Origin of the sequence: Streptomyces olivaceoviridis (assembly GCF_014650115.1) — a bacterium.
Lineage (GTDB): Bacteria > Actinomycetota > Actinomycetes > Streptomycetales > Streptomycetaceae > Streptomyces > Streptomyces olivaceoviridis.
The window spans coordinates 1-56,333 of sequence record NZ_BMUI01000041.1 but is presented as its reverse complement, the minus strand read 5'-3'; the positions used below and the strand labels follow the sequence as shown (position 1 = coordinate 56,333).

Here is a 56,333-nt window from a genome sequence, read left to right as displayed (position 1 = left end):
GTCGCGGCCACCGGTGTCGCCCCTGCGGTCAACCAGATCGAGGTCCATCCGTACTTCGCCAACAACACCGCCCGGCAGGCGACGCGGCGGCACGGCGCGCTGGTCGAGGGCTGGTCGCCGATCGCTCGCGGTGCCGTCCTCGACGACCCGGTGATCACCGAGATCGCGCGTGCGCGCGGTCGTACCCCGGCTCAGGTGGTACTGCGCTGGCACGTGGAGCGCGGCGACATCGTCTTCCCCAAGTCCGCGAACCGCGCGCGCATGGTGGAGAACCTCGGCGCCACGGAGTTCGTCCTCAGCCCGGAGGAGAGAGCCGCGATCGACGCACTGGACCGCGGCGAGTCCGGACGCACCGGCCCGCATCCCGACACCCTGGACATCGTTCCCGACTGAGACGCGCCGTGCCCCGCCGTGCGGCGGGGCACCCGGGAACGACAGGACGCCGGCCCTCCGTGAGCCGGTCTCTTCGCGGAGAGGTGTCCGTCCCGCGCACCCGGGCGGGGCCCGTGGCACCGCTGGCGCAGCGGGCGGACGGACCTCACCCCCGGCCGTGCCGGGTGGTGCGGCCGGTTCGGTTCACGTTCGGGCGCGTCCCGCCAGGGGGCACCGGTCCGGGTCCGCCACCGTATGCCGTCTGTCAACTGCCGCCGCGTGCACACCTGCGGACGACCCGGCTTGATGCCCCGCGGCAGCAACGGCTCCAGCCTGGCCAGGGCCAGGGCCAGGCGGTCGACGGACGAGTCCCGGCCCCGGCGCCTGACCGCGGCCTGTTGGATCCGTCTCAGAGGTTGGCCACTCCGTCAGCACAGACCGCAGACAGCGGCGGCGCGGGGCCGGATTCACTTCGCGGCGTGCCCGCGGACCGTGTCGCGGAAGGCGATGGGGCTCTGCCCGGTGCGCTGGTGGAAGTACTTGCTGAAGTGGGTCGCGCTGGAGAAGCCGAGGCGGGTGGCGATGCGGGCGGCTGTCTGGTCACTGTGGGCCAGGAGGCGCTTGGCCTCCAGGATGACGCGGCGGTCGATGAACTCCTTGGCTCCGAGGCCGGCGGAGGCGAGGGTGGCCCGGGAGAGGGTACGGGCCGAGTAGCCGAGGGCCTCGGCGTAGTCCTCGACCCGGCGGGTGCGGGCGAACTCCCTTTCCACGGCGTCGCGGAAGTTCAGGTAGGTGGCGTCGGGTTCGGGTGCGGGGCTGCCGACGGGGGCGGTGAGGTGGGCCAGGCGCAGGACGAGCACGGCGAGCAGATGGCGCAGGGCCGCGGTGTGGATCTCCAGGGGCAGGTGCCCGAGCGCGTGGAACTCGGCGGTGAGGTGGTCGGCGGCCAGCCGCAGGGCTGCGGCGTCATCGGGCAGGGGGCGGCGCAGGACCGGTGCGTGCGGGTCTTCTATGCGGGCGCCGGCGGTGGTCACGGGGTCGAGGAAGTCCTGGCGGAACAGGATCAGGGTCCCCTCGGCGTGGGTGAGGTCGCCCCACTGCTGGACCTGGCCGGGGCGGACCCAGAGCCATGAGCCGGGTTCGAGGGCGTAGGCGGTGAAGTCGACCGTGTGCCAAAGGGGCCCGCCGGTGAGGGTGATCAGGTGGTGGAAGTCCGGTCGCTGAGGGGCCGTGAGCCGCTCGGCGGGGACCCGGAGGCGCAGCTCGGCGAGGGACAGCACTTCGACGCCGGCCGGGGTGCCGGCGGGCGCGGCGAAGGAGACCTCCGGGATGTCACGCTCGGCAGCATGTCGGTTTTTGACCATAGTGAGTCGCCAGCGTATCTGATTCCGGCTGTTCATCGGCTCTAGCTTGGAGGTGTCAGCTCGTCCGAGCTGATTCGATGTCGGAAAGTAGTAAGAGGGGAGGAGGGTGGTGCCTTCGGTGGAGCGCGTCTCGCTGACGTACGCCTTCGACGCGTACTGCGCCTGGTGCTACGGCTTCGGCCCGGCACTGAGGGCCTTCGCCGAGGACAACGCGCACCGCGTCCGGCTCGGCGTCGTCTCCGCCGGCCTCTACACCGGTACCAGGGCGCTGCCGGTGGCGGCCTATCCGCACCTGCCGGCCGACCGGCGCCGGATAGAGCGGCTGACCGGGGTCGTCTTCGGCGCGGGCTACGCCCGTGCGCTCGCGCGGGGCACGGCCGTGCTCGACTCCGTCGCCGCCGCGGCGGGGCTGGCCGCGCTGCGCGAGTCGCCCGGCATCAGCGGACTGGACGCGGCCGAGGCCGTGCAGCGGGCGTGGTTCGTCGACGGCCGCAGCCTGTCCGACGCCACCGTCTACCGGGACGTGGCCGACGAGCTCGGCGGGGACGCCGACGCCGTGACCACGGCATACGCGTCACCGGCCTGCCGGGCGAAGGCACACGCCGACTTCCACGAGCTGCGTCGGCTGGGCGTCACCTCCTATCCGACGCTGCTGCTGCACACCGCACACGGCGCCGACCAGATGGGCGGCGCGGCCTCCACGGCCGCCTCGCTGACCGCCGCACTCGACCAGCGCCTCACCACCGCCTTCCCAGCCCCTCCGCACGATCCGCCCCCGCAGGGAGAACCGTCATGAGCAACGCCAAGAACACCGTCCTGACCGCCGCCGGTGAGCTGTTCGGGAAGAAGGACCCCAGCGCGGTGGACCGCTGGGTCGCCGCCGAGTACCGCCAGCACAGCGCCCTGGCCGCCGACGGACCCGAGGCCCTGCGACAGCTGGTCGCCGGCCTGCCGGAGGGCTTCCGTTACGAGGGCGCCCGGCTGATCGCCGACGACGACCTGGTCGCCCTGCACGGCACCTACCACGGCTTCGGCCCCGACCCGCTGGTCGCCTTCGACATCTTCCGCGTCGACGCCGACGGCAAGCTCGCCGAGCACTGGGACGCCCTGACCCCGCTGGTCGAGAACACCGCCTCCGGCCGCTCGCAGACCGACGGCCCCACCGAGCCGGCCGACCTGGACAAGACCGAGGCCAACCGCGCCCTGGTCCTTGAGTTCGCGGAGAAGGTCCTCAAGGGCGCCGACTACTCGGTACTGACCGACTACATCTCGACCGAGACCTACCACCAGCACAACCCGGAAGCGGCCGACGGCCTCGCCGGCTTCGGCGCCGCCGCCGCGAAGTGGGCCGAGCACGGCAAGAACCTCGTCTACAAGACCGTCCACAAGGCCATCGCCGAGGGCGACTTCGTCCTGCTCCAGTCCGAGGGCGAGTTCGGGGTCCCCGTCGCCTACTACGACCTCTTCCGCGTCCAGGACGGCAGGATCGTCGAGCACTGGGACGTCATCGCGCCCGTGCCCGCCGAACTCCCGCACTCCAACGGCCTGTTCTGACACCGGCCCGGCGCCGGGAAGGCAGCGCGCGGCAAGTGAACTCGCCTGGCAGGCGACCGCCGCGCCGCCGGACTCCGCACCGGAACCCTCGAACCCGGCTGAAGGCGCCGACCACACCGCCGTGCCCCACCGGCCCGCGGGCGAGGGCCGGCGGTGCGCTGTTCGGCAGGCCCGTCCCCCCACCCGCAACGCGCCCACTGCCCGGAGGAACCGTGTACGCGACCGTACTGCCGCTGGCCGCCTACCGCGCCGCCATCGACCTGGAAGAGCCGTTCCGCTCCACCACCGGCCGGGACCCGGCAGCCCGGCCCGCCGCCCTGGTCCGCGAGGCGCTCGACCTGCTGGCCGACGATCCGGCGGCGCGACGGGCCGGGCTGCGGCCCGGCTGCGCGGACCGGCTCGACGATCCCGCCGCCCGGCGCCTGCTGCGCGCCGTGCTGACCGTCCGGGAGCCCGACCCCCTGCCCACCGGGACCGCTCGCGTGCTGGACGTGCTCCTGTCCGGTGAACGCCTGGCGCGCCCGACGGTCGACGCCGCCTCGCTGCCCACCCTGCGCGACACGCATCCCCACACCCCGTACCGGGCCGCCGACCGTACGGCGCTGTGGCAGGGCGACATCACCACCCTTCAGGCGGACGCCGTCGTGAACGCGGCCAACAGCGCCCTGCTCGGCTGCTTCGCCCCGATGCACCCGTGTGTCGACAACGCCATCCACACCGCGGCCGGCCCCCGCCTGCGCGCCGACTGCCACACGATCATGACCCGGCAGAGCCACCCGGAGCCGACCGGCACGGCCAAGATCACCCGCGGCTACCACCTGCCCGCCCGCTACGTCCTCCACACCGTCGGCCCCATCGTCGACGGCCCCCCGCACACGGGCCACGAGCAAGCGCTGGCGGCCTCGTACCGCGCCTGCCTCGACCTCGCCGCCGACATCGACGGCCTACGCACCGTCGCGTTCTGCGGCATCAGCACCGGCGTCTTCGGCTACCCCAGGACGCCCGCCGCCCGCACGGCCCTGGCCACCGTGGCCGACTGGCTCGACCACCACCCCGGACGGCTGGACCGCGTGGTCTTCGTCGTGTACGCGGACGACGACCACGCCGCCTACACCCGCGCACTGACCGGAGGAACCCCACCCCGATGAACCGTCCCGCCTTCGACCTGCGAGCCACCGCCGGCACGATACGCGCCTGGCTCACCGAGGCCGACCGCGTCCTGGTCACCGCCGGCGCCGGCCTGAGCGCCGCCGCCGGATACGACTACGGCGACGAGGACCGCTTCCGCGTGCTCTTCCCGGCCCTGCACCGCGCCGGCCTGCGCTCCCGCTACATGGTGGGCGTCCCCCTGCCACCGGCCCTGCTGTGGGGCTACTGGGCCGTCCACATCGACGACATCCGCTTCACCGCCGCCCCCAACCCGCTCTACCGGCGACTGCGCGCCCTCGTCGGCGACAAGGACCACTGGGTGATGACGTCCAACGTGGACGGCCTCTTCGCCCGGAGCGGGTTCGCCCCCGACCGGATCTTCACCCCGCAGGGCGACTACGGCCGCTACCAGTGCGCCACCCCCTGCACCCCCACCACCTGGGACAGCCGGCCCCTCGTCGCGCGGCTCCTCGCCGCCTACGACCCGGCCACCGGAGCCGTCACCGACCCCGACGCCCTGCCCCGATGCCCGAACTGCGGCGGCGAGGCCGAGATCAACGTCCGGATCGGCCCCCGGTTCGTCGACACCCCCTACCTCCCCGCGGCCCGCCGACTCCAGGACTGGCTGGGCACGGCCCCCGCCGGAACCCGCCTGCTGATCCTGGAGTTCGGCGCCGGATTCAACACCCCCGGTGTCATCCGGTGGCCCGGTGAAGACCTCACGCGCCGATTCCCCCGGGCGCGCCTCGTACGCGTCAACCCCGCCCACCCCGGCACCCCCGCCGAACTCGCCGACCGGGCCCTGCCCGTACCCGCCGACGCCCACCGCCTGCTCGACGCACTCGCCGCGCCACACCCGGCGCCCAACCCCACGACGTTCCAGGATCAGGCGCCTTCCGGTTCGGGTGCGGCTGCGAACCGCTGAGGGTGGACTGGCGGGCGGTATCGCGGAGTTGGCGGGCCGGGGTGGCGGCGCCCCCGCAGTATGGTTCTCTTCGCCCCGCGGGTTGTCAGTGCCACGCAATCCGGTTGTCAGTGCCACGCAATAAGGTGTCAGGGCATGGCCCGTTCCCCCACCGCCTCCACCCCGGCCCGCCGCCCGCCCCACCCAGCTGAAAAGAGCAGACCCCGCCGTGTTCCACGAGACCCCCATCTACAACCGCCTCGTCGCCGAACGCGGCGACGTCCCCGCCCAGGTGCGCGGTGAAGCCGACCGCATACACCACCACCTGGCACAGGTGATACGCCCGCACGCACCCCAGAACGCTCCCGGCCCGGGGCTCGCGCACGCCGCCCCCCAAGCTCCGGGACACGGCAGGCCGGCCATCGCGCCGTACACCGCGCCGTGACGCCGGGGAGGCCGGCCCGGCCGGCCGCCTGAACGGCTCGGCGAGGCGGCCTACCGACGCCCCCCGCCTCATCAGGAACGGCCGATCCCGACCCCGTCGATCACCCAGTACCAGTTGTTGCCGCCGGTGTAGCGGAACCGGACCCGGGCGCTGGTGGCGCCCGCGGGCACCTGGAGGGCGATGGTCTCGGTGCGCGAGGACACGTCGGTGGTGTACGTCCGCACGCTCGACGGGGTGCCGCCGTCGTAGGAGACGAGGACCTCGCCCTTCTGCGGGGCCTCGTGCCGGTAGTAGGTGGTGTACGTCAGGACGGCCGTGCCGCCGCCGGTGACCGGGTAGGCCGGGCTGACCAGGGTGGAGTCGAAGGTGCCGGTGAACGCCTTGTCGGCCCACTCGTCGCCGTCGGCGACCGCGAAGACGTCGCGGGCGCGGATGTTGCACTCGCGGTTCTGGTCGCGCTGGGCCTGGGTCCAGAACTCGTCGGTGGTGAAGGACCAGCCGCGCCACTCGGTGACCCCGCCGCCGCCCATCGCCGAGTTGTCGACGGACCAGCCGGGCGGCGGGGTGTGGGTGAACCCGACGGTGGCGGCCGGGACGCCCGTCTCGTCCACGCGGGTCGCCAGTGTGCCGCGCAGGGCGTCGAAGTCGTCCGGGCCGGGTTGCTGGACGGGGCGGCCGTCCAGCCCCCAGGCGGGGTCGAGGGAGACGCCGAGGTGGACGAGGGCGGAGGCGGCGACGTCCGGCATCTTCACGTCGTACCGGACCGATCCGGGCGCGAGCGTCGGGCCGGTGGCGATCAGGAACGTCTGCCGCTCCTGGAGGGTCGAGCCGCCGTGGCCGCCGGCGTCGGTGTGGCCGTGGTCGGCGGTGACCATGATCAGCCAGTCTTCGGCGGCGTACGTCGGCCGGGCCTCGACCGCGGCCACGATCTGCCCGACCTGGGCGTCGGCGCCGTGGATGGCGTCCAGGTACTGCTGGGAGGCGGCGCCGTAGGTGTGACCCGCGTGGTCGATGTTGTCGAGGTGCGCGAAGACCGCGTCCGGGTTTCCGTCACGGAGCCGGGCGACGGCGCGGGAGGCGGTGCCGGTGTCGTACTCGGCGCTCGGCGTGGAGACGCGGGTGTCTACCTTCGCCGAGAACACCGTGTCGGTGATCGGCGCCCAGGAGGCGACGGCGTACGTCGACAGGGCGGGCTTGGCGGTCTCGGCGCGGGTGAGGAAGTCCGGGTACTGGGTGAAGCGGGCGCCGGTGAAGGCGTTGTCCTTGACGTTGTGTTTGTCGGGCCAGACACCGGTGATGATCGTCGACCAGCCGGGGCCGGACAGGGTCGGGGCGAGCGGGTTGGCGTAGATGCTGCTGGGCGCGGTCAGACCGGCGCTCATCAGGGCGTCCAGGTGCGGCGCGTCGGCGTCCTTGATGCGGCTGAGGAGGGCGCCGTCCAGGCCGATGACCAGCACCTTCGGGGTACGGGTCGCGGCCTGGGCGACGGTGGCGAGCGGCCCGGCGGACGCGGCCACGGCGGCGGAGACGAGGAAGGAGCGACGGGAGAGACGGGGCACGGAGACCTCCGAAAGGAGTGGGGTGGGCGTGCGGGGAGGGAGAGCGGTCATGCCACCGCCCCTGGTGGTGCCAGGGGCGGTGCGGTGCGGGCGACTCCGCGAGGGGCGCGGGGCCGTGACCGGCACACGGTTCCGCCACGCGGGCGCGACCCGCCACGACGGCGGGAGGTGTGCGGCTGCGCCCCCGGGGGGTTCAGCTGCCGGTCGCCGACTTCCAGTCCTCGACGTACGCGCTGAGGTTCTCGTCGATGTCGTTCCAGTCGGGCTCGAAGACCTCGATGCCGTCCATCAGCCGGGCCAGGGCGGTGGCGTTGGCGTCGGTGGCCTTGACGTCCCGGCGGGCGGGGAAGCCGCCGCCGATCGCGCTGACCTCCTCCTGCTGCTCGCGGGCGAGCATGAAGTCCAGCAGCTTCCGGCCGTTGGCGCTGTGCGGGGCCTTGGTGACCAGCCCGGCCGCGTACGGCAGGGCGAAGGTGGTGGGCTTGCCGTCGGGGCCGGCGGGGAACCAGATGCCGAGATTGGGCATGGTCTTGGTCTGCGCGTGGTTCATCTGCACATCGCCGTTGGCGACGAGGAGTTCGCCCTTGTCCACCTTGGGGGCGAGCTTGCCGGTGGAGGCGGACGGGCCGACGTTGTTGGCCTGGAGCTTCTTCAGATAGGCGAGGGCCTGCTCCTTGCCGCCGAAATCGTGCATGGCCTTGACCAGTACGGCCGTTCCGTCGCCGGCGACGCCCGGGGTGGAGTACTGGATCTTGTTCTTGTAGCGGGAGCCGAGCAGTTCGTCCCAGGTCTTCGGGGGCTGCTTCAGCTCCTTCTTGTTGTAGACGAAGCCGAAGTAGTTGTTGACGACCGACGTCCAGGTGCCGTCGGGGGCCTTGTCGGCGCCGGCGACCTGATCGGCGCCGGCCGGTGCGTACGTCTGGAGCAGGCCCTTGCCGGCGGCCTGCTGGATGAACGGCGGAAGGGTGACCAGCACGTCGGCCTGCGGGTTGCCGCGCTCGCGGACGGCGCGCTGCACCATCTCGCCGGAGCCGCCCTCGACGTACCTGACCTTGATGCCGGTCTGCTTCTCGAAGTCCTCGAAGACCTGGTCGTACCAGCCGTCGCCGTTCTCGCCCTTGAGGCCGTCGGCGCTGTAGACGGTGACGGCCTCGGCGTCGGAGGCGGCGGAGGAGCCGCCGCAGGCGGACAGCGCGGGCCCGGCGAGGAGGGCGAGGACCACGGCGAGCGGGACGCGGTTTCTGGGCATGGTGAGGTGGACTCCTGGCGTGCTGGCGGGGGAGTGTTCGGGGTTCAGCGGTACGACGCCCGGGTGCGGACCCGGGAGACGGCGAACAGGACGAGCAGGGTCGCGGCCATCAGGACCACGGCGGCGGCGGACCCGGTGAACAGGGCGCCCCGGTCGGTGGCCGCGTAGACCAGGACGGGCAGCGGCGTCCAGTCCGGCGGGTAGAGCATCATCGTGGCGCTCAGCTCGCCCATGGACAGCGCGAAGCAGAGGCCGGCGGCGGCGGTCAGCGAGGGCAGCAGCAGCGGCAGCCGCACCCGGAACAGGACGCGGGCGGGCCGGGCGCCCAGGGAGGCGGCGGCCTGTTCGTAGGCCGGGTCCAGGCGGGTGAGGGCGGCCGACACCGACTGGTGCGCGAACGCGGTCACCAGCACCGTGTGGGCGGTGATCACGATCCACCGGGTGCCGTTGAGCAGCAGTGGCGGCTGGGAGAACGCCACCAGGACCGCGAGGCCCACCACCACCGACGGCACGGCGACCGGCAGCACGAACAGGGCGTCCAGCACGCGGCGGTGGCGCTTCGTCAGGGCCGCCCCGGCCAGCGCGGCCCAGGTGCCGGCGGTCAGCGCCAGCAGGCTGGCGGCGACGGCCGTGACCAGGCTGGTGGTCAGCGCCTGGAGGGCCTCGCCCCGGGTGGCGGCGCGGTAGTGGTCCAGGGTCGGACCGGAGGGCAGGGCGCCGGACCAGTGGGTGGCGGCGGAGGCGCCCAGGACGACCAGCAGCGGCAGCGCGAACAGCGGCAGGAACAGCACCAGGAACACCGCCCACACGGCCCACCTGGCCTTGCGGCTATGCACCAGCACGACGGCTCACCACCCGGTACAGGCCGTACAGGCCCACGGAGATCAGGACGTTGACGACGGCGACCGCGCAGGCGCCCGGGTAGTCGGACTCCAGGATCGCCTTGCCGTAGACGAGCGTCGGCAGGGTGGTGACCCCCTTCGCGCCGGTGAACAGCACGATCCCGAACTCGTTGAGGCACAGCACCAGGACGAGGCTGCCGCCGGCCGCGAGCGCCGGCAGCGCCTCGGGCAGGATCACCTGCCGGACGATCCGGGGCGCGCGGGCACCCAGCGAACCGGCCGCCTCCAGCTGGGCGGTGTCGAGCTGCGCGAACGCGGCGAGCAGCGGGCGCATCACGAACGGCGTGAAGTAGGTGACCTCGGCCAGCAGCACGCCCCAGGGCGTGGTGAGGAACTGGAAGGAGCCGACGATGCCCGTGCCGCCGTAGACGAACAGCAGCGCCAGCGTGATGAGGAAGGACGGGAAGGACAGGTACACGTCGATGAACCGTGCCACCGCCTTCGCCCCGGGGAACGGTACGAACGCGATGACCAGCGCCAGCAGGAACCCCAGCACCAGACAGCCCGCGGTCGAGGCCGGCGCCAGCCACACAGTGGTCCACAGCGCGTGCCGGAACCCCTCGGAGGCGAAGACGTCGGCGTACGGCCGGAGGGAGGTGCCGCCGGTGTCGGGCCGGAAGGACTGGCGGACGACCAGGGCGAGGGGGTAGAGGAAGAAGAGGGCGAGGGCGACTACCGGAGGCAGGGCCCAGGCAAGTGCCCCGAAGGGGCGCGGGGAACCGCGCGACCAGCCACGAGCCACCCGCGGACTCTCGACAGCCTCAGCCATGGCTGACCCCCGCGGGCAGCAGCACCGCGTCCTCGGGCTCGAAGCTCAGGGTGACCTGGTCCCCGTACCCGGGTGGGTCCTTGAGCTCGCGTACGTCGGCCATCACCGTGTGCCCGTCGACCTCGACGTACAGCCGGTGCGTGGCGCCGCGCCACTGGATCTCCCGTACGGTGCCCACGAGCCGGTTGGGTCCCTCGCCCAGCCCGACCAGGTGCGGCCGTACGCAGAGCGTGGCCCGGGCGCCCGCGACGACCCCGGCCGTGTCGAGCTCCAGCTCCGTTCCCGCGAAGGACGCACCCTGGGCCGTCACGGTCACCGGGACCAGGTTCGCGCCGCCCACGAAGGAGGCCGTGAACGCGTCGGCGGGCGCCCGGTACAGCTCCTTCGGCGTCCCGCACGCCCGCAGCCGTGCCGTGTCCATCACCGCGATCCGGTCGGCCAGGGTCAGCGCCTCGACCTGGTCGTGGGTGACGTACAGCATCGACACCTCGGGCAACTCGCGGTGCAGCCGGGCGAGTTCCGCGAGCATCCCGGAGCGCAGCCGGGTGTCCAGCGCGGACAGCGGCTCGTCCAGGAGCAGGACCCGTGGCCGGATGGCGAGGGCGCGGGCGATCGCGACGCGCTGCTGCTGCCCGCCGGACAGCTCGCGCGGGTGCCGGCGGGCGTAGCCGGACATGCCGGTCAGTTCCAGCGCCTCGGTGACCCGTCGCCGTACCTCGTCCTTGGGGGTTCTGCGGGCCCTGAGCCCGAAGGCCACGTTCTCGTCGACGCGAAGGTGGGGGAAGAGGGCGTAGCTCTGGACGACCATGCCGATGCCCCGCCGGTACGGCGGCAGGTCCGTCACGTCCTCGCCGCCGAGGTACACCCGCCCGGACGCGGGCCGCGCGAACCCGGCGACGGCCCGCAGCGCGGTGGTCTTGCCGGATCCGGACGGCCCGAGGAGCGCCATGACCTCTCCGGGCTCGACGGTCAGGTCGAGGGAATCGAGGACGACGTTGCCGTCGTAGGCGACCGTGACGGAGTCGAAGCGGATGCCCATGTCAGCGGTCTCCGGCGAGCAGGCCGGGCAGGGCGGCGACGGAGTCGAGGACATGGGTGGCGCCGGCGGCGGTGAACTCGGCGTCGCCGTGGGCGCCGGTGCGCACGCCGGCGACCAGCCCGGCCCCGGCGCGTACGCCGCTGAGCACGTCGTACGACGTGTCGCCGGCCACCGCGATCTGCCGTACGTCCTCGGCGGCCTTGGTGCGGACGAACGCCTCCAGCACCATGTCCGGGTACGGCCGCCCGCGCCCGCCGGCGTCGGCCGGGCACAGGGTGAGCGGCACCAGGCCGCGCCAGCCGAGGGCGTCCAGGACGGCGTCCTGGGTGACCCGGGCGAAGCCGGTGGTGAGGACGACGGTACGGCCGCCGGCGGTCAGTTCCTCGATGGCCTCGCGGGCTCCGGGGACCGGGGTGACCAGGCCCTCGTCGACCAGGGCGCCGTACGCCTTCTCGAAGGCGGTGTTGGCGCGCCGGGCGCGGTCCTCGTCGCCGAAGAGGTGGCGGAAGACGGAGATCTTGGACTCGCCCATGGTGGCGCGGACGTAGGCCAGGTGCTCGGCGTGCTCGGCGGAGCCGGGCTCGACGCCCAGCTCCGCGGCGGCGGCGGCGAAGGCCCGCTCGACCAGACCGCCGTCGGCGACGGTGGTGCCGGCCATGTCGAGGACGACGAGACGGATGTCGGCGGTGACGGGGGTCACGGGTTTCATGGAGGTGTTCACCAGCCCAGTTCGTTCGCGGTGGTCTCGGCTATCGCGGGGGCGCAGGTCATGCCGCGCCCGCCGGGCCCGGTGACCAGCCACACCCCCTCGTGCACCTGCTGCCGGTGGACGACCTTGCCGGGGTCGGCGCACTGCGCGTACACACCGGCCCAGCGATGCCGGATGCGCGGCAGCGGCCGGCCGAGGAGGGACTCCACGACACCGGTGAGGTGCTCGTAGGGCTCCTCGACGGTGTCGAAGGCGAAGGGGTGCTCGTACGCGTGGGTGTCGCCGATGGTCAGGCCGCCGTCGGCGCGCTGCACCATGAGCAGTTGCATCCTGTGCGCGGCGGCGGTCTCCGGCTGCGGCTGCCGGGCGTTCAGCTCGTCCAGCGCCGGGGAGGCGTACGCCGGGTAGTAGCGGAAGCTGTCGGCGTCGGCGACGGAGGTGGGCAGCGGCTCGCCGAGCGGATCGGTCTGCATCATCTGGAGGCGGACGCGGCGCACGGGGAGGTCCGGGCCGGCCAGTTCGCGGACGAGTCCGCCGAGCCAGGCGCCGGTGCACAGTACGACGGTGTCGGCGTGGTGCACGTCCCCGTGGTCGTCGCGGACGGTGCCGGCGCCGGTCACCTCGCGTACCTCCCGGCCGGGCAGGAAGGTGTAGTCCGGGGACTTCAGCAGCTCCTGGCGCAGGGCGAGCTGGGCGGTACGGGGTTCCACGGCCGCGTCCCGCTCGCAGTACAGGGCGGCGGTGAAATCGCCGCGCAGGGCGGGGTTCAGGGCCCGCGCCTCGCCCGGCGTGAGCAGCTTGTAGCCGCGGGCGGCGGCGTCGGCACGGGCCACGGCCGCCTCCGCGACGGCGAGTTCGAGCGGGCCGCGGACCGGGGTGAGGGAGCCGTTGGGGCGGAAGCCCAGCGCCGGCACCCGGCCGCCGATCCCCTCCCACAGCTCCCGCGCCCGCAGGGCGGTTTCCAGCTCTTCCCCACCGGCGCGCCCGCTGACCCAGATCTGCCCGAAGTTGCGCAGCGAGGCGCCGCGCGCCTCGGCCTCGCGCTCGATCTGGACGACCTTGTGGCCGCGCTCCACTGCTTGCCAGGCGTGCATGGTGCCCACCACGCCGGCTCCTACGACTGTGACTCTCACGACGGCAACGCTCCTCGCGATCCGGGAACCGGAGACATCCGGCTGACAACGAGAGCGTGAACGAGCCATCACGTTTGGGCTAGACCCGTTATCGTTTCGTGATGATCGGGTGGTGGGTGAGTCGGCATGACCGGGCGGTGTGCGCGGCGGCCGGTTCCCCTCAGCCCTGGAGGTGGGCGGTGAAGGAGAACCGGTCGCCCCGGTACAGCGACCGCACCCGCTCCAGCGGGCGGCCCCCGGTGTCCCGGGAGATCCGGTGGATCAGCAGCATGGGCAGGGCGGGCGGGGTGCCGATGAGCAGGGCCTCGCGGGGGGTGGCCAGGACGGTCTCGATCCGCTCGTCGGCGTCGCCGAACGAGATGCCCTGGGCGGAGAGATAGCCGTAGAAGGAGGAGTCCGGGTCGAAGTCGGCGTCCAGCCGGGGCACGCGCGCGACGGCGACGTACGTGCTCTCCAGGCCGACCCGCTCGTCGTCGGCGAGCAGCACCCGCTCCAGGTGCCAGACGGGTTCGCCGCGCGTGAGCCCCGTCTCGGCGGCGAGCGGGTCCGGGCACGGGAACCGGTCGAGGGTGACGAGGGCGCGGCCGGGAGTGCGCCCCTGCCGGCGGACGCCCTCGGTGTAACTGGCGAGGGACAGGGGCTGGGTCAGCTTGGGCCCGGCCACCACCGTGCCCCGGCCCCGGCGCCGCAGCCGTCCCTCCAGCACCAGCTCCCGCACGGCCTGCCGCACGGTCTCGCGGGCCACGTCGTACCGCTCGGCGAGATCCCGCTCGGTGGGGATGACACCACCCTCCCCCAGCTCCTCCAGCAGCGCGGCGATCCGTGCCTTCACCGCGTAGTACTTGGGAATGCGCCCGTGCTCGGGGATACCGGAGCGGACGGGGGCGCCGGGGGCCTGCTCGTTGGGGTAGTCCACGGGAGGATCGTCGCAGACGGGGGTGCGGGGGCGGGAACGGGGCGGACCGACGGCGGTGGTGCGTGGGCTGGGCGGGGGAGCGGGGGCGGTGAGCGGTCGGTGGCCGGGCTCGGCACCGGCGCGGTTCGACTGCCCGACACCCGTCAGGCCGACCGGAACCGGTGCATCGGCAGACGCGACGGACAGATGCCGCCTATTCTCGACAAGAGCCCGCCAATCCTGCCCGAACAGGACACCAGCCCCGCCCCCGACAGCTCACCGAAGGCGGCCATGCCACCCCACCACGGGGCCCGACCCCGTCCCCTGCCATCCGAACAGACCGCGGCCACCGAAGACATCAGCGTCGTCACGCTGCACGGCGCCATCGACCACCACACCGTCGACGACCTCAGCAACACCCTCCTCTTCCCCCGCGGCGCGGCCACAGCCCGCACCGTGATCAACCTCAGCGCGGTCACCTTCATCGACTCCAGCGGCATCAACGCCTTCATCACCGCCCACCACGCCGCCCAGCGCGCCGGCGGCTGGCTGCGCCTGGCCGGTCCCATCGAACCGGTCCTGCGCGTCATCCGGATCGTCGGCCTCGACGAAATCATGGGCTGCTACCCCAGCACCCGCCGCGCGCTCGCCGCCTGACGGCAAGCGGGCGGGCGCGGCGGGCGCCGACGTCCCCGGACAGCGGTCGCGCCTCGCGGCATGACCGCGGGCAGCGCCTCCGTCAGGAGCGGGATTCGCCGGTGGCGTCGGGGGCGTCCTCGTCGGACCCGAGTGTCATCCGCGCCTGCTCGAAGGGTGCTGCCGCGGTCGTACCGCCGACGGGACCGGGCGCCAGAGCGTATCCGGGTACCAGAGCGAAACCGGGCGCCACAGCCAAACGAGGCGCCAGACCGACCGGCTCGTAGACGATCTGGCGCGCCTTGGCCCCGCTCACCCCTTCGGGCGGCGGCAGGCCAGCCACGCCACGACGGCCACGCCTGCCGCGGTCAGCAGTACCTTCCGGTTGTCCCGCGCCAACCGCGCTCCCCGGGCCGTCTTCCGTCGCACGGGCTCGGGTGCCTTCTCGTCCCACAACTGCCCGGCCTGGGCCGCCTTCGCGCGGGCCTGTCCGGCGGCTTGCGCGGCCGTGTCCCTGACCGGTTCGGGCAGCCGGTCCTGCGCCTGGTGGGCCAGGTCGGCGGCCTTCGCCTTCAGCTGCCCGGCCTTGACGGCGGCTTGCTCCCTCAGCTCGCCGGCCTTCACCACGGCCTGCTCCTTGACCTCGGCGGCCTTCTCCTGGGCGCGGGCCTTGACGTCGGTCTTCGCCGCGAGCGCCTCGACCGTGTCCCCGAGTTCGGTCCGAGTCCGTTCGACCTGCTCGCGCAGTTCCTCAGGGCTGGTGGCGGTGGGCTCGTCGTGCGGGGGCTGGGTCATCGGTGCGCACTCTCCTTGATCTCGGCCACGTCGGCCTTGACGTTCTCGATCGTCTGCTCGGGTGCGGGCGGCGCGGCCTGGTCGACCTGCTTCTTCCCGCTTATGGCCAGCACCGCGGCGATCACACCCAGTACCGCGGTGACGATCAGCGCCGCCGCCCACACCGGCAGCGGCACGGCCAGCGCGGCGATCACGGTGGTGACCAGCGCCTGCGCCATCAGGAAGCCGACGACGCCGGCCCCGCCGAACAGGCCACCGCCCTTGCCGTAACGCCTGCCCTTCTGTTTCATCTCCGCCTGTGCCAGGCGCAGTTCCCCTTGCACCAGCTCGGTCAGCTGCTGCGAGGCCCGCTGGACCAGCTCGCCCACCGGCTCCTGACCGGAGCGGTCCGTGCTCCGGCCGGACCCGGCGTGGTGCGGCTGCGTGCTCGACACGACAGTCACCTCCCGTTCCTGAGTCTGCGTCGGCCGGGCCGCACCCCGCGGCCCGGCCACCCGGTGAGCGCGAGTACCCGGAACAGGCGATTCAGATCCCGCGGCGTGACCTGCGGGCGACTCTGTGACCTCGCGGTCGTCCTCATTTCCGATGCCTGGCGCGGCGCGGCCGGGAGCGGGTGCCACGGGTGAAGGCGAAGGCCAGGCCGACGCATTGCAGGGCGGCGCAGACAGTGATCGTCGTGTGCAGGGCGGTGGGGGCGATGAGGGCCATGAGGATGCCGGCGACGGGGTAGGGCGCGAGCAGGATCAGCACCGTGACGGACAACGTGCTGCCGAACACCTCGGCGGGGATGAGGCGGGATCGCAGGGTGCGCAGTACGACGGCCAGCACGCTGTCGCCCGCCATGAAGACGGCGATGAGGACCAGGTACACCAGGTAGGAACGCGTGTGCGCGATCAGGAAGCACGGCACGACGGTCACGAGAGCGGCGCAGCGGCCCACCCCCCGCAGCCCCCACCGGTCGATCGCGACGCGGCTGGTGGCGACGGCGAGCAGCGAGGCCCCGGCCGCGCAGGACCACACCAGCCCGACCATGGCGCTGGACCGGCCGAGTTGCTGCACCACGATCACCGGGGTCGCCGCCTCCAGCAGACCGAGCGCCAGGTTGGACAACGCCAGTCCCACCACGAGCCAGGCGAGCGCCGGCAGCGCACGCAGGGTCGCCCAGCCGGTGCGCCATCCTCCGGCGGCCGGCCCGGTCGCTTCCCCTGGCTGCGCGGGCGGCCGGTGCATGCGCGGGGTGATGGCGGCCGACACCACCGACAAACCACCGAGCGCCGTGAGCATGCCGCTGAAGCCGGCCCACTGCAAGAGGAGTCCGCCCGCCGCGGGGCCGGCCAGGGCCGCTGCCTGATCGATGCCCAGCAGGACGGACTGGACGCGGTGCGCGGCATCGCCGGCGTCCCGGCTGGCGACGGCGCCGACACTCTCGGCCGCGATGAAGCTGAACTGGGTCAGACATCCCGCGCACGCCGCGAGGAGCATCACCAGCCCCGGGGCGGTCCTGTCGTCCGCCGTCGCCAAGGCGGGCACGGCAAGTGCGGCGACGAGCGCCCGCGCCGTGGCGGCCAGCCGGAAGACCCGTATGGGTCCGAAACGGTCGACGGCCAGGCCGGCCAGAGCGAACGTGCACAGCCGCGGGGCCCACGCCATGATGAAGGCGATCCCGGTCAGCGACGACGACTTGGTCGTGGCCAGTACCAGCAAGGGGATGCCGTAGGTGGCCATGGACGAGGCGAGGGCGTCCGCGAGGCGCGGCAGATAGACACCGCGGACCCGGCCGTAGGTCACGGCGCGGGCATGCCGGGGTCCGGCGGACCGGACTTTCGTGGGTATCAAAGGGACGTGTTGTTTCTGTGAACCGTGGCGGCGGTCATAAGAGCGACCCGGGCGAGAAGAGGCGCAAGTGCCCACAGGGCGGGTAGGTCTCAGTGCACTCCGTTCCTGCGAGAGCGGGGTAGGCCGAATGCCGGACGCGGGGCGCGAGGGCGGGGTCCGCACTCGGACGAGCGGAAGCGGGCGCCCGACGCCGGACAGTCCGCAACGGGCGAACGGACCTGTCACTTACCAACAGCGTGATCACCGCACCGGATGTTACGCGGGGTAAGCCCAGGTCGCGCTCGGAGTCGGGGCGGTCGCGAGGGATATGCCCCGCATGACCGGCCTCGGCCGCTACCCCCTGCTCGTCTCCGGGGTCCGGGCGGCGCGGCACGGGCGGTGGGACCGTGCGGAGGATGCCCCGGCTGCCCGACGGCGGGTACTTCCTGCGCGTGCGGTGCGGAGCGCGCCGAGGTGGGTGACCCGCGGCCGGGGGCGGTACTGGCGGCGGTCAAGGGCACGGTGAGAGGCGGCAATCGGCGGCACCGCACTCTGCGGAAGACGGTCGAGACGGCGGGCCTGCACCCGCTCGCGGTCCTGTCGGAGGGTTCGCCCGGGAGCCGCCTGTTCTGTGCGCCGCGCGGATCTCGCGCCCGGCTGCCGGCCTGCGCGTTTAGTGATCGTCGACGTATTCATCATACTGTCCCCGGCATGTGGCGGAGAATGGGAGATGACCCTCATGCACAACCAGGACGCGGCCTCTTCGGACGCCGGTGGCGAACGGCTGGTCGCCGGCCGGTACAGGCTGCTGTCCGTGCTCGGCGAGGGCGGCATGGGCACCGTGTGGCGCGCCCATGACGAGGTCCTGCACCGCGAGGTGGCGGTCAAGGAGGTCCGTTTCTCCCTGGACCTGCCCGCGGAGCGCAGCAAGCGCATGCACGTCCGACTGGAGCGGGAGGCGTGGGCCGCGGCGAGGGTCAACGCCCGTGCCGTCGTCACCGTTCACGACGTCGTCACCTTCGACGACCGTCCGTGGATCGTCATGGAACTCGTCCGCGGCCGGTCCCTCGCCGACGTGATCGGCGCGGAGGGCGCCCTGCCGCCGAAGGAAGTCGCGCGCATCGGGACCGAGGTGCTCGCGGCACTGCGCGCGGCGCACGCCGCCGGGGTGCTGCACCGCGACGTGAAGCCCGCCAACGTCCTGCTCGCCGACGAGGGCCGCGTCGTACTGACCGACTTCGGGATAGCCACCGTTGAGGGCGACACGGCGCTGACGATGACCGGCGAGGTCGTCGGATCCCCCGAATACCTGGCGCCCGAGCGCGCGTTGGGCCGGACGCCGGGCACCGCGTCCGACCTCTGGTCGCTGGGCGCGCTCCTCTACACGGCCGTGCAGGGCCGTTCGCCGTTCCGCAGGACGACGGCCCTGGCGACACTGCGCGCCATCGTGGACGACGACCTGCCGCCGGCGCACCGGGCCGGGCCGCTCGCGCCGGTCATCGAGGGACTGTTGCTCAAGGACCCCGAGGAGCGGATGACGGCCGACGAGGCCGGGCGTCGACTGCGCCTGGCGGCCGGTGACGCGGCGGTCTCCCCGGAGACCGAGACCTCCACCGATGCCACCGCCGCCACGACCGCTGCCGCCGCTGCCGTGGTCACCACCTCCGCCACGGGTGGCATCAGCGCGGCCGTGACCGCGGCGGCCACCGCCGCGGAGGAGGTGCCCACGGCCGCGGTCGTGTCCACGGAGACCGCACCGACCGCGGTCGACGCGGATGCGACCGCGCCGGTGCCTCAGGCCGCGCCCGCGCCGTTGGGAACGTTCGGGCCTCCTGCGAGCGGAGCGGGGTTCGGGCCCGTGATCACCGAGCCCGGCCCCGCCTTCGGGCACGGCACGGGTCCCGCGCCCGCTCCGGCGCGCCGCAGCCGCCGTACCGCATACCTGATCGGGGCGGCGGCGGCCGTGCTGGTCCTGCTCGGCGGAGGTCTGGCCTACGCGCTCGTGACGCGGGCGGACGACAAGGACAAGGACGGCGGAGCGGGGACCGGCGCAAGCGCCTCGCGACCCGTGTCGGTGACCGTGACCGGCGGTGCCACGACGTACGACGGGAGCTGCCCGCCGGGCGAGGGACAAGCGCCGTGGTTCACGGCGACGTTCACGACCGACCGGGCTCCGGTGCAGTTCTCCTACCGCTGGGTCTCGCAGAACGGCTCCGTGGTGGACCGGCAGTGGCGCACCCTGTCGTTCCGGGAAGGCGATCCCGCCAGCAAGAAGGAAACCGTACGCCTGTCGACGTACGCGCAGGAGGGGACGCTCAGAAGCGCGCTGGCGGTGGAGATCAAGTCGCCGTTCGAGGCCAAGTCCAACGCGGTCGCCTTTTCGATCACCTGCCGTCCCGGCGGCCAGTGAGGCGGCAACACATCGTTCATACTTGAACCAATCTGGCTTTCCTCAAGGGAGTTTCTGTGCTGTCGGTCATCGTGGGACGCACCGGTCCGTTCACCGGTCAGAGCGTGGTCCTCGGCGAGGCTCCGCTGACGTTCGGACGCAAGAGTGACAACGACGTCGTCATCGTCAGCGTCAGCGCCTCCCGGCTCCACGCCGAGATCGTCACGGAGAACGGCGCGTACGTCCTCCACGACCGCGGCAGCCGCAACGGCACGTACGTCAACGAACAGCGCGTCACCCGGCACGAGCTGACGCCCGGCGACACCATACGCATCGGCGACGAGTCATTCCTGTTCGAGACGCAGGAGGCCGTGGAGACGGTCATGGACCTCTCCCAGCTCGCCCTGCCCCGCGCCGACGCGACCGTGGACCCGGGGGTGCTCCGGGTCACCGTGACCGGTGGCGGCCCGGTGGGCCTCGCCTTCGCGCTGCTGCTGGAGGAGGCGCTGCCGGGCCGGGTCGCGGTGACCGTCTACGACGGCCGCTGGGTGCGCAGCGGCACCTCCGTGGTCTGGAAGGACGAGACCCAGGGCAACGTCCGCCGCCAGCAGGTCGTCACCGTCCAGAGCCGGCAGTACCTGGCGCTGACGCAGGAGATGCGGTCGGCGCTGTTCGCGGACGGTCAGTTCTCCGAGATGTGGCCGCTCGGACCCGACTCGGTGGACGGACAGCCGCCCCGCAACATCCGCATCGCCTACATCGAGGACCGGCTGCTGGAGCTGGCCAACCGCAAGTCCGCGATCCGGCTGGTGCCCAAGCGGTTCGACCCGGCCGAGCAGGAGCAACTGATCGCCCGCGACCACGTGCTGGTCATCTGCGAAGGCGGTCGCTCCCGCACCCGCGAGCACTACGCGGACCGCTTCGGCACGGCCGACGCCTCCATCTACTCCCTCGACGGGGAGCACATCCAGGACGTGGTGCTCGGGCTGCGGGTCAAGTCCCGGCTCTCGGACCCCATGAGCGTGCTGCTGACGGTGGCGCAGAACCGGTTCCTGCTCAACTCGCTGCGCGGCGAGGGCTTCCTGAACATGCGGCTCACCCGCGAGGAGGCGCGCAACGTCATCGGCATCGACCCGGTGCGGCAGGTCTTCGAGGAGTGCATCGCGGCCCGGCCCTGCGTCATGAGCCGCCACGAGGACAACGAGTTCGTCTGCCCGACGCACGGAACCCTGTTCCTGCCCGCGCTGCTGCGCGGTTCGCCGCTGTGGAAGCGGATCCTCGAAGGACTGCGGCTGTTCGGCGTCGCCGAGGAGGACCTCAGCGCGATCACGTCGTTCCGGCTGGACATGGTGCAGCGCCCGCGGTTCACCGCGCAGCTCGCCCGTCCGACCGCCGACCGCCCGGGGACGTACGGGTTCCTCCTGGGCGACGCGGCCAACGCGATCCACTTCTGGCCCGGCCGCGGCCTCAACAGCGGTCTGGCCTCGGCCATTTCGCTCGCCCGCTCCCTCAGCCGCGTCTGGCGGGGCCGGCCGCTGCGCGACGCGGACTTCATCCGGCACGAGGCGGCGATGTCGATGTTGCAGTACCGCCACAAGAGCCGCGCGTGGAACGCGATGGTCACGACGGACGAGCGGGGCGTGACCCGCGCGATCAAGGACATCATCGACAGCAGCATGGAGCGTACGGCGGGACCGGCGGCAGCCGCACCCGCCGCCCCCGCGCCGGGAGTTGCCGCCGGCCCGGTGCCCTCGGGTTCCGTGGAGCCGGACATCGAGATCCTCCTGGACCGCATGCGGGCGATCCGCGACCGCCTCGCCACTCGCCTTCCGGGCCTGCCCGACGACGAGGAACTGCGCGCCCACCTCTCCGCGCTCGCCCCGGCGACGCTGCGGACCCTTCAGGAGAGCGGCGCGTGGGACACGCTGATCGTCGGCGGCGAGGAAGCGGACATCGACATCTTCTACCAGAATGACGCCCCCGTCTTCGTCCCCGCCGCGCCCGCTGTCCCCGCCGCGCCCGCGGCGGCCGACCCGCTCCCTGACCCCCGCACCTCGGGACTGTTCGACCCGGCCTGACGACACGTCACCCCGGCCGGCCTTCTGGTCGACTCCGGTGCCCGGCGCCGTGACGGCCGCGCTGTCAGGAGGTGAGGGTCTTGTGGAGGGCGTCGAGGCCGTCGCGGTAGATGCCGGCGAACAGGTCGACGACCTCGTTCTCGGTGGCGCCGTGCGGGTTGAAGCGGCCGGACCACTGGACCTCGGCGGCGTTCTCCTCGCCGGGGATGGCATGGACCCGAAGGGTGGACACGTAGCCGTCGACGGGGAACGGGGCCTGGAGGATGGCGTAGCTGTAGTGGCGCTCGGCCTCGTTGAAGTCGACGAGGCGCTCGATGATGACCTCGCCCTCGGGGTTCTTCAGCCGGCGCACCCGGCCGCCTTCGAGTGCGGTGCTCTCGGGGATGTAGGGGAGCCAGTCGGGCAGGGCGTCGAAGCCGCCGATGAGGCTCCAGACCTTGTCGGGCGAGGCGGGCACGATACGGCTGACGGAAGTGGAGGCCATGGTCGTTCTCCTGGATCCAGGTGTGGGGGGAAAGGCGTGGGGGGTGTGTGGGGTGTGGGGTCAGGCGCCGGCGGGCAGCGGGGCGGCCGGGCTGACCAGACCGCTCGCGCGCAGGTCGTGCCAGAACGCGGCCGGGATGTCCTCGTTCAGGGCGGCGAGGTCCTCGGCGATGCGGCTGGGCCGGGTGGCGCCGGGGATGACGGCGGCGGCCACGGGGTGGGCGAGGGAGAACTGGAGGGCGGCGGCCTTGATGCTGATGCCGTGCTCGCCGGCGAGGGCCTTGAGCCTGCCGACGCGCTCGATGATCTCCGGCGGGGCCTGCTGGTACTCGAAGTGGCTGCCGCCGGCGAGGATGCCGGAGCTGTAGGGGCCGCCGACGACCATGTCGACGTCCTGTTCCAGGGCCATGGGCAGCAGCCGCTGCAAGGCGTGTTCGTGGTCGAGGAGGGTGTAGCGGCCGGCGAGGAGGAAGCCGTCGGGACGGGGCTCGTCCAGGGCCAGGGTCAGCTCGATGGGCTCGGTCTTGTTGACACCCAGGCCCCAGGCCTTGATGACGCCCTCGTCGCGCAGTCGGGACAGGACACGGAAGGCTCCGGTGCGGGCCTCCTCGAACTTCTGCAACCAGGCGTCACCGTGGAAGTCCTGGGCGATGTCGTGGACCCAGACGATGTCGAGCCGGTCGACACCCAGGCGCTTGAGGCTGCCCTCGATGGAGCGCTCGGTGGCCTCGGCGGTCCACTCGTGAACGATCTTGTTGGGGTTGCCGTGCTCGAACAGACCGCCCTTCTCGCCGAAGTCGGGGACATCGGTCTCCGGCTCGTCCAGGATGACCCGGCCCACCTTGGTCGACAGCACGTAGGCGTCGCGCGGCTTGGCGGAGATGACCTGGCCCAGGCGCTCCTCGGCCAGGCCCGCCCCGTAGAAGGGAGCGGTGTCGTAGTAGCGGATGCCCTGCTCCCAGGCGGCCTCGACGGTGGCGCGGGCCTCCTCGTCGGGGATCGCGCGGAACATGTTGCCCAGCGGGGCGGTGCCGAAGCCGAGTCGGCCGGGAAGGATGTTCTTGAGGGACATGGTGGTGCCTTTTCGATCGGTATGTTCGCGCCGGGGCATCCCTGGCGCGGTCGGGGTGAGGCGTCGCCGGGCGGATGCCCCGGCGGGCTGTCCGCGCGGTCGTGACACTCGCTGTACGGCCGCACCCGCGGAGGGCGGGGCCGGACGCGCGACACGAACATTTGCAGGCGCGCTTTGTTGTTTACGAAGATAATTGCAGGCGCGGGGTAATGCAAGTGGGGTCGCCGTCGCGCCGAGAAGGCAGGCGGGGCAGAGACGACGGCCACCGTGAGCCACCGCCGCCTCAAGGGACGATCGTGGGAACGAGGCCGCCGTCGGCGCCGAGCGCCCTGCCCGTGGTCGCCGAGGCGTGCTCCGACGCCACGTAAGTGATCATGCTGGCCACCTCATGGGGACGGATCAGGCGTCTGAGCAGGGACGCGGCGGCACGGTTCTCGGCCAGGTAGCGCCGCTCCTGCTCAACCGGGTCGAGGCCGGGATACAGCTCGTCGAACATGGCCAGCACGCCGTCGCTCATCGTGGGCCCGGGCAGCACACAGTTCACCGTCACCCCGGTGCCGGCGACCTCCTGGGCCATGCCACGGGACACGGCCAGCTGCGCCGTCTTGGTCGTCCCGTAGTGGACCATGTCCGTCGGCGTCTGCACGCCCGCCTCACTGCTGACGAAGATCACACGGCCCCACCCGCGCCCGACCATCCGCGGTACGTAGTGGCGCGCCAGGCGCACCCCGGAGAGCACGTTGACCTCGTAGAGCCGCAGCCAGTCCGCGTCGGGGATCTCGAACACGGGCCTGGTCTCGAAGACGCCGGTGTTGTTGACCAGGATGTCGACCTCGGGCAGGTGCCGGATCAGGACGGCCGTCCCCTCGGCCGTCCCGACGTCGGCCGTGACGCCACGTCCCCCGATCCGCTCCGCCGTCTCGGCGACACGGTCGGCATGACGGCCGTTGACCACGACATCGGCCCCGGCGGCGGCCAGCGCCCGCGCGGTCGCCTCCCCGATTCCCGCCGTCGACCCGGTGACCAGCGCCGTACGTCCGCTCAGATCGATCTGCATCGGGCGGTACACCTCTCCAGAAGTGCGGCCCGCTCAGCAGCGGGCCGCGTCCGATCGAGCCTGTGACACCCCGGCATCCGCCCGGACCCCAGGCGCCTGGCCGGTCCCCAGCGCATGGAACCCGCCCGCGGTGAGGGAAACGGGAATGACGCCATCGCCTCAGCAGCGGGCCGCGTCCTGCCACACCCGCGCAGCGCCCGCGGACGCAGGGCTCTCCAGGAGGAACCCAGACGTAGACGATTCTTCGGCAAGGCGACGGAACCCGCACCTCAGCGAGGCCCACCCCGGTCATGGCCTGAGTGCGGCCTCGCTTCCACGACACCTCCGGGCAGGTGGTCCGCCGTACCGACGCGGCCGGAGCGGGGGGTCTCGCGCACCACGCCCACCGGGGCGCGCACCGGATGGGGCCGGGACGAGGCCGGCGACCCGCCGGTGCGCGGACGCACACCCATGACGCGTCCCGCATGCCCAGCCGGCCTGTGTCCGTGTCCCCGTAAGGTGGACCCGTTCACATCCTGTCCCGCACGCCGGAAGGCTCCGTGACCGCTGTCCGTCTCGTCTCCACCATCGACGCGCCCCTTGACCCGGGGTCCGCGGACGCGCCCGCGCTCCCGCACCGGACCGGCCGCAGGCTGCTCGTGCAGCGCGGCGACGCCGAACTCGTCGCGCTCGACCCGGACTCGGGTGCCACGGTGCGCTTTCCCGTCCCCTGGCCGCGCGGTTTCGGCACCGTGACGGTCTCCCCGGACGACGGCACGGCCGTGTTCGCGGGAGTGCACGCGGTGCGCTGCGTGGCCGCGACCGGGGCCGTCGTGTGGGAGGTGCGCCACGGCTGCTGGGCCGGTGAGTGCCCGGTGACGCACGGCGCGTTCGTCGAGTACGCCGACGACGAGGAGCACGGCTGCGCCGACAGCGGCTCGGCGGCGTTCTCCGCCGACGGCAAGCTGGTCTGGGCGCACGTGCGCGGCCCGCTCGCCGGGGACGGCGATGTGGCGGCGGACGAGGAGCCGGACGAGCTGTGGCTCGTCCTGGACGCCGCCGACGGCCGGGTCATGGGACGGGTGAGCACCGGGACGGTGGCCTCGGGCTCGTTCCACACTTCGCACCCCGACCCCGCGCAGATGGGCCTGAGCATCGGCGAGGGCGAGGAGGGCTCCCCGGCGCTGTGGGGGCGGTGGGACGGCCGGGGCCTGTCCGTCCGCACGATCGGCGACGAGACGGTGCTGCTGGACGTGAGCCCGTCGGGTCGGCGTCTGCTGACCACCGACGTGCAGCAGGACGCCCTGTACCTGCACGCGGTGGAGGACGGCGCGAGGTCGCGCGACCTGGACGCGGAGGGCGCCGTGGCGAGGCTCCCGGGCGGCGGGCGGGTGTACTGGGACTTCGAGGCGGCCTTCGCGGACGAGGACACCATCGTCGCCGGGACCTCCGGCAGCGACGGGGGCCACGGTCCGGCCCGCCACTGGCTGGTGGACACGGCCGGTATGACCCTGCGTGGAGGGATCACCTATCCCCACCCGGTCGCGGGTCCCGTCGGGGCGGCCGGCGACGGCGCCTGGTACACGGTCTCCGAGGACCGGCGGTCCGTCCACGTCTGGGCGCTGACGGACGGCGCCTGACACACGATCGCGGACGCGGCGCGGCCCGCTAGGCGTCAGAGGAATGTCAGGTCAGCGTCAGAGGCGTCTGGCAGTATTTTCAACGACAGAGCGACGGCGGCTCAACCGCCGGAGCACTTGAAGGAGAGGTCCCCGTAGCGGCCTATCGGGGTCCGGGTATCCACCCGGTCGGGTCTTTGGCCCACGCAGGTTCGAATCCTGCCCTCTCCGCTCACTTCCCCGTCGCCTCCCGGCGGCAGGCGCCGTCGAGCCCGGGTGCCCGATCCCGCGAAGGGACCGGGGCCCGGCCGGCCGTCAGGTCGACCGGACGGCACGTGATCCGAATGGACGGAATCCCGGCGGGACATGTGCGGGGCCGGCAGGGATGGGCCGGCTCTATCGGTCTTCGCCGTCACGGCGCTCAGACGCGCCGACCGTGCTCGTGGTCGAAGGCCCGTGGGCGCCGTTGGCCGTCCGCGGCTGCTTCTGCGTATCGGCCCAGGTCGCCGGCAGGGTGAGGGCGTCAGCGCTGGGCGTACCGGGATCTGCGGTGTAGGTGGTGATGGAGACGTCCGGGTCGCCTGGCAGCGCGAAGTCGTCGTACGCGAGGTCCATCGTTCCGACGACCGGGTGGTGGACGACCTTGCGTCCGCGAGCATGGCGGCGCACGTCGTGCTTGACCCAGCGGGCGCTGAAATCGGTGCTGCGCGCGGAGAGTTCGCCGATGAGCCCGGTCACCTTCCGGTCCAGCGGGTCGCGTCCGGCGGGTCGCGTCCGGCGGTCGTGCGGAGCGCCGCGACCAGCAGGTTCTTCGCCTCGTCGAGGTCGGCGTGGAAATCCTCGGCACGCGGGTCGAGGAACACGTACCGGGCGAAGTTCGGCGGCTGCTGGGTCATGGTGAACAGGTCGCTTCACCGCCCGCTGGTGCCCGTACACGGGACGCGTCCGGCTGCCCACGGCCTGTCTCGCGGCTGGTGCCTGCGCCAGGACACCGGAGCCGGCAAGGACGCGCCGACCAGGTACGGACACCCATCGAAGAGGCGGTCCGGGCGAACGTCCGCTCCTGACCACCCGGTTGGCACGCCCAGCGCGTGTCTGCCCTGGGCGGGGACGTGACGGCCGGCGGATTCAGACGATCTTGAGGGTGATGCCGTTGTTCTCCAGTGCGGTGGTCTCGTCGGCGGGCGCGGTGGTGTCGGTGACGAGGACGTCGACCAAGGTGGAGGGCCCGACGTAGGCGTGTGCGGTGCGCCCGAGTTTGCTGCCGTCGGCGGCGGCGATGACGCGCCGCGCCGATGTGATGACCGCCTTCTTCACCGCTGCTTCGTCGAGGTCGTAGGCGGTCATGCCGTCGCCGGCGGTCAGGCCGCAGCAGCCCAGGACGGCGGTGTCGAACCGCAACGCCGACAGGGAGGCGAGGGTGAGGGGCCCGATGAGGGCTCCTTCGCCGGCGCGGGGCCGGCCCCCGGGCACGAGGAGCGCAGTCGGTTCGGGGGCGTCCCCGAGGATGTCGATCGCTTGCAGTGACAGGGGCATCACGGTGATCTGCCGTCCGCGCAGCAGGCGCGCGACTTCCAGACAGGTCGTGCCGCTGTCCAGCAGGACGGTCTCCCCGTCGGTGATGAGCGAGGCCACCTCTGCCGCGATCCGGCGTTTGGCGTCGACGGCTTCATGGGTGCGCAGCGCGAAGGGGGGTTCGTCCCCTCGCAGGAGGAGGGTGCGAGCCCCGCCGCGGAACCGTTCGAGGACGCCTTGCGCGGCCAAGTGGTCCAGATCGCGGCGGACGGTCATTTCCGAGGCACCCGTCAGGTCGGCCAGTTCGGCGACTGTGGCCGTTCCTGCCTCCTGGACGGCCTGGGCGATCAGTCGATGACGTTCCACGGTGCTCATACCGTGATTCAACACCACTCCTTTCGAACATGTGAGACGTTCGAATGGTCGGGTTACAAACGGCCATCGCGTTCGTTAGGGTGGAGATATGAAAAGAGCGCTGCGCGTCTCTCGCGTTGTGACGTTTGTCTACTTCGTCCTCAACGGCACGTTGCTGGGCATGTGGGTGGTGCAGATCCCGGCCGTCGAGGAACGCGTGGGCATCAGTCACGCGGCCCTGGGCGGGTTCCTCGTGTTGCTGGGGGCAGGGGCCTTCGCCGGCATGCAGGTCGGCGGGCGTCTGTCCGACCGGCTCGGCACGCGCACCGTCGTTCCGGCGGCCGGAGTGCTGTGCAGCGTGACCCTGGTGCTGCCCGGTCTCGCCCAGGAGCCGTGGGCCCTCGCAGCGGCCCTGCTGGTCTTCGGTTTCGGCAACGGCACCCTCGACGTGAGCATGAACGCGCACGCCGTGCAGGTGGAGAAGGCGTACGAACGGCCCGTCATGTCGGCCTTCCATGCCACGTTCTCCGTCGGCGGCGTCCTGGCCGCGCTCGCCGGCGCCGTGGCCATCGACATCGGATGGGGCACGACCACGACGCTGGGCGCCGCAGCAGGCGTCGGCGTCGTCACCGCCCTGGTATCGGCTCGTGGTCTCCTGCCCGCCGAGCCGTCCGCCCCCGTGACCGCTACGGAGGGGGAGCCCGGGGCGGGGAGCCGCTCCGTTCCCACCCGGATCTGGCTCCTGGCCGTTCTGGCCCTGCTGATCATGCTGTGCGAGGGGGCCGCCAACGACTGGAGCGTCCTGCATCTCAAGACCGTTCTGGGCGCGCCGGAGAGCACCGCCGCCTTCGCCTACGGGACGTTCGCGGCGACGATGACCATCGGCAGGCTCCTGGCGGACCGGACATCCGCGCGGTTCGGACCGGTCGCCGTCCTGCGGTACGGCTCGGCCCTGGCCGCCGTCGGCATCACGGTCGTGGCCCTCTCACCCTGGGTCTGGGCGGCACTGACCGGCTGGGCGCTGTTCGGCCTGGGCCTGTCCGGCTGTATCCCACAACTCTTCAGCGCCGCGGGACACGCCGACCCCACGGCGGCGGGCACCAACGTGTCCCGGGTCGCCGGACTCGGCTACCTCGGCATGCTCGCGGGCCCCGCGATCATCGGCTGGATGACCCATCTCATGGCCCTCAACCACACCTTCCTGCTCCTCGCCCTGTTCTGCGCGACGGCTGCCGCGGCGGCCGGCGTCCTGCGTCCCTCGCCGGAGCGGTCGCGCGTGGTCGAGCTGACGCCCTGACCGCCTGCGCGGCGCGGCCTGACAACGCGCCGCGCAGGCTTCCCCCGCTGCCGCACGGTCGCCTTCCCCACCAGAAGAGCGTGGGTGAGCGCGAGCACCGGCCGGGTCATGCAACGCTCGCGGCCACCGCGGGACTTCCAGGGGAGCGACCCCTGGCCGCCGAGCGGTGGCCACTCCGCGCGCTACCGGGCGGGCGAGCCGGCCGTGGCCGCGGGGCCGGTGCCCGAGAAGTCCAGGCTCCAGCGCTGGAGATGACCCGGGTCCAGGTTGTAGAAGCCCGGGGTGCCGTCGGTCACGCGCAGCTTCCAGGTGCCGACGGTGGGGAGCGCCGAGGCGTCGACCGTGTAGGTCTCGTGCAGCTCGGGCGTGAGCACCCAGGGTCCCCAGGTCTTCACGTGGATGACGGTGCCGTCGGGGCCGATCAGGTCGATCACCATGGCGTTGCTGAACCCGTGGTCGAGATCGACCGTGACCTTGAGGTCACTCGGTGCGCTGCCCGGCTTCCCCCGGACGACCAACGGGGACTCGACGGTGCCCCACTTGGGGATCACGTAGGTGGTGGGGTTGACGAAGAAGTGTCCGCCGGATTCGAGAGCGGTCCAGGTGAACGAGAGGTCCCGGGTGTCCCCGGTCGCGTCCGTGATGACGATGGCCGAGCTGTAGTCGCCGGCCTTGTCGGGCGTACCGGTGATGAGACCGGTGGCGTGGTCGATCGACAGGCCCCGGGGCAGCGACTTGGCGGAGTAGCTCAGCGCGCCGGGACGGCTGCTGGATGCCGTGATCTGGCGGCGGACAGGCTGACCGACCGCCACCGGCTCGGTCGGCGGCGGCTCCACGGCGATGTGGTGGACGAAGCCCGTCCCCACGTTGACGGCCGCCCAGGCGTTGGCGACGGCCTCGTAGGCGGCGCTGCCCGAACCGTAGAGGTCGGCGGCGGCCTGGAGCGTCGCGGTCCGGGCGCCGGCGTAGTCGGTGGTGCTGGTCATGTAGACGGTGAGCGCGCGGTACACCACGTCGGCGGCGTCGGTCAGCCCGATGCCCGCCACCGGCAGCCCGTCATAGGTGGGGCTGTCGTAGGCCACGCCGTTGATGGTCTTCTGCCCGCTGCCCTCGGCGAGCAGGTAGAAGAAGTGGTCACCCACCCCGGCCGCCATATGTGGTTCGTCCGACTTCGCCTGAGGCGTCCAGTAGTCCAGGGGCGCGTACCCGACGGAGCTGATGCCGGCCTTGGAGGGCAGGTCCATGTACCGGATGGGCTTGCCGTCACCGTGCAGATCGTCCAGCTCGGCCATCGTGTAGTCGGGCACGTCGTTCGGGTTGTCGGCGTAGAACTCCACGGCGGCGGCCATCATGTCGCTGATCGCCTCGTTGAGGGCCGGTGATTCGCCGTAGTCGCCCAGTGCGGCCGTGGAGGAGGTGACTCCGTGCGTCATCTCGTGCGCGGCTATGTCCAGGGACGTCACCGGGTGGTGCCCGTCCGCGCCGTCGCCGTAGCTCATGCAGAAGCAGCCGTCCTGCCAGTTGGCGTTGGCGAGGGGGACCCCGGGCTGCTGTTCGTAGTGGACCCGGGAGGTGCTGCCGCGGCCGTCGTCGGCTATGCCGTTGCGGCCGAAGCGGTCGAGGTAGAAGTCCCACGTCGTCCGTGCGCCGTACGCGGCGTCCACCGCCGCGGTCTGGGGGTTCGCCGCCGTACCGTCGCCCCACACGTCGACATCGTTGGTGAACAGGACACCGTTGGATGTGACACTTGAGTCGAGCGTCCGGTGGCCACCGCGCTGGGGGTCGATCAGGGCGTACGTGCCGTCGTCCTGGCGGGTGGAGCCGATCGTGACCTGCCCGCTGTAGAGGCTGTTGCCCTGGGCGGACTCCACGTGTTCGGCGTTCTCCAGGACGGCCTCGCTCGCGGCGTCCGTCACGACGTGGCGTTCGCTGGGGGAGCCGTCCTGCTGCACGCCGGTGACGACCGTCTCCCAAGCCAGTCTCGGCTGGTCACCCAGCATCCAGACGACCTTGCGGGGAGCCGAGTGCGTGGCCGTCTTGCGGGTGCCCTTCGCCATGGCCTTGCCCAGGGCCGCCTTCTTCGCCGTGGCGGCCGGCACCTTGGCCGCGGTCGTCGGCAGGGTCAGCTTCTTCTCGGAGGCGTAGGTGACGGTGCGGGCTCCTCCGTGCCGCTCATGGACGATCAGGTCGCCGCCGATGACGGGCAGCCCGGAATAGGTGCGCTCGTAGCGGGTGTGGACCGTGCCGTCGGCGTCCTGGACCACGTCCTTCGGGATCAGTTTCTCCTCAGGGCCGAGACGCAGCGCACGGGCGGTGCCCGCCGCCGCGTCGGCCGCCTGGTCGAGGAGCCGCCGGCGCTGACCGGGCGACAGGTGGACGGTCCCGGACCCCGGCCTGGGTGCCGCCTTGATCTGCCGGAGCGCTCCCGTGGTGCGGGCGCCGTCGGGGGCGTGGGACAGGGGGGCGGCGCCGGCCGAGCCGGGCAGCGCGGAGAACGCGAGTGCCGCGGCCGTGATCGCCACGGTCGCGGCCAGGCGCCGTCGGGGCCCGCGCGCACCCTGTGGGGACGCGGCCCGGTTACGGGAGTGATTCAACCCAAGAGTCCTTCCGTTCGGCCGTCTGTCGGTGCGGACGGCCGCTGTTACGAGGAGGCCGGAGACCACGGCCTCGGTGGCGGGACGTCAGACACGTGACGCACCGGCGCGCCACACTCGCGACTGCACGTTCCAGGGGACGCGCATCGAGCCACCTGACGGTCAACTCCGCCTCACCGGAGTGAAGATGCCAACGCATGCGGAACCGGCGCTAGGGTGTCGAGGTGGCCGGTTAGCGCCAGGTGGCAGCCATCGGCCAGCAATTGGCGGAGCGGAAACAGAAGATGACGTCGCCGGAAACCGAGATGGTGTACACCGCTCTGATCGAGCCGCCGCGCCACAGGGGCGCCGGGATCGCGGAAGTCCTCCTCCCGCTCTTGTCGGCAGGCCGAAACCAGCGCCGCGTACCAGCCGAGCCCTCGGCCGCGCGGCACCGGCCTCCGTTCACAACGGCGGTCGGGCCGTAGGGCCGACGCCGGTGCGCACACATGTGACCAGGACGCCGGCCCATGTCACGGCGGCACAACGCCCCTTTTCGTGCGGCGAGGACGGGAATGCACACACGAGGGCGCAGGGTTGCCGATGTGGCCGCATCCCGCCCATCGGCGGTCGACGGCCGGACGACCGGAGGAGAAATGGAACTTGACGTCGTCGGACTCGGCGATGAAGCACAACGTGTCTATACGGCGCTGATCGGTCTGCCCCACAGCACCGCCTCCGAGGTGGCGAGCGCCTGCGGGACGAGTACGAGCGCGGCGGGGCGGCTGCTGTCCGTCCTGGTCAAATCGGGTCTCGCGACCAGATCGACAGGCCGCCCCCCACGCTTCACCGCCACCGCCCCCGATGTCGCGGTCACGGAACTGATCAAGGAACGCGAACGGCAGCTGGACACGGCTCGCGCGTTGGTGCGCCAACTGACCGACAGACACCGCGAGGCCCTGCGGATCGCCGACCCGGACATCGCGGTGGAAGTGCTCCGTGGCCGTGACGACATCAGCGCCGCCGTCCGCAGGATCACCGCCGGCGCCCGCCGCCAGATCCGCACCTTCGACCGGCCGCCCTACGTGGACCGCCCCGGCAGCAATCTGGACGACCAGCGCCGCAGACAGCGTTCCGGCGTCACCCACCGCGTGCTCTACGACCAGGGCGCGGTCGCCTGGCCGGGCCGCCTCCGGGACGACATCCTGCCGAGCATACGCACCGGCGAACAGGCCCGCGTGCGACCACAACTGCCGATCAAACTCCTGATCGTCGACGACGCGCAGGCGGTCCTCCCCTTCAGCCTCGCCCCGGGCGGACACCTCGCCGCGTACCTGGTCCACCGCTCACCGATGCTGACCGCGTTGGAAGCACTCTTCGAAGCGGAGTGGGACCGTGGATCCCCCCTCCAGGCCCCCGCACCGCCCACGGCCCCGCCCGCCGCCTCCGGCCATCCCGACCACCTCGCCCTCGTCAAGCTGCTCGCCGCAGGCTGCACGGACGCGGCGATCGCCCGCGCCCAGGGCTGGAGCCAGCGCACCACCCAGCGCCGCATCCGCCATCTGATGACCGAACTGGGCGCCAGCACCCGCTTCCAGGCCGCGGTCCAGGCCGCTCGCCGGGGGTGGTTGCAGGAGCCTCCGGCATTCACGCGGCCCACGAACGCGGGCGAGGGATAGGTGCGGCTGCGGCCGGCCGGCCCTGAAGCCGAGCCGTGCTCCGCCCGGCAACTCGGTTGCGATGGGCCTGGCCCCCTCGGCGAAGATGCCCGCATGAGCCGAGAGACAGATGAGGTACGCGAAGCGATCGCGGGTGAGCTGCGCCTCATGGACCCCGAGGTGCGCGCGTCACGTTCGCTTGCCCGGCAACTCCTGGACCCGGACTTCGTGGAGGTCGGCGCTTCGGGGCGGCGGTGGACGTATGACGAGACGCTTGCCGCGCTGCCCGAGACGGACGGTGCGGCAGAAGGCGGTCCACGCTACGAGCCCTCGGAGTTCACCGGTGTCCTGCTGGCCCCCGGACTGGTGCACCTCACCTACGAGACCACGCTGGAGGGAAACCGGGCACGGCGCAGTTCGCTCTGGCGCAAGCAAGGTGCGGACGCGACCTGGCAGATGTACTACCACCAGGCCACACCCATCCCGCCCGGCACCGTGTGACCGCGAGTCCCGGAGGTTGCTCCACACCTCCCGTGCGTCCACAGGGCGGGGCCGGCGACCGGGACCAGTGCCGTCAGCCGCTCTCGGCCGGTGTCGCCGTCGAGCGCAGGCGGAAGCCGACGCCTCGTTCCGTCGTCAGGAGAGCCGCGGCCCGCGGGCCGAGGTCGCGGCGGATGCGGTGGATGTGCAGGCCGACGGAGCGGCTGCGGCTGCCCGCCCACATCACGACGCCTTCGTGGGCGTCGCCCGCCGCGTTCTCGGCCTGTACGGGCGCGTGCTGGACGTCCCCCGCGCGGACCTTCCCGCTCGGTGACGACGTCTACACGACGCTGGTCGTCAACAACTGTCCCAAGTGGCCGTACCCGGGCGTCCAGGACGAGGAGAAGCTGCTGCTCCTGGAGCACGCCGACAGCTCCGCGCTCACGGTGCTCCGCCAGGAGGGCGACTACGCGGGGCTCCAGGGCCGGCGCCCCGACGGCACCGCGTGGTGGCCGGCGGCTCGGTGACCCGGCGCTCCTCCGCGGTCTTCGTCCACCCGAGCCTGGACACGGTCGTGGAACCGCTGCCGGCGTTCGCCGACCCGGACGGCTCCGACTCCGCACCCGTCTCGGTGTGGGAACGGGCCGGCGGTAACGTCGAGGAGTACCTGCGCGTGTTCGGCCGCCCCGGGCAACCGGCGGCTTGGCGCGAGAACCGTCCCTACGTCGCCGACGTCACCGCGTGAGACGGCGGCCGGAGGAGAACCGCTCATGACCACCTTCCCCACCGCACAAGCCGTGCGGAGCACCCCGGAAGGCCTCCTGTGGGAACCCAGCGAGCGCTGGGTACGCGGCCGCAAGGGCGAGGTGACGGTCGTCGACAGCCGGCACCCCGTCCTGGTCTGGGAGCCGGGTGTCCCCGTCCCGCTGTACGCCTTCCCGCGCGCCGAGGTCCGCGAGGACCTGCTCCGCCCCGCGAAGAACCCCCCGACGGGCACGCACACCGGCTCGCGGATCTTCTACGACCTCGACATCGACGGCGAGCTGCTGGAGAACGCCGCCTGGACCCTCCCGGCCGCCGACCTCGCCGACCACATCGCCTTCGCATGGTTCCGGCGTGCCGGCCGGGGCCTCGACCACTGGTACGAGGAGGAGGAAGAGATCTTCGTCCACCCCCGCGACCCGCACAAACGCGTGGACGCCCTCCCGAGCAGCCGCCACCTCGTGGTCGAGATCGACGGCACGGTCGTCGCCGACACCCACCGCCCCGTGCTGTTGTTCGAGACCGGCCTGCCCACGCGTTACTACATCCCGCGCGAGGACGTCCGCCTCGATCTGTTCGAACCCACCGACCACCACACCGCCTGCCCCTACAAGGGCACAGCGGAGTACTGGTCCTGGCGCGGCGAGTCGGACATCCCCGCGAACATCGTCTGGAGCTATCCGGACCCGCTGCCCGCGGTCGGCCCGGTCGAGGGACTCCTCGCCTTCTACAACGAGGCCGTCGACATCACCGTCGACGGCGAACGCCAGGAACGCCCCGTCACACACTTCACCGGGGCGCTCACGGGGCGACCGCACGCATGACGGCACCGGAACCGCCGTGTCCGTCCGTCCCGACGGAGACGGCGGTCCGGGCCGACGGCCGCAGCGCGACGACCGGAGAAGGGAGACGCCGAGGCCGGCCCGGCGCCGTCCGAGTCATCCGTTGCGGATCACCGACCCCCACTCGTCCGGAAGCGCGCCCTTGTCATGGCAGGGCCTGACGGCGGACTCTTGCAGCAGGCGCAGCGGTACGCGTACCGGACGTCGGGTCCCCGACGGCCCCGAGGCGGCTCAGGAGGCTCCCGGATGGTCGTTTCACCGGAGTGCGGCGTCGACGGCCCCGCCGTCACCGAACAGGAGGCGGAGGCGCTGATCGAGGCCACCTGCTTCAGGACCGGCCCGCCGCGCAGCGTCGGGGTCGAGGTGGAATGGCTTGTCCACCAGGCGCGTGCGCCGCACGACCCGGTGGCCCGGGAACGGCTGGAAGCGGTCCACGCCGTACTGCGCACTCTGCCGCTGGCGTCCGGTCTGAGCGTCGAGCCCGGCGGTCAGGTGGAGCTGAGCTCCCGGCCCGCCCCCTCGCTGACCGAGTGCGTCTCGGAAGTCTCGGCCGACCTGGAGGCCGTGCGCACCGCGCTGCACGAGCACGGCCTGACACTGGTCGGCATGGGCGTGGACCCCTGGAGTCCGCCTCGCCGGTTCCTGCGGGAACCCCGCTACGACGCCATGGAGGCCTGCCTGGACCGCACCGGCCCGGCCGGGCGAACCCTGATGTGCACCTCGGCCTCCGTACAGGTGTGCCTCGACGCCGGACGCGAGGAACCCGGCGTCATGGGATTCGCGCGCCGCTGGTGGCTGGCACACCACCTGGGCGCGGTCCTGGTCGCGGCGTTCGCGAACTCGCCCATGGCCGGAGGCCGGTCCACAGGCTGGCTGTCGACACGGCAGCTGATGTGGACGGAACTCGACCCGGGGCGGTCCGGCGGCCCCTCCCTGGCCCACGACCCGCGCCGCGCCTGGGTCCGGCGGGTCCTCGACGCACCCGTGATGTGCGTACGGCGCAACGGCCCCTGGGAGGTGCCGGACGGCCTGAGCTTCCGCGAATGGACCCGCTCGCGCACCATGCGCCCCCCGACCCACGCGGACCTGGACTACCACATCACCACGCTGTTTCCGCCCGTCAGGCCACGGGGACACCTGGAACTGCGCATGATCGACGCGCAGCCCGGCGACGACGGATGGATCGTGCCGCTCGCGGTGGTCACGGCCCTGTTCGACGACCCGGGCGCCGCCACGATCGCGAACAGGGCGGTGGAGCCCCTGGCCGAGCGGGCCGCCGGGACCCCGGCGCCGCACAATCCCCTGTGGAGGGACGCGGCGCGCCACGGGCTTGCCGACCCGGACCTGAAGCGTGCCGCCGTGACCTGTTTCGCCGCGGCACTGGACGCCCTGCCCCGGCTGGGGGCGAGCACCAGGGTCATGGACGCCGTCGCGGCCTACGCCGACCGCTACGTCCGCCGTGGCCGCAGCCCGGCCGACGACGTGCTGACCGGGACCACGGCCGTGGAGCGTCCGCTGTGCCGATGACCGAGTACGCGGATGCGCCGACGTCCCGCGCGGGGCCCCGGGCGATGGGCTGCTTCACCGCGAGATGGCCGTCGGCCTTCGGTGAAGTTCACGCACGCCGGCGAGCGCGCCATGCTGGAAGCGTGGTTGGACTTTCACCGCGCGACTCTCGCCCTGAAGTGTCCGGGCCTCAAGGATGACCAACTACGGCTTGCGGCAGCGTCACCCTCGCCGATGACGCTGCTCGGCCTCGTTCAGCACATGGCTGAAGTGGAGCGCAACTGGTTCCAACGTGTTCTCGCGAGCCAGGACGTGCCGCCGGTCTCCGGGGAGAGCAACCCCGACGGCTGCGCGGCGTGTCGTGGCCGTAGGCCATTCGGCCAGGAAAAACGCAACTTCGACATCGCCCGCGGAGGCAGCTACCTTCACCTGGTCTCCGGCAATCACCCACGGTCGCACAGGAGTTCCTTCAGGCTCGGCCACCGAACCGGGCCCACACCAGGCACCCCCACCAGGGAGAGACGCATGCCCCATCTTGCTCTGTACACATTCGGCGTCCTGAAGTCACCTCTCGCCGATCCCGCACCTGTCACGCGCGAGTTCTACGACACGGGTGAGGCCGTCTACCGGAAGATCAGCCAGCACCCCGGATACCTCGCGCGTGCTGAAGCGGCAGACGGTGACCGGGGCGTGCTCTTCGAGGCGGACTGGGGTGCATGGGGAGAGTTCGCCGTGCCGACTTGGTACAACAAGGGCCGTACGGTGGAAACCACCGCCCTGGCCGCGACCCTCTCGCTCTGGACCGACCTGCGCCCCGCCTTCGACGCCGTCTACACCGGTCTGCACCGTGCGGCGCTGAACAGGCGTTACGACTGGTTCGAGAGGACAGGGCACCCGAACCACGTGATCTGGTGGGTCTCCGACGGCGTGGTACCCACCTGGCAGGACGGGGTTTCCAGGCTGGAACACCTCCACGACCACGGCCCCGCGCCGCACACCTTCACCTTCCACCACTCGTTCGCCCCGGACGGAACGCCGACCAGGACCAAAGACATCGGGCCGCAGAGCGACCAGGTCCTCTGACGAGGAAGCCTGAACGACTGGGTTCGCTGTCGAACGCCTCGATCGAACGACGGCGAACAGACGCGTCTGCGCTACGGCGGCGGATCCGCCGGTACCCGGTGCTTCGCCCCCTACCTCGCGAGCACCACGGCTTCGCCGGCACCCCCGAAGACGCCCTCGAACGTCCCGCAGAAGAGCCGACGCAGCCGGCGTAGCACCGGCCTGAGCCTCACGAGCATCAGGGCCTCAGCAGTCCGCCCACCCACCAGTCGTGCGGCTTGCCATCGTTGGCGACGCCGCGATTGCGCAGTGTCCCCTCGAAGGTGAAACCGAGTCTCTCGGCGACGGCTCGCGAGCCGGTGTTCCCGGCCATGGCCCACCACTCGATGCGGTGGACGTCGAGGGTGGTCCAGCCCCAGTCGCACAGGGCGCGAGCGGCCTCCACCGAGTACCCACGTCCGCGCTGCTCCTTGACCGCCCAGTAACCGAGCTCCCAGACGCCACGGCTGACGAGGGTCAGGCAGTACGAGCCCACCAGGGCACCGGTGTCCTTGCGGAACGCGCCGAGGGTGTAGTCCCTGTCCTCGGCCCACTGAGCGGGCAGCTTCTCGCCGACGAGCTCCTCCGCGTCCGCACGCCGGTACGGCACGGGCACCGGGGTGTAGAACTGGATGTCCTCGTCCTGGCACGCTTCGTACACCGCGTCCACGTCGGCAGCTGTGAAGGCCCGCAGCACCAGACGGTCGGTCTCAAGAGTCACAGGATCCATCGCGGCAGTATGACCACCATCGACAAGCGGCGACCAGCGAATATCCCGACCGAGCACCGCCCAACGCAACACCCCGGGCTGGTCAACGGTTTGTCGCAACACCCCAGATCAGCTACACCCCGCTGGTCCGTAGCGGATGCACTCACCCTCACGGCCCTGGGCGGTGTGCAGGGGACGGGCCGGGCGGGACGCCGGCCCGTCCGAACCACCTGGTCGACCGGACGGGCCGGCCACCGCGCTTCGCGCAAGGGCAGTCACTCGGCGTGGCATCCCCCGGGTGCCCAGGACGGGCGGGGGAGAGGGTGCGACGCTGGAGTGAGGGGCCCGCGAGAAGAGGGAGGTCCGAGTGCGTCTCATCCGGTCCGGGGCCCTCTCCTTCGGCCTGGCGACCATGTCCCGGTGCCGCTCAATGGACGCGGCGCAGCATCGTGTGGTCAGTCTGTGAGCCCGCCGGCCGGGGCAGCACCGAGCGTCGCCAGGCGGCCTTACCGCGTGGATCCGTCCCGCAGGGGCCAGGTCGGCGCGACCAACCCGGAAGGCAGGTGCGTCCCATGCGCACGTCGACCCGTACCGCCGGTGCCCTCTCCGGCCTGATCCTCACCCTCGGCGGTGCGGTCCTCGCCGCTCCCGTGGTCCGGGCGGACATCCCCGCCTGCACACAGATGGCCGAACTGGCCGGTGCCACCGCTTCCGACTCCGTCACAGCGGCCTGCGGCCGTGGTGTGGTCGGAGACCTACAGGGTTGTGTGACCGGGCTGACCGGGGCAGGAGTGGCGGGCGGCGCCGCGACCGGTGCCTGCCGGGCGGCGGCCCACGAACCGCGTTAGAGGACCGCGTGCGGCAGCCGCCCGCCGGCATCGGCCGGAGGCACTGGTAGGAGGCAGGTACGGCCGTCTCCCCAACCCCCGGCCTGCCCGGACCCAACGCGACCCCGGTGGGCGGTCTCGACGCCAAGGACATCGACGTCGCCCCGCTCCTGCCGACGCACACGCGGCGTACCGATGGGCCGGTCGAGGTCGGTGACGTCATGCTTCTCCGGGGCCCGGGCAGCCACCGCCCGGGCGGCGCCCAGCCTCGCCTCGCGGGCCTCGTGCGCATGCGCGGAATCCTGGGCCTCGCCCTGGCCGCGACAGCCCTTGCCGGCGTGAGCGCCGTCGGCGCTGTCAGCGCCGGGGCCGCCTCGTCCCCGAACATCTCCCGAGACGACCGCACGGCCGCCGGCGAACAGATCGTTTCACGCCCCTACGTCCGTCACGCATGCGCGCTGCCTGACGGGACCACGCCGGCGATCACTTGACCGGCCGGCGCACGGCTGGGCAACCAGTCCGGCCGACGGGGTTCCCAGCTGCTATTGATCACCCGCCGGCATCGCCGACCGGCACGCGGCCCACGGCCCTCTCCGGGGACCTACGAGACGGTGCCGTAACAGCATGACCAAGGAGCCGGCCGGCACGGTGCACCCGCCGGTCGGCTCCGCCGTGCTCCTCGACGACCCCGGGGATGACTCCGTCGTTCGGCCCATCAAGGGCACCGGCCGCAACGCCGAAGAGGACCAAGCGGAGTCGCCCACCCTCGCGTTCCGGTACGCCTCCGTGCCCCAGGCCGCCCCGATGACGGCGGCCCCGTACCCCGGCCGACAGGCCCGGAGGAGATCCCGCATGCGCGTCTTCCTGCCCCTGACCGCCGTCACCACCGCCGCGCTCCTGCTCGTCACGGTCACCGGCGCGACTCCCGCCGCAGCAGACCGGAACCCCGACGGCACACCACTGGTCAAGGTGTCCCACGGCGACCCGTACGCGAAGTGCACCATCGGAGCGAGGTCCCCCGACAGCATCGTCTACCCGGCCACCGAGGTGGAGCCGTATCTGTCCGTCGATCCGCGCGACCCCAAGCGCGTGGTCACCGTGTTCCAGCAGGACCGCTGGAACGACGGCGGCGCCCGTGGCCTGGCGGCCGGCTGGACCACGGACGGCCGCACATTCCACCGGAGCACACTGCCGTTCAGTCTGTGCGCCCCCGGCGGCGCGGACTACGAACGGGCCTCCGACCCCTGGGTGAGCACCGGACCGGACGGCACGGTCTACGCCGGCGGGGAGGGCGTCGACTTCACGAAGAGCACGCGCAGCGCCCTCCTGGCAGTCACGTCCCGTGACGGCGGCCGGACTTGGCGAAACCTCACCACCACGCACGTCGACGAGCAGCCGTTCTTCAACGACAAGCCCTCACTCACCGCCGACCCGATCCGCAAGGGCACCGCCTACCAGGTCTGGAACCGCCTCGACAACGACCCGCCCGGCCCCGGTTCCCTCGACGGCCCCGGCTACATCTCCCTCACCCGCGACGGCGGTCGCACCTGGAGCAAGGCCCGGCCGTTCGTCGACACCAGTGGCGTGCCCAACACCCAGACCATCGGCCATCTGATCGTCGCCGACCGGCGCACCGGCACCCTGTACGACTTCTTCGACCGGATCACCTACGCCGACGACCTGAGCACCGTCGTCGAAGCCCGCTACCAGGTGGTCACCTCGACCGACGCCGGAGATACCTGGAGCGCGCCGGTCACCGTGGCCCGGGACACCTCCGTACCGGAGGTCGACCCGAACGACCCCGCCACACCGCTGCGCGCCGCGGCCACCCTGCCGAGCCCGGCCGTCGACCCCAAGACAGGCACGCTGTACATGGCTTACGAGGGCTCGGACTTCTCCGGTGGAAAGTTCGACTCCGTCCAGCTTGTGCGGTCCACCGACGGCGGACACACCTGGGGGACCCCGGAGCTGATCAGCCCCAAGGGCGTTCCGGCCTTCTCACCGTCGATCGCGGTCGCCGAGCGGGGCACGGTCGCGCTCACCTACTACGACCTGCGCTTCCTCAAGCCCGACAACACCACCACCCTGCCCACCGCCTACCAACTGGCCACGCTCCGGCACGGAAACCCGAGGCTCCGGACCGAACGACGGATCTCGCGGATCTTCGACTGGCTGCAAGCGCCGTTCGCCGGGGGCTACTTCCTCGGCGACTACCAAGGCCTGGTGGCAGACGGCAAGGGAGTACGGGCGGTGCTCACCGAGACCCACTCCGGCGCACCACAGAACCGCACGGACGTGTACACCAGCAGTCTCCGCACCCCCCGCTGACCGACGCGGACGCCGTCGGCCGGCCCGCGGCATCGTCCGCACCGTCGGAGCCCTGGTACTGCTCTTCGGATTTCCCTGCACGCGGCTTCTCAGCCTCACCATCCACGACGTGATCGTCAGCGGCGGCACCGTGGAACTCAGCATCGATGGACACAGCCTGCGTTTGCCGCCCAGAGTCGATCAACTGCTGCTTGAACAGCGGAAAGTAAGCGCGGGGCGCTGGACTGCCAACCAGACAGCCAGCACAACACCGTGGCTCTTCCCCGGCCGGGAACCCGCGCGACCCATTCGGTCCGAATACCTCGGCCTACTGCTCCGACGTCATGGCTTCGAAGGCCTCGCCAGCCGCAACAGCGCCCGTCTTGCCCTGGCCTCCGACCTGCCGGCATCCGTCCTCGCCGACCTCACCGGCGCGGGCATCAGCAACGCCACACGGTGGACCGCAAACGCGAAGCGGGACGCCGAGACTCGTTGCCCGCGCGCACCACGAAGCGTCTACTGGTCAGAGGGATCGGTGAACGAGATCGGCTTGCCGATGGCGTGGGCGTATGCGATCTCCCTGCTCGTGGACTTGCCGATATACCCGCCCGGGTTGACGACCAGAACCCGGTCAGCCAGGTCGATCTTGCGCAGATGGAGAGCGTCCAGCGCGATCTTCTGCTCGTTGGTGATCAACTCGTCTGCCTCGCCGGGCGCGACGACGATGACACCTGCGAAGGTCAGATCACGGTTCGCCGCACGCATCTCGTCCACGAACCGGGTAGAGCCGCAGATGCAGACCGATCTCAGGTCGGTCGGGCACGGCTCGGTCCTTCGGGTCGAACGGGAAACCGCCAGTTGCACGTTGACATCACAGACGGGCACACGAGCCAACAGTTAACGCAGCGAGATGGACACCACGCGGCTGCATCGTCGGAGGCGGGAGGCGTGGCCCGTGCTGCGAATGACGCTGTTCGACGCCGAAGTCCGGGGTCCACCCGGCTCACCGGCTTCCTTCGGCAACACGGCCGCATCCCTTTTCCGTGCACCTCCATCGAGTACGGTCCATGCGGCTGGTCGGCTCGCAGAGACAAGCCGGTCGAGGGCGTGTGATGCCAAGCCGTGGTCACTTTCAGCAGTCGCCTTCCGATCAGGTCGGCGGCAAACAGCTCCTCATCGTCGATCACCTGCCGATGCTCGCACGGCCTCACCAAGAGGACACGCGAATTTCTGACCGGCTGCTCTCGCCTGGCTCCGCTCCGCCGACTCGGCCGGTGAGCACGGACGAGTGAAGCCAGCCGATATCCCTTGCGCCATACATGTCGCGATTTACGGTGCCGACTCATAGCCACTGAGCTGCGAAGACTCCGTCCTGGCCTGCCGGGGCCCGGACGACGTCAGGCCCGCGGCCGGACAACCGGCGCGTGCCCGAGGACGTCGTCCGCGCCCAGCACCAGGCGATGGTCCACTCGCACCAGCGGCTGGCCGCCGAAGGCTTCGACATCATCGTGTTCGCCGACGCCCTGTACCGCCTGGAGCCGTTCCTGAAGCGGCTCTCGCAGGCCCGGGAGGCCGAACTCGGGCGCGACGGCGGCACCGGCTTGGGCGATCTGCTGCTGGTCCGCCGCTTCTTCGGCCCGGAGATCCTGCCGCTGTGGCGCTGGCGGCCCGGCTCGGACCTGGTGACCGGCCGGGACCGCCTCGCGGAGATCCGCCTCGGACAGCAGTACCTCACCCTGGCGTACCGCGACGACGTCGACGGCCAGGGCGACTTCGGCTTCGACATCCTGCTGCCCTGCCCTGTCGACCCGGAGTGCGCCGGCCAGGCGTGGGCCCCGGTCTACTCGGTCACCGACCTGCACAAGGCGCTGATCGGTGCCATGGACAACGCCCCGGACATCGCCTGCTGCGCAGATGACTGGAGTCGGGTGCACTGAGCACGGCCTCCGCTCGCGGGCCGCTGGGCCTGGCGGCTGCTCAGTCGGGTGGTACGGCTGGGTCGATGATCCGATACCCCACGCCGGGTGTGGTGGCGATGACCGGGGGGTCGCCGAGTTTGCGGCGCAGGCGGCTGATGGTCACCGTGACGGTGTTGGTGAACGGGTCGGCGTGTTCGTCCCAGACCTGTTCGAGGAGGTCCTCCGCGCTGAGGAAAGCGGGGCTCGCGTTCAGGAGGGCTTCGAGTACCGCGAATTCCTTGACAGAGAGGTCGAGTTGGTGGCCGTCGCGGCTGGCGGTGCGACGCATCGGGTCGAGTTCGATGCCCGCCGCGTTCAGGGTGCGGGACCGGGCGGCGGGGCGGCGGCGGGCCAGGGCGCGGATGCGCAGGACGAGTTCGGGAAAGTGGAAGGGCTTGGCGAGGTAGTCGTCGGCGCCCAGGGTCAGGCCGCTGACGCGGTCGCCGGGTGAGTCGGCGGCGGTCAGCATCAGGACCATCACGCGGCCGTCCCGCTCGGTGATCATCTGGCAGAGGGTGTCGCCGTGGATGCCTGGCAGGTCGCGGTCGAGTACGACGACGTCGTACGCGTTGACGTCCAGCTTGGCCGCGGCGTCGAGCCCGTCATGGGCCATGTCCACGGCCATGCCCTGGTCGCGCAGTCCCTCGGCGATGACTTCGGCGAGGGGGCGGGCGTCCTCGACCACCAGGACTCTCAACGCGTCACGCCCGTCTCCGTGCCGGGGGCTTGCGCCGTCGCCCTGCCGTCCGTACGCGGGAGGGTGATGGTGACGCGCAGGCCGCCGTCGGGGCGGGCGCGCAGTTCCAGGGTGCCGTGGTGGGCCTGGGTGATGGCCGCGACGATGGAGAGGCCGAGGCCGCTGCCCTGGCCGGTGCCGGTCCGGTCGGCGCCAAGGCGGCGGAAAGGCTGCGCGAGGTCCGCCACCCGCCGCTGGCTGAGGACCGGTCCGCTGGACTCGACGACGAGGGACACTGTGTCCGCGGGGTCTCCTTCGGCCCGTACAGCGACGCTGATCCAGCCCCCGGGTTCGTTGTGTGCGATCGCGTTGTCGACCACGTTGTCGGCCATGCGATGCAGCAGCGTCTGGCTGCCCCACACCCACGCGGAGTCGTCGATCCGGTTTTCGCGCACGGTCAGGCCCTTGGCCGCGATGTCCTTCGCCCGTCCGGTCAGGGCGGTCAGCGCGATTTGGCCGAGGGCGAGGGGCGCCGAGTCGGTGAATTCGCCGTGCTGGGTGCGAGCCAGGACGAGGAAGCTCTCCAGCAGGCGGTCCACCCGGTCGAGTTCGGCGCGCATCCGGGCGGCCAGCGTGGCCGTGGTCTCGGGTACTGGGCCCGGCTTGGCGAGAGCCACGTCCAGGGAGGCCCGCATCGTGGTGAGTGGGGTGCGCAGCTCGTGGGAGGCGTTGGCGACGAAGAGGCGCTGGGCGTCGAAGGAGCCCTCCAGGCGGCCGAGGAGGTCGTCGATGGTGTCGGCGAGGTCTTTCACCTCGTCGCCGGGGCCGCCGATGGCCAGGCGTTCGTGCAGGCTGTCGGCGGTGATCCGGCGGGTGGCCGCTGTCATCACGCGCAGCGGGCGCAGCACCCGGCCGGCGACGAACCAGCCGAGGCCGACCGAGATCACCGCCATGACGCCGAGGGCGATGGCGGAGCCGATCAGGATCTGCTGGGACTGGGTGGCGTGCGCCTGGGCCAGCTGCTGCTCCAGGTCGTCGATGCGGCCTTGGGCCTGTGCCGCCGTGGCGGGCTGATCGGTGCCGCCGTCGGGGGCGGTCTGGCTGTCCCTCGATCCTCCGGACGCCACCACGGCTGCGATGGCGAGCAGCGCCGTCCCCGACAGCAGGAACAGAGTCACGTACAAGGCGGTGAAGCGGGTGCGGGCAGTGCCACGGCGCAGGCTGAGCCGGGCGGTCAGGCCCGCGAGCCGTCGGGGCGGACCCCATTCCATCCGCATGCTCCCCCCTCGCCACCGCACCAGGACACGTACCAGGCCAGGCTAAGCCGAGGCGCCTAACAGCGACATGACAGCGGCCGTTCGGTCCCTGTAACCCGCTCCGTCGCAGGGTGGGGCCCATGAGCGATGAGAGTACGAAGGCGACGATCGAGGTCATCGGTCTGCGTAAACGTTTCGGGCCACAGCTGGCTCTGGACGGGATGACGTTCACCGTGCGGCCCGGACGGGTGACCGGCTTCGTCGGCCCGAACGGCGCGGGCAAGTCCACCACCATGCGCGTGATCCTGGGCCTTGACGCGGCTGAGGAGGGAGAGGCCCTGGTCGACGGGGTGCCGTACCGCACCCTGCGTCGCCCGCTTCGGCATCTGGGGGCGCTGCTCGACGCCTCCGCGCTGCAGCCGAGCCGCACCGCCCGTAACCACCTGCTGTGGCTGGCTCACTCACAGGGCGTGCCGGCCCGGCGGGTGGATGAGGTCATCGATCAGGTCGGCCTGGGCCCGGCGGCTCGGCGCAAGGCCGGCGGCTTCTCTCTGGGCATGCGCCAGCGCCTGGGGATCGCGGCGGCGCTGCTCGGTGACCCGCCGGTCGTCATGCTGGACGAGCCGTTCAACGGCCTCGACCCCGACGGCATCGTGTGGATGCGCGGCTTCCTGTCGTCGCTGGCACGGCAGGGCCGCGCCGTCCTGGTCTCCAGTCACCTGATGAGCGAACTCGAAGACACCGCGGACCATCTCGTAGTGATCGGCCGCGGCCGGGTCGTCGCGGACACCTCCGTGTCCGAGCTGCTTGCCGAGGCGTCCGGTGGCCGGGTCACTCTGCGTACCTCCGCGCTTCCGCGCGCCGGCCAGGTGCTGCACGGCGCGGGCGCCACAGTTCTCGCCACCGGCCCCGACACCCTCGGCGTCACGGGCCTGCCCGACGAGGAGATCGTGGCCCTGCTCGCCCGGAACGGGGTGCCGTTCTCCCAGGTGTCCGCGTACCGGGCGACGCTCGAAGAGGCGTACATGGAGCTCACCCGGGACGCGGTGGAGTATCGGGGCATCCCGGCGGGGGAGGCCACGCGATGACCGCCACCCTCACCCCTCGCCCCCCGGCCACGAGGCGCGCTGAGCGGGGCGGGTTCCTCAGGACGCTGCACGCCGAGTGGACGAAGTTCCGTACGGTACGCGGCTGGGTCCTCGCCATGGCGGGGGCGCTCCTGGTGACGATCGTGGTCGGTCTGCTCGGCACGGCCGCCCCCGCCCCCGGCGGTCGAGGCGCCGACTCCGCCTCGTACCCGGAGGGCCCCGGCGGCGAGGCCGTCAACGACAGCTTCTACTTCGTCCACAAGACGCTCACCGGCGAAGGTACCCTCACCGTTCCCCTGCGGTCGCTGGCCGGCGTGGTCGACGCCGGGACCGGCAAGACGGCCCAGGGCGCCCAGCCCTGGGCGAAGGCCGGGATCATCGTGAAGGAAAGCCTCACCCAGGGATCCCCGTACGCGGCGGTCATGGCCACCGGCGGCCACGGCGTGCGCATGCAGTACGACTACACGCACGACACGGCGGGCCCTTCCGGCCAGGTCTCCCAGGAGTCCCCGCGCTGGCTGCGCCTGGTCCGCTCCGGTGACAGTCTCACCGGTTCCACCTCCACCGACGGCTCCCACTGGACCAAGGTCGGCTCTGCGCAGCTGCCGGGGCTTGCGCGCACCGTGCGGGCCGGGCTCTTCGCGACGTCGCCGGAGGCGAAGCAGGACACCGCGGCGGGCACGGGCTTCAGCCCCGCCGTGGCCACCGGCACCTTCGACCGCCCTGTCCTCACCGGCGGCTGGTCCCAGGGCGCGTGGAGCGGCACACAGGTGGGCGGCGACGCGGGCACCTCCGGCAGCTACACGAACACCACCAAGGGCGGCTTCACCCAGACCGACGGCGGCGGGTTCACCGTGACCGGGGCCGGTGACATCGCACCGGTCGTCGGCGGGCCCGTCATGGGCGTCGGATTCTCCGTCGAGAACTTCCTCGTCGGCACCTTCGCCGGGCTGATCGTGGTGATCGCCGTGGGCACGGTGTTCATCACCGGCGAGTACCGGCGCGGTCTGCTGCGTACCACCGTGGCGGCAACTCCCCCGCGGGGCCGGGTGCTTGGTGCCAAGGCGCTGGTGGCAGGGGGCGTCGCGTGCGCCATCGGCCTGGTGGCCGCCGCGATCACCATTCCCATCGGGGAACACAGTGCGCGCGGCAGGGGCTTCCATGTCTTCCCCGTCACGTCGGCGACCGACGTGCGCGTCATGGTCGGCACCGGCCTGCTCTGCGTGGCCGCCGCCGTGCTCGCTCTCGGCGTCGGTGCCCTGCTGCGGCGCAGCGGCGCGGCTGTCGCCCTGGTCATCGCGTCGATCGTGCTGCCCTTCCTGCTTGCCACCTCCGGCGTACTGCCCCCGGGCGCCTCGGAGTGGCTGCTGCGGGTGACCCCGGCTGCGGGCTTCGCCATCCAGCAGACCCTGCCGCGGTACGCGCAGGTGCTCAGCGTGTACGAGCCGTCGACCGGCTACTACCCGCTGGCGCCCTGGGCCGGCCTCGCCGTCCTGTGCGGATACGCGGCGCTCGCCTTCGGTCTGGCCGTGGTGCGGCTGCGCGGGAGGGACGTATGAGTGTCCTGAGCGGTGCACGACTCACGAGCACGGCGAACGGCGCGTGGCGAGGGGACTTCGGCCGCGCCCTGCGCGCGGAGTGGACGAAGCTGCGCACCGCGGGGGAAATGGGCAGGTTGCTCCTGCTCGCCGTCGGGCTGACCGTGGCCGTCGGCGGCGGCACCGCCAAGGCCGTGAAGTGCCCGGACGCGGGGTGCGGCCAGGACGCCGTCAAGCTCGCCCTGACCGGCGTCACCGTGGGGCAGGCGGTCATCGCCGTCTTCGCGGTGCTGGCCGTCAGCGGCGAGTACGGCACCGGGATGATCCACACCACGCTCACGGCGGTGCCGAACCGGATCACCGTCCTCACCACCAAGGCGACGGTCCTCACCACGGTCATCCTGGCCTCCGGGACGGCTGCCGTCCTGGCCTCCCTCCTCGTCGGCCGCTCCATCCTGCCCGGCAACGGATTCACCGAGGCGCACGGCTATGCCCCGCTGTCCCTGGCCGACGGCCCGACCCTGCGCGCGGCCGTCGGCTCGGTCCTCTACCTCGTCCTGATCGCCCTGCTCGGCCTCGGCGTGGCGACGGCGGTACGGGAGGCGGCGACCGCCATCGGGATCGTGCTCGGGCTGCTCTACCTCTTCCCGGTCGTCACCCAGGTGGTCAACGACCCGGAGTGGCAGCGCCACCTCCAGCAGATCTCGCCCATGACCGCCGGACTCGCGGTCCAAGCCACCGTCCATCTGCACGAGTTGCCCATCGGCCCGTGGGCCGGCCTGGGCGTGCTCGCGGCGTGGGCCGCGGCTGCGCTGCTGGTCGGCAGCCTGCTGCTGCACAGGCGCGACGCGTAGCCGAATCGAGCCGACCGCGAGCGCGGTGGCTTCGGGCCCGACGACGCTGGAACGGACCGATAGCAGGTAGGCGACGACCACCCCGGCTCTCTGCACCGCTCCCCCTTCAGGTAGCGGTGCGGGGAGGTCTTGGGATGCCGGTCTTGACGCTGATCTCCCCGTAGCCGGCGCCTTGGCCCTGGAGCAGACCAGTGGACCACCGACCCCGCTCACTCCGAGCTACTTGTCCCTCTGCCGTAGCTACCCCAGCGCACATGTCCGGATCTTGCCCTCGCTGCCGATGACTCGGCGGTACGGTGCGTCTGCTGCGGTCGCCGCGCTGTGCACCGAGCAAAGTGCCGATGGAGACGCGGGCAGGAACAGCGCAGCGTCGGAATACCGCCTCTCCCTCGTGTCGGGTCCGTGGTGAAACCGCAGACTGCTTGTGAACATCGCGTTTCCCTTCTGTGCCCTTCACCACAGCTTTGCCGCAAAGAGATGAAGCCGAGGGCCGTGATATGGCCGGTGGGAGCACTGATTGGTGACCCCGCATCCACCCGCAGGGGGTTGAGCAGCCTCGATTCAGTGGCCAGAAGCCTGTGCATGGACGGCTCTATGATCGCCAATGAACTGTTCGCTTCGCGCCCGTCCCTCTGCCGTAGGCGATTCTTGGCGACCGCGAACGCGAGCAGCTGAGCGGGCCGTGTGACGGCAACGCATGTGGAGAAAGGTGAACTCAATGGCTCTCAGGTTGCTCCGACGTCGGCATTCCCGCGGCGCCTCTGGTGCCGTGCCAAGCCTCTCGGTCCCCCTGCCGTCCGGTGCCGGGGCGTTCGGCCTCATGGTCGTAGATCCCACGGGGCAGCCCATGGGCGGAGCCGAGGTCACGGTGACCGCGCGCGACAGCCACCGGGTGGCCACGCGGGGCACCACGGATCCCCACGGTTACTTCATGGCGACACTGTCACCGGGCTCCTACAGCGTGCTGACCGTGGCCGAGGGTCTGTCACCCGCCCGCGAGGAACTGGACATCGCCCCCGGGGTGGCGCTGCCCCCGAGGCACATCGCGCTCGAACCCGCCCGGCAGCTGGAACTCCCGACAGCCGGAACCTGGCTGTTCGACCCTCCGCACACCGCCATCCGGTTCATAGCCAAGCACGTGGGCATGGCCCACGTCCACGGGCGCTTCACCCGTTTCGAGGGCGGGATCCGTGTCGCACCGAACATGACCGACTCACACGTTTCGGTGCGCATCGACGCCTCCAGCATCTCCACCGGCAACAACACGCGTGACAATCACCTTCGTTCCGCCGATTTCCTGGACGTCGAACGCTTCCCCTACATCGACTTCACCAGCACCCGATTCGCTTACCGTGGCGGCTCCAAGTGGACCCTGCACGGCACACTCACCATGCACGGCACCAGCCGTTCCGTCGGACTCGACACGACCTACCTCGGTACGGTCAACGGAGGCTACGAGCAGGAACTGCGCTGCGCGGCCCTCGCGAAGGCGGAGCTCCACCGGGAGGACTTCACACTCAACTGGCGCTCCATGCTGGCCCGTGGCATCGCCGTCGTCGGCCCGACCGTCCAACTGGAGCTGGACGTACAGGCGATGTACCACACCCACGACACGCCCACGCCGCCGAAGTAGGACCGCACAGGGAGACGCATGACGCGGACTGCGGTCCGACAGAGGTCTCCCAGGGGTTCACGGTGTGCTGACGCGGCCCGTCCGGCAGCGCACCCCACATCATGCTGATCTTGTACAGCTTCGCAGTGGACCGCATGGAGACCGGACGAGACCACCCATCTCGCCGGGCAGTGCCGGCGAAGCCGTGATAGCACGGAGCGGTCCGATGGAAAGGGCTCACGAACATGGGAATCTTCAGTCGCCGCCAGAGCGCTGTCATCGACCCGACCACGGCTGTCGGCACCGGCACCTCCGAAACGGCGGACGAGCCCCGAAGTGTCCCGCTCGACCCGGCATTTCAGGCACTGACCGGGCTGTGGACCATCGACCGCTCCCACAGCCGCGTCGGATTCTCCGTCAGGCACGCCATGGTGACCACGGTCCGGGGGGCTTTCACCGACTACGACAGCACGTTGTACCTCGACGGAGCCCGGCCCTCCGAGTCGCGGGCCGAGCTCGTCGTCCGGGTCGCCAGCGTCGACACGGGCGTGGAGCAAAGGGACGCGCACATCGTCGGCCCCGACTTCTTCGACGCGCGTCGCTACCCGGAAATGATCTTCCGCTCCACCTCCACCAGCCACGAAGGCGGTGGGAGCTTCCGTATGACCGGGGACCTGACCATCCGCGACATCACCCGGCCCGTCCACCTGCAACTCGACTACCTCGGGTCGGTCCTGGATCCGTTCGGCTACGAGCGAGCCGGCTTCGACGGCACCACCACCATCGACCGCACCGAATGGGGTCTGGCCTACAACCAGCGCCTCAAGACGGGCGGCACCATGGTGAGCGAGAAGGTCCGACTACAGTTCGACATCTCCGCGATCCGGTCTGCGTCATAGAGGAGCGCCGGTGTGCCGTCCGGCCCATCGGCCGGCTCGTAGACCCCCCTTTTTGAGCCTGCGACCACACTCAAGCCGCTCAGTCATCATGCTCGGAGTTCGGCTGCTGCGGGGACCTTGATGCTTCGAAGGCCTCCCAGTCGATTCTGCTGATGATCCATGCCGGAACCGTCCAGAGGCCGTGGGATCCCAGGACATCGGGTCCTGAAACCCCCACCTGGTAGGCGTCAGGCCCTTGGACGCCGTCGCGGTGGCCGCCCCACCAGGGGCCCGAGTCGTAGTCGCAGCTCACCTCCAGCAGGTCGAGGCTGTCATCGGCTCCGTCATGCTCGATGGCAAGCTCCAGCTCCCAGGCGCCGTCCCTGGGAGTCAGCGTGGTACTGACCCGACTCGGGACTCCTTGGATCCGGGTGGAGAGTTCTGAGGAATCCGAGGAGAGGAGCGGCGCCACTTCGAGTTCGAGGCCCGGCACCCAGGTCAGCGCCTCATCCAGCCGGTGAAGGGCGTCGCTGTCGTCGTCGTAGGCGCTCTTGATCAGCGTGGCCTCGGCCTCGGCCTCGGCCTCCACAGCGGTGATCAACCCGTCGGTGAAGTGGAAGCTGAGCTCAGCCCGGACCAGGATGTTGTCGTAGTGCAGGACCGACACTTCCGGATCACCGCCGTTGTACAGCGTCTGTACCGTCGCTTCGCCCTCCGCCAGGAAGTAGGCCGTGGCGTAGGCGGTCACGTGATCGGCGGATCCGAGGTCGTCGGGGCGCCGCGTGTGCGCCGGCTCCTTCCGAGCGGAGTCGTCGGACACGTCGTCCCCGATGCTCACCTCGCCCACTCCGGCGAGGGCCAACAGGCGCGTCACGCTGGCTCCGTAGACGCTGAGGCTGCTGCCGTCACCGTCGGTGCTGTGGGTGATCGCGGATTCCAACCCCGTGATGTGGCCGATGTCGAAGCCCGTGCCGTCACTGTCGAAGGTGTTTGCGGGCAGCCGGCTCACGAGGTGGCGAGCGATGGCCGCTTGCGCGTGTCCGTCGTCCACGGTGACGTCGAACAAGGTCGCCCGCAGTTTGTCCAGCGTGCGTATCAGCGGCATGGGCCTGCCCCATGCCTTGAACGCCGCGTCGATGTCCTTGTCCGCTCCGACGATGAGGATCTTCTCCGGCGGGGCGAGGTCCAGTACGTCGCGCAGCCACGCGCTGTCGCTTGCTCCCGTCTTGACCGCGGATCCGGGTTTCTCCGGGGTGCCACCCTTGGTCTTGGCCGGCTTGCGTTGAAGGACCTGGTCCTTCAGACCTTCGACAGCGCTGCCGCCCGTCAGCTCGACGATCCTCACATGCGGTATCGCACTCAAGTTGGCCAGAACCGCGTCGATGACAGCTTCTCTGCTGTCGTACGGCGGCGTGGGCACAGCGACCGGGATGCCGGCCCGGTTCATCCGGTCGCGCTCCTGCCTGGCGGCGTTCTTGACGGCTTCCCAGTCGCGGGAGACGTGCTCCGCCCACTCCCAGGCCACGGGCTCGGGTACCCAGGTCTCGATGCCGATGCCGGCGAGGCGGCCGGCAAGCCTAGTGAGCTGCTGCACGTTCGGTCGGGCTACGCCGTAGGCGTTGGCGTCGAAAACAACGGCTCGGATGCGCTCACGCGCCGACACGGTCAGCCGGAGCGAGGGGTCCTCTGGGGGTCTTTGGGCTGCGCACATGACGGAATCGTCTCAGACCGCCGATCGACTCGGGGCGACTCATCACAGGGGAGCAACAGGAACTGGAAGGAAGAGCCCCCGTGTCGGCCCCGGAGGTCCCTCCCGCGACACGGACGAGGCGGTCCGGCGGCCGGCCTGTCCGTCCGGTCCGCGGTGACGGGCCGGCCGGCCGGCGCTCACCCGCTCCCGGGGCCGGTGGCCCCCGCGGCGGCCCGCCACGCGCTCACCCGCCCCGGAACCGATGACCCCGCACCGGTCCGTCACCCCTCTCGGGTGTCAGCGCCAGCCGAGTTCCGGTGCCACATGGGTCAGAATGCTGTCGATGACGTGCGCGTTGTAGTCGACGCCGAGCTGGTTGGGCACGGTGAGCAGCAGGGTGTCGGCGGCGGCGACGGCCTCGTCCTGTGCGAGCTGTTTGACAAGTACGTCGGGCTCGGCGGCGTAGGACCGGCCGAAGATGCTGCGGGTGTCGGGGTCGATGTAGCCGATCTGGTCCTTCGAGGCGCGCTCCTGGCCGAAGTAGGCGCGGTCCCGGTCGTCGACGAGCGCGAAGATGCTGCGGCTGACCGACACCCGTGGCTCGCGGGTGTGGCCCGCGGCCCGCCACGCCTCCCGGTACGCCTCGATCTGCTTGCGCTGCTGGACGTGCAGCGGTTCGCCGCTCTCGTCGTCCTTGAGCGTCGAGCTCTGGAGGTTCATCCCCAGCTCGGCGGCCCACACCGCGGTCGCGTTGGAGCCGGACCCCCACCAGATGCGGTCGCGCAGGCCCTCGGAGTACGGCTCTACGCGCAGCAGCCCCGGCGGGTTGGCGAACATGGGACTGGGGTTGGGCTGCGCTATGCCCTCGCCCTTGAGCACGTCGAGCAGGGTCTCCGTGTGCGCGCGTGCCATGTCGGCGTCGGTGCCGTCCTTCGGCGGCCGGTAACCGAAGTACCGCCAGCCGTCGATCGCCTGCTCCGGGGAGCCCCGGCTGATGCCCAGTTGCAGGCGGCCTCCGGAGATGAGGTCCGCGGCCCCGGCGTCCTCGGCCATGTACAAGGGGTTCTCGTAGCGCATGTCGATCACACCGGTGCCGATCTCGATCCGGGTGGTGCGTGCGCCGATGGCCGCGAGCAGCGGGAAGGGGGAGGCGTGCTGCCGCGCGAAGTGGTGGACCCGGAAGTAGGCGCCGTCGGCTCCCAGCTCCTCCGCCGCGACCGCGAGGTCGATCGCCTGGAGCAGGGAGTCCGACGCGGAGCGGGTCTGGGAGTGCGGTGACGGCGTCCAGTGCCCGAAGGACAGGAACCCGATCTTTTTCATGTTTCCTTCAACGATGAGGGGCTCGGTTCATTCCGCGTGTGCGCGGAGCACCGGGAACGAGGTCACCCGAGCGGTGCCTCGCACGCCCCGTGCACCGGCGCTATTGCGGGCTGATCTTCTCGATGACCGTGTCGGTGATCTCCGCCAGCAGAACGATCTGGCCGGGCGTGAGGTGGTCGAGGAACAGACGGCGGACGTCTTCGACGTGCCGCGGCGCGGCTGCCTCTATGGCCGCGCGGCCGGTCGCGGTGACCGTGACGTAGGCCCCCCGCCCGTCGTCGGCGCAGTCCTCACGCGTGAGGAGACCGCGCTTGACCATGCGCGACAGGTGGTGCGACACCCTGCTCTTCTCCCACCCCAGTACCTTGGCGAGCTCCATCACGCGCAGGTGGTCGTCCGGGGCGCGGGTGAGCTCGGCGAGTACGGTGTAGTCGGTCGCGGACAGCCCGAATTCGCTTTGCATGGACCGGCCGGCTTGATTGACCAGAAGATCGTGCATGCGCAGGAGTCCGCGCCATGCTCGTCCCTCGTCAGGGGAGAGCCAACGGGGTTCTTCAGTCATGGGACCATGATAGGAAAAGGTTGACGCTTCAGTCACCTTTCGCGGCGTTCCGCGTCGGCGGCCGGTCAGCGGGCCAGAGGTGTGAGCTCCCGCCACTGTGCCCGCGGCAGTCCCGGGTCGGCGCTGATGGCGTGGAGGGCGACGTGGGTGGCGCCCGCGTCGAGGTGTGCCTTGACGCGCTCGTCGACGGCGTCGACGCTGCCCCAGGCGACGACGGAGTCGATGAGGCGGTCGCTGCCGCCGCCCGCGAGGTCGTCCTCCGAGAAGCCCTGGCGCAGCAGACTCTTCGCGTAGTGCCCCATGCCGATGAAGGGGGCGAGGAACCCCCGCGCGGTGGCCCGGGCGCTGTCCGGACGGGGATCGACGACGACGGCCTGGTAGGGCGCGAGGAGGGGGCCGGGTCCGAGGACGGCCCGTGCGCCGGCGGTGAAGTCGGGGGTGACGAGGAAGGGATGGGTGCCGGCGCTGCGACGGGCGGCGAGCTCGGTGAGCTTGGGGCCCATGGCGGCTACGAGTCGCTCGTCGGCGGGTACCGGCTCGGGGGCTTGGTCGAGACGGTCGAGGTAGGTGCCGAGGGCGGCCAGGGGACGGTACGTCCCGCCGGCGTGCTGGGCGGCTGCGGCGTCGCTGACGCCGAGGCCGAGGAGGACGCGGTGGCCGTACTCCTTGCGGAGCCGGGCGTGCCCGGCGGCCATCTCCTCGGCGGGGTGGCGCCAGATGCTCAGCACGCCGGTCGCGACCGTGGTGTTCCTGGTGGCGGCCAGGAGCCGTTCGGTGTCGCCGAGGATGTCACCCCCGCCGAGACCGGGGATCCACAGGGCTCCCCAGCCGTGGGAATCGAGCTCGGCCGCGGCGTCGGCGATCTCTCCGCTGTCGCCGTGCAGGCGCAGTTCCGGACTCCAGATGCCTGTGGTGCCGATGTGCATGACGGTGTTCCTCCGGTACGGGGGTGGGTGCGTTGGTGGTGGTCAGACTTGGTTGGCGCCGCCGTCGATGAAGATTTC

The 56,333-nt window shown here is 71.6% G+C and carries 53 protein-coding genes, 1 tRNA gene and 3 pseudogenes (1 of these 57 running past the window's edge); 29 read left to right on the top strand and 28 right to left on the bottom strand.

The genetic code is table 11. From position 1 onward, the window contains the following. Positions 1–393, top strand: the final stretch of a protein-coding gene (locus tag IE273_RS39370; protein WP_189819924.1) for an aldo/keto reductase. Its footprint begins 453 nt before the window's first position; the window shows 393 of its 846 coding nt (coding positions 454–846); the start codon falls outside the window, past its left edge; its stop codon occupies positions 391–393. Positions 394–581: 188 nt separating this feature from the next. Here the strand turns inward: IE273_RS39370 and IE273_RS39365 are convergent. After that, positions 582–704, bottom strand: a pseudogene (locus tag IE273_RS39365) (transposase); the annotation flags it as partial. A 135-nt stretch (positions 705–839) separates the two neighbouring features. Beyond that, positions 840–1,736: a helix-turn-helix transcriptional regulator gene (locus IE273_RS39360; protein ID WP_189819923.1), complete on the bottom strand. Its 897-nt coding sequence runs from the start codon at positions 1,734–1,736 to the stop codon at positions 840–842. A gap of 109 nt (positions 1,737–1,845) precedes the next feature. Between IE273_RS39360 and IE273_RS39355 the strand changes: the two genes are divergently transcribed. The 5 genes from IE273_RS39355 (at position 1,846) to IE273_RS39335 (ending at position 5,788) form a co-directional block, all read left to right on the top strand. Beyond that, positions 1,846–2,532, top strand: a complete 687-nt coding sequence (locus IE273_RS39355) for a DsbA family protein (RefSeq protein ID WP_229888016.1) — start codon at positions 1,846–1,848, stop codon at positions 2,530–2,532. Then, on the top strand, positions 2,529–3,290 hold the full coding sequence (locus tag IE273_RS39350) for a nuclear transport factor 2 family protein (RefSeq protein ID WP_189819922.1): 762 nt from the start codon (positions 2,529–2,531) through the stop codon (positions 3,288–3,290). Before IE273_RS39355 ends, IE273_RS39350 begins: the two co-directional genes overlap by 4 nt. A gap of 212 nt (positions 3,291–3,502) precedes the next feature. Beyond that, complete coding sequence (locus tag IE273_RS39345; RefSeq protein WP_189819921.1) at positions 3,503–4,438, top strand: protein-ADP-ribose hydrolase; 936 nt, start codon at positions 3,503–3,505, stop codon at positions 4,436–4,438. Further along, positions 4,435–5,364: an SIR2 family NAD-dependent protein deacylase gene (locus IE273_RS39340; protein ID WP_189819920.1), complete on the top strand. Its 930-nt coding sequence runs from the start codon at positions 4,435–4,437 to the stop codon at positions 5,362–5,364. The genes IE273_RS39345 and IE273_RS39340 overlap by 4 nt, the downstream gene beginning before the upstream one ends. A 208-nt stretch (positions 5,365–5,572) precedes the next feature. After that, positions 5,573–5,788: a hypothetical protein gene (locus IE273_RS39335; RefSeq protein ID WP_189819919.1), complete on the top strand. Its 216-nt coding sequence runs from the start codon at positions 5,573–5,575 to the stop codon at positions 5,786–5,788. 71 nt (positions 5,789–5,859) lie between these two features. Here the strand turns inward: IE273_RS39335 and IE273_RS39330 are convergent, their stop codons facing one another. From IE273_RS39330 to IE273_RS39295, 8 genes are all read right to left on the bottom strand, one after another. Further along, positions 5,860–7,398, bottom strand: coding sequence for an alkaline phosphatase family protein (locus tag IE273_RS39330; protein WP_229888015.1), 1,539 nt, complete (start codon positions 7,396–7,398; stop codon positions 5,860–5,862). 142 nt (positions 7,399–7,540) lie between these two features. Continuing rightward, positions 7,541–8,596 carry a 2-aminoethylphosphonate ABC transporter substrate-binding protein gene (locus IE273_RS39325; protein ID WP_189819917.1) on the bottom strand — a complete coding sequence of 352 codons (1,056 nt, stop codon included), beginning with the start codon at positions 8,594–8,596 and terminating at the stop codon, positions 7,541–7,543. A gap of 44 nt (positions 8,597–8,640) precedes the next feature. Beyond that, a complete protein-coding gene (locus IE273_RS39320; protein WP_189819916.1) occupies positions 8,641–9,438 on the bottom strand; it encodes an ABC transporter permease in 798 nt (265 codons plus the stop codon). Continuing rightward, positions 9,425–10,267 carry a 2-aminoethylphosphonate ABC transporter permease subunit gene (locus tag IE273_RS39315; protein ID WP_229888014.1) on the bottom strand — a complete coding sequence of 281 codons (843 nt, stop codon included), beginning with the start codon at positions 10,265–10,267 and terminating at the stop codon, positions 9,425–9,427. Before IE273_RS39315 ends, IE273_RS39320 begins: the two co-directional genes overlap by 14 nt. Continuing rightward, positions 10,260–11,306: an ABC transporter ATP-binding protein gene (locus tag IE273_RS39310; RefSeq protein WP_189819915.1), complete on the bottom strand. Its 1,047-nt coding sequence runs from the start codon at positions 11,304–11,306 to the stop codon at positions 10,260–10,262. The genes IE273_RS39315 and IE273_RS39310 overlap by 8 nt, the downstream gene beginning before the upstream one ends. Position 11,307: 1 nt before the next feature. Then, on the bottom strand, positions 11,308–12,015 hold the full coding sequence (locus IE273_RS39305; RefSeq protein WP_189819914.1) for a phosphonatase-like hydrolase: 708 nt from the start codon (positions 12,013–12,015) through the stop codon (positions 11,308–11,310). An 8-nt stretch (positions 12,016–12,023) separates the two neighbouring features. Further along, positions 12,024–13,148, bottom strand: coding sequence for a TIGR03364 family FAD-dependent oxidoreductase (locus IE273_RS39300; RefSeq protein WP_189819913.1), 1,125 nt, complete (start codon positions 13,146–13,148; stop codon positions 12,024–12,026). 160 nt (positions 13,149–13,308) lie between these two features. After that, positions 13,309–14,064 carry a GntR family transcriptional regulator gene (locus tag IE273_RS39295; RefSeq protein ID WP_189819912.1) on the bottom strand — a complete coding sequence of 252 codons (756 nt, stop codon included), beginning with the start codon at positions 14,062–14,064 and terminating at the stop codon, positions 13,309–13,311. A gap of 186 nt (positions 14,065–14,250) precedes the next feature. On the opposite strand from IE273_RS39295, the gene IE273_RS39290 reads away from it, so the two are divergent. Beyond that, the gene (locus IE273_RS39290; protein ID WP_229888013.1) at positions 14,251–14,700 is read left to right on the top strand and encodes an STAS domain-containing protein; all 450 of its coding nucleotides are present in this window, start codon (positions 14,251–14,253) and stop codon (positions 14,698–14,700) included. Between the two features lie 291 nt (positions 14,701–14,991). Here the strand turns inward: IE273_RS39290 and IE273_RS39285 are convergent, their stop codons facing one another. From IE273_RS39285 to IE273_RS39275, 3 genes are all read right to left on the bottom strand, one after another. Next, positions 14,992–15,474, bottom strand: a complete 483-nt coding sequence (locus tag IE273_RS39285) for a DUF3618 domain-containing protein (protein WP_189819911.1) — start codon at positions 15,472–15,474, stop codon at positions 14,992–14,994. Further along, a complete protein-coding gene (locus tag IE273_RS39280; protein WP_189819935.1) occupies positions 15,471–15,842 on the bottom strand; it encodes a phage holin family protein in 372 nt (123 codons plus the stop codon). Before IE273_RS39280 ends, IE273_RS39285 begins: the two co-directional genes overlap by 4 nt. Before the next feature lie 208 nt (positions 15,843–16,050). Continuing rightward, positions 16,051–17,262: an MFS transporter gene (locus tag IE273_RS39275; protein WP_189819910.1), complete on the bottom strand. Its 1,212-nt coding sequence runs from the start codon at positions 17,260–17,262 to the stop codon at positions 16,051–16,053. A gap of 766 nt (positions 17,263–18,028) precedes the next feature. On the opposite strand from IE273_RS39275, the gene IE273_RS39270 reads away from it, so the two are divergent. Both IE273_RS39270 and IE273_RS39265 read left to right on the top strand, forming a co-directional pair. After that, on the top strand, positions 18,029–19,699 hold the full coding sequence (locus tag IE273_RS39270; protein WP_189819934.1) for a serine/threonine-protein kinase: 1,671 nt from the start codon (positions 18,029–18,031) through the stop codon (positions 19,697–19,699). 56 nt (positions 19,700–19,755) lie between these two features. After that, positions 19,756–21,756: an FHA domain-containing protein gene (locus IE273_RS39265; protein WP_189819909.1), complete on the top strand. Its 2,001-nt coding sequence runs from the start codon at positions 19,756–19,758 to the stop codon at positions 21,754–21,756. Between the two features lie 64 nt (positions 21,757–21,820). Here IE273_RS39265 and IE273_RS39260 read toward each other — a convergent pair whose 3' ends face one another. From IE273_RS39260 to IE273_RS39250, 3 genes are all read right to left on the bottom strand, one after another. After that, entirely contained in the window at positions 21,821–22,240 is a 420-nt protein-coding gene (locus IE273_RS39260; protein WP_189819908.1) for an SRPBCC family protein, read from the bottom strand. A 60-nt stretch (positions 22,241–22,300) separates the two neighbouring features. Continuing rightward, on the bottom strand, positions 22,301–23,311 hold the full coding sequence (locus IE273_RS39255; RefSeq protein WP_189819907.1) for an aldo/keto reductase: 1,011 nt from the start codon (positions 23,309–23,311) through the stop codon (positions 22,301–22,303). 283 nt (positions 23,312–23,594) lie between these two features. After that, a complete protein-coding gene (locus IE273_RS39250; RefSeq protein ID WP_189819906.1) occupies positions 23,595–24,368 on the bottom strand; it encodes an SDR family NAD(P)-dependent oxidoreductase in 774 nt (257 codons plus the stop codon). Between the two features lie 539 nt (positions 24,369–24,907). On the opposite strand from IE273_RS39250, the gene IE273_RS39245 reads away from it, so the two are divergent. Beyond that, positions 24,908–25,987, top strand: a complete 1,080-nt coding sequence (locus IE273_RS39245) for a hypothetical protein (RefSeq protein WP_189819905.1) — start codon at positions 24,908–24,910, stop codon at positions 25,985–25,987. A gap of 122 nt (positions 25,988–26,109) precedes the next feature. Continuing rightward, positions 26,110–26,197, top strand: a tRNA-Asp gene (locus tag IE273_RS39240). A 165-nt stretch (positions 26,198–26,362) separates the two neighbouring features. On the opposite strand, the gene IE273_RS39235 is transcribed toward IE273_RS39240, so the two are convergent. The 3 genes from IE273_RS39235 to IE273_RS39230 form a co-directional block, all read right to left on the bottom strand. After that, the gene (locus IE273_RS39235) at positions 26,363–26,704 is read right to left on the bottom strand and encodes an MmyB family transcriptional regulator (protein ID WP_268257540.1); all 342 of its coding nucleotides are present in this window, start codon (positions 26,702–26,704) and stop codon (positions 26,363–26,365) included. Next, complete coding sequence (locus IE273_RS44845) at positions 26,701–26,862, bottom strand: MmyB family transcriptional regulator (RefSeq protein WP_268257539.1); 162 nt, start codon at positions 26,860–26,862, stop codon at positions 26,701–26,703. The genes IE273_RS39235 and IE273_RS44845 overlap by 4 nt, the downstream gene beginning before the upstream one ends. A 232-nt stretch (positions 26,863–27,094) precedes the next feature. Further along, the gene (locus tag IE273_RS39230) at positions 27,095–27,856 is read right to left on the bottom strand and encodes a DeoR/GlpR family DNA-binding transcription regulator (RefSeq protein WP_189819904.1); all 762 of its coding nucleotides are present in this window, start codon (positions 27,854–27,856) and stop codon (positions 27,095–27,097) included. Positions 27,857–27,944: 88 nt separating this feature from the next. Here IE273_RS39230 and IE273_RS39225 point away from each other — a divergent pair, with 88 nt between their 5' ends. Further along, positions 27,945–29,132, top strand: coding sequence for an MFS transporter (locus IE273_RS39225; RefSeq protein ID WP_189819903.1), 1,188 nt, complete (start codon positions 27,945–27,947; stop codon positions 29,130–29,132). Between the two features lie 182 nt (positions 29,133–29,314). On the opposite strand, the gene IE273_RS39220 is transcribed toward IE273_RS39225, so the two are convergent. Then, entirely contained in the window at positions 29,315–31,654 is a 2,340-nt protein-coding gene (locus IE273_RS39220) for a M4 family metallopeptidase (protein ID WP_189819933.1), read from the bottom strand. 707 nt (positions 31,655–32,361) lie between these two features. Here IE273_RS39220 and IE273_RS39215 point away from each other — a divergent pair. From IE273_RS39215 to IE273_RS39180, 8 genes and pseudogenes are all read left to right on the top strand, one after another. Beyond that, entirely contained in the window at positions 32,362–33,384 is a 1,023-nt protein-coding gene (locus IE273_RS39215) for a helix-turn-helix domain-containing protein (protein ID WP_189819902.1), read from the top strand. Between the two features lie 93 nt (positions 33,385–33,477). Beyond that, on the top strand, positions 33,478–33,864 hold the full coding sequence (locus tag IE273_RS39210) for a nuclear transport factor 2 family protein (RefSeq protein WP_189819901.1): 387 nt from the start codon (positions 33,478–33,480) through the stop codon (positions 33,862–33,864). A 182-nt stretch (positions 33,865–34,046) separates the two neighbouring features. Further along, positions 34,047–34,370, top strand: a complete 324-nt coding sequence (locus IE273_RS39205) for a hypothetical protein (RefSeq protein WP_189819900.1) — start codon at positions 34,047–34,049, stop codon at positions 34,368–34,370. Then, a complete protein-coding gene (locus tag IE273_RS39200; protein ID WP_189819899.1) occupies positions 34,367–34,588 on the top strand; it encodes a hypothetical protein in 222 nt (73 codons plus the stop codon). Before IE273_RS39205 ends, IE273_RS39200 begins: the two co-directional genes overlap by 4 nt. Before the next feature lie 25 nt (positions 34,589–34,613). Next, positions 34,614–35,429 (top strand): DUF427 domain-containing protein, encoded by an 816-nt coding sequence (locus tag IE273_RS39195; RefSeq protein ID WP_189819898.1) that lies wholly within the window; start codon positions 34,614–34,616, stop codon positions 35,427–35,429. Between the two features lie 264 nt (positions 35,430–35,693). Next, on the top strand, positions 35,694–36,974 hold the full coding sequence (gene egtA / locus IE273_RS39190; protein WP_189819897.1) for an ergothioneine biosynthesis glutamate--cysteine ligase EgtA: 1,281 nt from the start codon (positions 35,694–35,696) through the stop codon (positions 36,972–36,974). A gap of 111 nt (positions 36,975–37,085) precedes the next feature. Continuing rightward, positions 37,086–37,301, top strand: a pseudogene (locus tag IE273_RS39185) (mycothiol transferase); the annotation flags it as partial. 177 nt (positions 37,302–37,478) lie between these two features. Further along, positions 37,479–38,036 carry a DUF3291 domain-containing protein gene (locus tag IE273_RS39180; protein ID WP_189819932.1) on the top strand — a complete coding sequence of 186 codons (558 nt, stop codon included), beginning with the start codon at positions 37,479–37,481 and terminating at the stop codon, positions 38,034–38,036. A 217-nt stretch (positions 38,037–38,253) separates the two neighbouring features. On the opposite strand, the gene IE273_RS39175 is transcribed toward IE273_RS39180, so the two are convergent. Continuing rightward, the gene (locus IE273_RS39175) at positions 38,254–38,784 is read right to left on the bottom strand and encodes a GNAT family N-acetyltransferase (protein ID WP_189819896.1); all 531 of its coding nucleotides are present in this window, start codon (positions 38,782–38,784) and stop codon (positions 38,254–38,256) included. Positions 38,785–39,335: 551 nt separating this feature from the next. Between IE273_RS39175 and IE273_RS39170 the strand changes: the two genes are divergently transcribed. The 3 genes from IE273_RS39170 to IE273_RS39155 all read left to right on the top strand — a co-directional run bounded on the left by IE273_RS39170 (position 39,336) and on the right by IE273_RS39155 (position 41,918). Further along, positions 39,336–39,611, top strand: coding sequence for a hypothetical protein (locus tag IE273_RS39170; protein ID WP_189819895.1), 276 nt, complete (start codon positions 39,336–39,338; stop codon positions 39,609–39,611). Between the two features lie 107 nt (positions 39,612–39,718). After that, complete coding sequence (locus IE273_RS44235) at positions 39,719–40,081, top strand: hypothetical protein (RefSeq protein WP_229888011.1); 363 nt, start codon at positions 39,719–39,721, stop codon at positions 40,079–40,081. A gap of 133 nt (positions 40,082–40,214) precedes the next feature. After that, positions 40,215–41,918, top strand: coding sequence for a sialidase family protein (locus IE273_RS39155; RefSeq protein WP_229888010.1), 1,704 nt, complete (start codon positions 40,215–40,217; stop codon positions 41,916–41,918). A gap of 495 nt (positions 41,919–42,413) precedes the next feature. On the opposite strand, the gene IE273_RS39150 is transcribed toward IE273_RS39155, so the two are convergent. Then, a complete protein-coding gene (locus tag IE273_RS39150) occupies positions 42,414–42,671 on the bottom strand; it encodes a hypothetical protein (RefSeq protein ID WP_444545934.1) in 258 nt (85 codons plus the stop codon). Between the two features lie 629 nt (positions 42,672–43,300). On the opposite strand from IE273_RS39150, the pseudogene IE273_RS39145 reads away from it, so the two are divergent. Then, positions 43,301–43,804: pseudogene (locus IE273_RS39145) on the top strand (ATP-binding protein); the annotation flags it as partial. 70 nt (positions 43,805–43,874) lie between these two features. On the opposite strand, the gene IE273_RS39140 reads toward IE273_RS39145, so the two are convergent. Continuing rightward, positions 43,875–44,552, bottom strand: a complete 678-nt coding sequence (locus IE273_RS39140; RefSeq protein ID WP_189819893.1) for a response regulator transcription factor — start codon at positions 44,550–44,552, stop codon at positions 43,875–43,877. After that, the gene (locus tag IE273_RS39135; protein ID WP_229888009.1) at positions 44,549–45,808 is read right to left on the bottom strand and encodes a sensor histidine kinase; all 1,260 of its coding nucleotides are present in this window, start codon (positions 45,806–45,808) and stop codon (positions 44,549–44,551) included. The genes IE273_RS39140 and IE273_RS39135 overlap by 4 nt, the downstream gene beginning before the upstream one ends. A gap of 119 nt (positions 45,809–45,927) precedes the next feature. Between IE273_RS39135 and IE273_RS39130 the strand changes: the two genes are divergently transcribed. The 5 genes from IE273_RS39130 to IE273_RS39110 all read left to right on the top strand — a co-directional run bounded on the left by IE273_RS39130 (position 45,928) and on the right by IE273_RS39110 (position 51,778). Continuing rightward, positions 45,928–46,875: an ABC transporter ATP-binding protein gene (locus IE273_RS39130; RefSeq protein WP_189819892.1), complete on the top strand. Its 948-nt coding sequence runs from the start codon at positions 45,928–45,930 to the stop codon at positions 46,873–46,875. Then, positions 46,872–48,434 (top strand): ABC transporter permease subunit, encoded by a 1,563-nt coding sequence (locus IE273_RS39125; protein ID WP_189819891.1) that lies wholly within the window; start codon positions 46,872–46,874, stop codon positions 48,432–48,434. Before IE273_RS39130 ends, IE273_RS39125 begins: the two co-directional genes overlap by 4 nt. Continuing rightward, entirely contained in the window at positions 48,431–49,267 is an 837-nt protein-coding gene (locus IE273_RS39120) for an ABC transporter permease subunit (RefSeq protein ID WP_229888008.1), read from the top strand. The genes IE273_RS39125 and IE273_RS39120 overlap by 4 nt, the downstream gene beginning before the upstream one ends. A 718-nt stretch (positions 49,268–49,985) precedes the next feature. Next, the gene (locus IE273_RS39115) at positions 49,986–50,900 is read left to right on the top strand and encodes a YceI family protein (protein WP_189819890.1); all 915 of its coding nucleotides are present in this window, start codon (positions 49,986–49,988) and stop codon (positions 50,898–50,900) included. A gap of 224 nt (positions 50,901–51,124) precedes the next feature. Further along, a complete protein-coding gene (locus IE273_RS39110; RefSeq protein WP_189819889.1) occupies positions 51,125–51,778 on the top strand; it encodes a YceI family protein in 654 nt (217 codons plus the stop codon). 79 nt (positions 51,779–51,857) lie between these two features. Here IE273_RS39110 and IE273_RS39105 read toward each other — a convergent pair whose 3' ends face one another. From IE273_RS39105 to IE273_RS39090, 4 genes are all read right to left on the bottom strand, one after another. Then, positions 51,858–53,468 (bottom strand): hypothetical protein, encoded by a 1,611-nt coding sequence (locus IE273_RS39105; RefSeq protein ID WP_229888006.1) that lies wholly within the window; start codon positions 53,466–53,468, stop codon positions 51,858–51,860. 276 nt (positions 53,469–53,744) lie between these two features. Next, positions 53,745–54,767, bottom strand: a complete 1,023-nt coding sequence (locus IE273_RS39100) for an LLM class flavin-dependent oxidoreductase (protein WP_189819888.1) — start codon at positions 54,765–54,767, stop codon at positions 53,745–53,747. A 100-nt stretch (positions 54,768–54,867) separates the two neighbouring features. Then, the gene (locus IE273_RS39095; protein WP_189819926.1) at positions 54,868–55,266 is read right to left on the bottom strand and encodes a MarR family winged helix-turn-helix transcriptional regulator; all 399 of its coding nucleotides are present in this window, start codon (positions 55,264–55,266) and stop codon (positions 54,868–54,870) included. A gap of 128 nt (positions 55,267–55,394) precedes the next feature. Then, positions 55,395–56,255: a TIGR03620 family F420-dependent LLM class oxidoreductase gene (locus tag IE273_RS39090; RefSeq protein ID WP_189819887.1), complete on the bottom strand. Its 861-nt coding sequence runs from the start codon at positions 56,253–56,255 to the stop codon at positions 55,395–55,397. Positions 56,256–56,333: the final 78 nt, after the last annotated feature.

Excerpts from the sequence above, each read along its gene's own strand:
- IE273_RS39260 (WP_189819908.1), bottom strand. The coding sequence starts at position 22,240 with ATGGCCTCCACTTCCGTCAGCCGTATCGTGCCCGCCTCGCCCGACAAG.
- IE273_RS39215 (WP_189819902.1), top strand. The coding sequence starts at position 32,362 with ATGGAACTTGACGTCGTCGGACTCGGCGATGAAGCACAACGTGTCTAT.
- IE273_RS39110 (WP_189819889.1), top strand. The coding sequence starts at position 51,125 with ATGGGAATCTTCAGTCGCCGCCAGAGCGCTGTCATCGACCCGACCACG.
- IE273_RS39105 (WP_229888006.1), bottom strand. The coding sequence starts at position 53,468 with ATGTGCGCAGCCCAAAGACCCCCAGAGGACCCCTCGCTCCGGCTGACC.
- IE273_RS39115 (WP_189819890.1), top strand. The coding sequence starts at position 49,986 with ATGGCTCTCAGGTTGCTCCGACGTCGGCATTCCCGCGGCGCCTCTGGT.
- IE273_RS39305 (WP_189819914.1), bottom strand. The coding sequence starts at position 12,015 with ATGAAACCCGTGACCCCCGTCACCGCCGACATCCGTCTCGTCGTCCTC.
- IE273_RS39360 (WP_189819923.1), bottom strand. The coding sequence starts at position 1,736 with ATGGTCAAAAACCGACATGCTGCCGAGCGTGACATCCCGGAGGTCTCC.
- IE273_RS39210 (WP_189819901.1), top strand. The coding sequence starts at position 33,478 with ATGAGCCGAGAGACAGATGAGGTACGCGAAGCGATCGCGGGTGAGCTG.
- IE273_RS39195 (WP_189819898.1), top strand. The coding sequence starts at position 34,614 with ATGACCACCTTCCCCACCGCACAAGCCGTGCGGAGCACCCCGGAAGGC.
- IE273_RS39170 (WP_189819895.1), top strand. The coding sequence starts at position 39,336 with ATGCGCACGTCGACCCGTACCGCCGGTGCCCTCTCCGGCCTGATCCTC.
- IE273_RS39225 (WP_189819903.1), top strand. The coding sequence starts at position 27,945 with ATGAAAAGAGCGCTGCGCGTCTCTCGCGTTGTGACGTTTGTCTACTTC.
- IE273_RS39315 (WP_229888014.1), bottom strand. The coding sequence starts at position 10,267 with ATGGCTGAGGCTGTCGAGAGTCCGCGGGTGGCTCGTGGCTGGTCGCGC.
- IE273_RS39330 (WP_229888015.1), bottom strand. The coding sequence starts at position 7,398 with ATGACCGCTCTCCCTCCCCGCACGCCCACCCCACTCCTTTCGGAGGTC.
- IE273_RS39125 (WP_189819891.1), top strand. The coding sequence starts at position 46,872 with ATGACCGCCACCCTCACCCCTCGCCCCCCGGCCACGAGGCGCGCTGAG.
- IE273_RS39090 (WP_189819887.1), bottom strand. The coding sequence starts at position 56,255 with ATGCACATCGGCACCACAGGCATCTGGAGTCCGGAACTGCGCCTGCAC.
- IE273_RS39100 (WP_189819888.1), bottom strand. The coding sequence starts at position 54,767 with ATGAAAAAGATCGGGTTCCTGTCCTTCGGGCACTGGACGCCGTCACCG.
- IE273_RS39285 (WP_189819911.1), bottom strand. The coding sequence starts at position 15,474 with ATGACCCAGCCCCCGCACGACGAGCCCACCGCCACCAGCCCTGAGGAA.
- IE273_RS39340 (WP_189819920.1), top strand. The coding sequence starts at position 4,435 with ATGAACCGTCCCGCCTTCGACCTGCGAGCCACCGCCGGCACGATACGC.
- egtA (WP_189819897.1), top strand. The coding sequence starts at position 35,694 with ATGGTCGTTTCACCGGAGTGCGGCGTCGACGGCCCCGCCGTCACCGAA.
- IE273_RS44845 (WP_268257539.1), bottom strand. The coding sequence starts at position 26,862 with ATGACCCAGCAGCCGCCGAACTTCGCCCGGTACGTGTTCCTCGACCCG.
- IE273_RS39290 (WP_229888013.1), top strand. The coding sequence starts at position 14,251 with ATGCCGCCTATTCTCGACAAGAGCCCGCCAATCCTGCCCGAACAGGAC.
- IE273_RS39270 (WP_189819934.1), top strand. The coding sequence starts at position 18,029 with ATGCACAACCAGGACGCGGCCTCTTCGGACGCCGGTGGCGAACGGCTG.
- IE273_RS39350 (WP_189819922.1), top strand. The coding sequence starts at position 2,529 with ATGAGCAACGCCAAGAACACCGTCCTGACCGCCGCCGGTGAGCTGTTC.
- IE273_RS39310 (WP_189819915.1), bottom strand. The coding sequence starts at position 11,306 with ATGGGCATCCGCTTCGACTCCGTCACGGTCGCCTACGACGGCAACGTC.
- IE273_RS39175 (WP_189819896.1), bottom strand. The coding sequence starts at position 38,784 with ATGGATCCTGTGACTCTTGAGACCGACCGTCTGGTGCTGCGGGCCTTC.
- IE273_RS39250 (WP_189819906.1), bottom strand. The coding sequence starts at position 24,368 with ATGCAGATCGATCTGAGCGGACGTACGGCGCTGGTCACCGGGTCGACG.
- IE273_RS39325 (WP_189819917.1), bottom strand. The coding sequence starts at position 8,596 with ATGCCCAGAAACCGCGTCCCGCTCGCCGTGGTCCTCGCCCTCCTCGCC.
- IE273_RS39180 (WP_189819932.1), top strand. The coding sequence starts at position 37,479 with ATGCCCCATCTTGCTCTGTACACATTCGGCGTCCTGAAGTCACCTCTC.
- IE273_RS39255 (WP_189819907.1), bottom strand. The coding sequence starts at position 23,311 with ATGTCCCTCAAGAACATCCTTCCCGGCCGACTCGGCTTCGGCACCGCC.
- IE273_RS39205 (WP_189819900.1), top strand. The coding sequence starts at position 34,047 with ATGTGCAGGCCGACGGAGCGGCTGCGGCTGCCCGCCCACATCACGACG.
- IE273_RS39120 (WP_229888008.1), top strand. The coding sequence starts at position 48,431 with ATGAGTGTCCTGAGCGGTGCACGACTCACGAGCACGGCGAACGGCGCG.
- IE273_RS39095 (WP_189819926.1), bottom strand. The coding sequence starts at position 55,266 with ATGCACGATCTTCTGGTCAATCAAGCCGGCCGGTCCATGCAAAGCGAA.
- IE273_RS39135 (WP_229888009.1), bottom strand. The coding sequence starts at position 45,808 with ATGCGGATGGAATGGGGTCCGCCCCGACGGCTCGCGGGCCTGACCGCC.
- IE273_RS39130 (WP_189819892.1), top strand. The coding sequence starts at position 45,928 with ATGAGCGATGAGAGTACGAAGGCGACGATCGAGGTCATCGGTCTGCGT.
- IE273_RS39155 (WP_229888010.1), top strand. The coding sequence starts at position 40,215 with ATGACCAAGGAGCCGGCCGGCACGGTGCACCCGCCGGTCGGCTCCGCC.
- IE273_RS39230 (WP_189819904.1), bottom strand. The coding sequence starts at position 27,856 with ATGAGCACCGTGGAACGTCATCGACTGATCGCCCAGGCCGTCCAGGAG.